A 56137-nucleotide genomic window follows, 5' to 3' on the forward strand; every position below is an offset into this window, starting at 1 on the left:
TCGATCTTGACCACGTCGGCGTATTCCAGCTTGCCGCTGCCCACGCCGTTGCCGGCGACCGCGTCGCCATCGACGCTGTTGTCCAGCGTCGGCTGCCCCTCGTTGCTGACGAAGTCGGGCTTGTCGCGGTTGTTCATGAAAGCCGCCGTGGCCACGCCGCCGACCAGCAATGCGCCAGCCGCGACCAGAATGGTTGTCGTATTGCTCTTCATCGTTGCTCTCCTGCGGTCACGACCGCGTTGTTCATGTGCTGTGATTACCACGTTCAAGCTGAACCGATCCGTGACTTGTTCAGTCGCGGCTGCGGCCGGACGCTGGTCGCGGCCTCGCGGCGTCGCCATATCAGGCGTGTTAGCGTTTTCACCCACCGCCTGGAGACCCGCCATGCCCAACCCGATCATGCTGCCGCTGCTGCGCTGGGCCGGCAAACTGCGCTACCCGACGCTGTTCAAACTGACCGCCGGCCTGTTCGTCGTGACCCTGCTGCTGCCCGACCCGATTCCGTTCGTCGACGAGATCGTATTCGGCATGGGCGCGCTGCTGCTGGCCAACTGGAAGAGCCGCAAGCCGGCGCAGCCGGCGCCGATCCAGGCGTCCGCGCGGCGGGTCCGGCACTGAGCGCCGATGCGACTGGTCGACAGCCACTGCCACCTGGACGCGGACGAGTTCGACCGCGACCGTGAGCAGGTGGTCGCGCGCGCGCTTGCCGCTGGCGTCGCCGCGCAGATCGTGCCGGCGGTGACCGCGGAGGCCTGGCCCAAGCTAAGGCAGGTCTGTGCGCAGCACCCGGGCCTGCACGCCGCCTACGGCCTGCATCCGCTGTTCCTGGACCAGCACCGGCACGAGCACCTGCAGTGGCTGGCCGAATGGATCGAGCGCGAACGGCCCTGCGCGATCGGCGAATGCGGCCTGGACTACTTCGTCGACGGCCTGGATCGCGACGCGCAGCAAGCCTACTTCGAAGGCCAGCTGCGGCTGGCGCGCGAGTTCGACCTGCCGGTGATCGTGCATGCGCGGCGCGCGGTCGATGCGGTGATCCAGGCGATCCGCAGGACCGGGCGCCTGCGCGGCGTGGTACACAGCTTCGCCGGCAGCCCGGAACAGGCGCGGCAGCTGCAGTCGCTGGATTTCCTGGTCGGCCTCGGCGGGCCGGTGACCTACGAGCGCGCGCAGCGCCTGCGCCGGCTGGTGGCCGCGATGCCGCTGCAGCAGCTGCTGCTGGAAACCAACGCCCCCGACCAGCCCGACGCCGGCATCCGCGGCCAGCGCAACGAGCCGGCACGGCTGCGCACGGTGCTCGAGACCATCGCCATGCTGCGCGGCCAGCCTGCCGCCGAGATCGCCGAGCAGACCACGCGCAACGCCCAGCGCCTGTTCGGCCTGGATGCGATGGCCGTGTCGCCGCATTGAACCGGCATCGCGCCGGCAGGTCAGCGGTCGGCGAGCCGGCCATGGGCTGCATCCATGGATATCCGAGGCAGGCGGGCGAATGAGCGAAGCGAAGATCATCGATCTGATCGAAAGTTGCGACTGCCGGACGACGCCCTCCACCGGACTGCCCGAGGACCTCGCGCTACCCGGCGACCTGGCCGCCTTCTACCGACGCTACGGCAGCGCCGTCATCCATCCGACGCAGCCGCACCCCTATGCCATCCAATCGCCGCAGCACCTCGAGCGTTCCGACTTCGCCGTGCTGGGAGAAGACCTCGAGGATCCCGATTCGGCCGGCTGGCACGTCCTGGTCAGGTGCGCGGACCAGATAGTTTCGGTGGAGCTGAAGGCCGGCCCCCGATTCGGCCACTGCTACGATTCGTTCTGGGACAGCTATCCGACCGCGGACGAAAGCACGCTCGTCGCAAGGTCGTTCACCGAACTGATCGAGAGGATAATTGCCTGCGGCGGCAAACGCCTGTTCTGGATACCCGGCCATGATTGAGCGCGTGGCGAGGCGAGCGATCGGCGCCGCGAACTGCTCGCCGCCATTTCCTTCTAGCGCCGATCTCGCGACACGGCCGAGCGCCTCCAGCACGTAAGCCTTCGGAAGAAGCTGCACCACGCGATCGAACATCCGCAAGGATGCTCCCACGAATCCCAAGCCCGAATGCCCGATCCCGCCCTGCATGGCGATAGGACTGGCACGCGATACGAACCTATGAACCGATGACCAAAGCTCAGTGCCAAGTCTGCAAGGACAACTTCGAACTGGATGTGCGGCAGCAGGCGTTCGTCGTGCCGCTGGCGGCAAGAGGCCAGCGCTTCATCATGGTGGAGTGCCCGCGCTGCGGCTCTTCCACCCAGTACGTCGCGGTTGGCGACAGTGCCGCACCCCATGCCCGGGCGGCAAACTATCGGTGTCCGGTTGCCGGATGCGCAGGATGGGTGGATCTGATCGGCACGCATTCGCCGCCATTTCGCGGCTGCGGCGAATGCGGCAGCGTCTGGCAGGAAGAGAAGGATTTTCAAAACGCAATTGCCGACATCGTCGGCCGCCATCCTCATCGAGCAGGCAGCTACGAGAAGATCAATGACGAGTGGCTGCCCGCTGGCTCAGGCTCAGAGCCAGCGAACTATGAAGAACGCGTGGACAGGGAATCCGCTACCCAGGACAGGCAGTGACTGCGATAGAAACCATAAAGCGATTTGTCGAAGCGTCCATCTCGCCGAAGGAATTCGAGAGGAAGATGCATACGGACCCATCGCTTGAGCAACTGCTGAAAATCGAGGATCGGCTACCTGCCTATGTGGCGGAGCCAGACCTGTACACCTATCTCATCGGTAGAGACTATGGCGATCCGGGATCCATTTACAGCGCCCAGACCCTGCTGGCCGGGCTCCTGGAAAAGAAGAGCATAGCCTGCAGGGTCGACCGGCGGTACGAGCAGCTGTTCAACCTCGTACTGAAAGTTCAGCCGAAGTGGTTGTCCTTGTCGTCGGACTATCTGTCCTATCTGCTCGAGGACAAGGAGTCGTGTGATCCCAAGGCACTGGAAGCATGGTTGAAGGAAACGATAAAAAGCGATTTCCGCTCGCTGAAGAAGCCACCGCGATGGCTCCAGGAGCCCGCATGGCCAATACGAGATGGAAAGCCGATGGTCTTTCTCGGACAAATCGACATCAGCGATCTACGCCATGACAATGCTCAGGCCTATCTGTTTCTTGATGAGCTGGCGAGCACATTCCATACGATCGCTCAGTCTTGCTGATCGAACGACAGGACCCAACTAGCGGGAAGTTCGTCCCGCCCGCAGCGCCAATAACGCGAACCGTATGTCAGCAGAGTTCATCGTGTTTTTTGAAGACAAGGCCTGGTACCCGACCCATCTGCAAGAGATGCGGCAGAAAATCGCCGGCCTCGGCACTTGTTCAAGATGCATCGGCGAAGCCGAGTTCCGGTTGACGGGGAACGAGCCCAGAGATCCGGACACCTGGGACTACGACGTGCGGCTGTTCCTGGAAAAGGAACGCATCTTCCTGGAGATCAGCGCCCACCCGCCCAGCATCGAAGCGGACCTGTCCGCCTTTTTCCGCTGGATCAGATCGCGCACGGAAATTTCCATCGCCGATGAAGACGGGGTGCCGGCAGGCTGGTGACGGATGAAAGACCGCCTGCAACATGCTGGCGGCCTATGCGGCACGGCCCGCTACTCGGCCGCCAGCGCCGGCGCCGCGGCGGCCTGCGCCCGCTTGGGCTTGAGCAGCATCTCCAGCGCCTTGCCCGCGGCGGCGAAGGCGAACGCGCCGGTGATGTGCGTGGCCGCGCCCAGCCCGGCGCCGCAGTCCAGGTTCAGCGCCGCATCCGGGCCCAGCTGCGGGCGCAGCCCGCAGACGCTGCCGTCGGCCTGCGGATAGCGCACGTTCTCGAGCGAATACACCGCCGGCACGCCGAAATAGCGCTGCGGGTTCTTCGGGAAGTTGAATTCGCTGCGCAGCTTCTTGCGGATCAGCGCCAGCATCGCGTCGTGCTCGGTGCGCGACACGTCGCGCACGCGCACCAGGGTCGGATCGGTGCGCCCGCCGGCCGAGCCCACGGTCAGCAGCGGCAGCTTGCGCCGGCGGCACCAGGCGATGGTCTCGACCTTGACCCGGAAGCTGTCGCACGCATCGACCACCAGGTCCAGGCCGGTATCGAGCAGCGCGTCGATGTTGCCGGGGGTCAGGAACGACGGCACCGCCACGGCCTGGATCTGCGGATTGATCGCCACGCAGCGCTCGGCCATCGCCTGCGCCTTGTTGCGCCCGTACTGGCCGGCCAACGCCGGCAGTTGGCGGTTGGTGTTGGAGACGCAGATGTCGTCGGCATCGATCAGGGTCAGCCCGCCCACCGCCGAGCGCGCCAGCGCCTCGACCAGCCACGAGCCCACCCCGCCCATGCCGACCACGGCCACCCGGCATTGCGCCAGGCGCTCGACGGTCCCGCGCCCATACAACCGGTCGATACCGGCGAAGCGCTCACGCAGTTGTTCGTTCATGGCGCCTATTTTAGCCCCGGCCGCCGCTCCCCGCCTGGACGCGGCGGCGTACCATCGCCCTACCCCTTGCCGAGTCCGCCACCATGGCCAGCCCACCTCCCGCGCCGTCCAACGCCTCGCGCTATCTGTTCGTGCTGCTGCTCGGCCTGCTGATCGGCGTGGTCGGCTCGGTGATGCTGCTGCGCGCCTGGCAGGCGCGGCAGGACCCGTTCCCGTCCAGCCTGATGCAGGTGATGTACAAGCAACTGGACCTGCTGCAACGCAGCCACGCGCAGAACCGCTGCGCGGCGGCCGACGTGCAGCCGCGGGTGCAGTCCTTGCGCATGCTGGCCAACGACCTGGAACCCGGCTTCCCCGACCTGCGCGACGACCGCCGCTTCCAGCAGCACGCCAGCGCATTGCGCGCGACGCTGGACGCGGCGCAGGCCGCAGCGCCCGGCGACTGCGCCGCGCTGGCCAAGCTCAATGGCCGCATCGACGACGACTGCCAGGCCTGCCACCAGGACTTCCACTGAGTTGCCGCCCAGGCGCGCAGCGCCAGGGCACGCGGCGCTTCGGCGCGTATGGGCGAGGAAGCGCACGGCCGGGCTTATGAGGAGCCGCCGAGCGATGAGGCCGCGCACGCCAAATAGCCGTTTCAGGTTGCACCCGGCGCCGTGAGCGACGCGCATGGCTTGGCCAGCCCTCCTCTCGCGGCGCCGCGTGCGCTCCGAATACGCCCGACTGCGCCCCAGCGTTAACCGGCCTTAACCTGCGTGGACGGCATCGATACGCACGGCGGGCTGGTTGGCGTTGTGTTCACGCGGCGGCGGACAGGATGCGTGCACGTGCGGCGCCGCCGCCTGTTCACAAGGAGAGCACCATGAAGATCCAACTACTGGCCACCGGCGCCGTTGCAGTCCTGGCCCTGGCCGGCTGTGCCACGTCCCCCGGTTACGGCGGCGGCTACGGCAACAACGGCGGCTACAGCCAGCCGTCGCAGGGCGGCTACGGGAACACCAACCGTTGTGCCGACTGCGGCATCGTCACCCGCATCGACCAGGTCGCCTCCGGCCGTACCGCGCCCACCGCGACCGGCGCCATCCTCGGCGGCATCGTCGGCGCGGTCGCCGGCCACGAGATCTCCGACCATACCGGCGGCAGCAAGGGCAATCAGAACGTGTCGGCCGTCGCCGGCGCCGCCGCCGGCGCGCTGGCCGGCAACCAGATCCAGAAGAACGTCACCAGCGACACCTACGACATCCACGTGAAGATGGACGACGGCCGGGTGATCGTGGTCAACCAGCGCGACCTCGCCGGCATCCGCGAGAACACCTACGTGCGCGTGGTCAACGGCCGCGTCGTCGTGCGCTGATCGCGCCAGGCACCGCCGGCAATGCAAAAAGGCCCGTTCGCGGGCCTTTTTGCTGGGCGTCGATCGCTCGACTCAGACCGGCTGCACGGCGTCGGCCTGCAGGCCCTTCTGGCCCTGGACGACGGTGAAGCTGACCTTCTGCCCTTCCTTCAGGCTCTTGAAGCCCTGGGTCTGGATGGCGCGGAAGTGCACGAACACGTCCTCGCCGTTCTCGCGGCTGATGAAGCCGAATCCCTTGGCATCGTTGAACCACTTAACGGTGCCGTTTTCGCGCTTGCCCTCGTTCATTGACTTACTCCCTGGAACACGTCTGAGGTGGTGGATACGCCGTGGGGCGGCGGCTGGTTGCAAGGAGGAAGCGAGGTATAACGATGTAGCGGATCGGTGGATCTACCGCATCAGGCCACGATTCACGGTGACCTTTGCAAACGCAGCGGCTGCAACTTACCCCGGCCAAAATGAAAATGCAATCACCCAAAAACCCTTTTCTGTCAACCCCCAAATTTCACGCCGGAGCCGTTCGTGGACCCTACGTTCATCTATTACCTGATTGCCGGACTGCTGGTGCTGGTCGGCCTGGCCGGCGTGGTGCTGCCGGCGCTGCCCGGCCTGCCGCTGGTGTTCTTCGGCCTGCTGCTGGCGGCCTGGGCCGACGGCTTCCAGCGCGTGGGCTGGGTCGCGCTGACCGTTTTGGGGGTATTGACCCTGCTGTCGTTCCTGATCGACTTCCTGTCCACCGTGGTCGGCGCGCAACGCGTCGGCGCCAGCCGCAAGGCCTTGTGGGGCTCGGTGCTCGGCAGCGTCGTCGGCCTGTTCTTCATGCCGATCGGGCTGTTCGTCGGCCCCTTCGTCGGCGCCCTGGCGGGCGAGTACTGGCATGGCCGCCAGTTGGGCCAAGCCACCAAGGTCGGGTTCGGCACCTGGCTGGGCATCGTGCTCGGCGTGGCGGCGAAGCTGGCGCTGGCGTTCGCGATGGTCGGGCTGTTCGCGGCGTCCTGGCTGTTTTGATGGCGCCGCGTGAAGGTTCGGCGAACACGGTGTGACGACCGCCTTGCGCCGCGGTGCTGTATGTTCCGCAACCGGCACCCCCTCCACCGGCTGCATACCGCCGCCCGCTTCCGCGAGAACCCGCATGCCTCATCCGGCCCGCCCCCTGCTCCTGCTGTCCTTCGCGGCGCTGCCCCTGGCAGTCCACGCCCAGGAAGTCATGCCCACCCCCGCCTCGCCCGAGGCCTGCGTGGCGATCACCAGCGATGCCGCGCGCCTGTCGTGCTACGACCAGGCGCTGTCGCGCCGGGTCGCCGACCCGAAGGCCGCCGACAGCGCCGCCGCGGCGGCGAGTGCGCAGCAGAAACAACAGCTCGACGCCTCGATCCCGCAGGACGCGGGCCTGGCGCAGCGCGCCCGACAGCGCACCGAGTCGTTGTTCCAGAACGACCGCTACGACGCCACCATCGCCAACGCCGGCAAGGGCTCGCTGCTGGACAGCCGCTGGGAGCTGGCCAAGGATTCCAAGCTGGGCAACTTCCAGCTGCGCGCCTACAAGCCGGTGTACCTGCTGCCCGCGTTCTGGACCAGCAAGAAGAACGAGACGCCGTCCTCGCCGAACCCGAACAACACGGTCGCCGACGCCGAGCCGCTGGACAGCGTCGAGGCCAAGTTCCAGCTCAGCTTCAAGACCAAGATCGCGGAGAACATCTTCGGCGACAACGGCGACCTGTGGGGCGCATACACCCAGAGCTCGCGCTGGCAGGTCTACAACGACGAGCAGTCGCGGCCGTTCCGCGAGACCAACTACGAGCCCGAGTTCGCGCTGGTGTTCCGCAACAACTACAGCGTGTTCGGCTGGAAGGGCCGGATGACCGCGATCCAGTTGAACCACCAGTCCAACGGCCGCAGCGATCCGCTGTCGCGCAGCTGGAACCGCGCGATCCTCAACATCGGCCTGGACCGCGAGAACTGGGCGCTGGTGCTGCGCCCGTGGTACCGCATCCCCGAGAGCGACCGCCAGGACAACAACCCGGACATCGAGGACTACATGGGCCGCGGCGACGCGACCCTGACCTACAACCGCGGCGGCCACGAAGTGTCGCTGATGGGGCGGCATTCGCTGCGCGGCGGCGACCGCTCGCACGGCGCGGTGCAGCTGGACTGGGGCTTCCCGATCAGCAACCTGCTGCGCGGCCACGTGCAGGTGTTCGACGGCTACGGCGAGAGCATGATCGACTACAACCACCGCGCCACCTACATCGGCGTGGGCGTGTCGTTGCTGGAGTGGTTCTAGGCCTGGCGCACCCGACCGGCGGGACCGGCGTCTCGGTCAGCCATCGACCGCTGCCCCCGCCGATGGCCGGGCAGCGGCCGGCCAATCACAATCAGGTCCAGTCGCTGAGGCCTTCGCGGCGGTAGGTCTCCTGGAACGCGGGGCGCGCCTTCATGCGCTGCGCGTGCTCGCGCAGCGCCGGCCAGGTATCGCTCGGACGCGGCATGTTGCGCGACCAGCGCATCAGCATGGTCAGCATGAAGTCGGCCGCCGACAGGGTCTCGCCCAGCAGGTACGGGCCGTGGTACTGCAGGTGCTCGGCGACCTGGTGCCAGGCGTCCTCGAGGGTGAGCCGCGCCTGCTCCTTGGCCGCCTCGGCCTGCGCGGCGCCTGCCGGCTCGTGCGGATAGAACCAGGCCCGGTACGCCGGCTGCAGGGTATTGGCGCAATAGAACATCCAACGGTAGTAGTCGGCGCGCGCCGGGCTGCCCGGCGCCGGCGCCAGGCCGGCCTCGGGATAGCGGTCGGCCAGGTGCAGCACGATCGCCGCCGCCTCGGTCAGCACCTGCCCGTCCAGCACCAGCGTCGGCACCACGCCGGCCGGGTTCAGCGCCAGGTACCCCGGCGCCTTGTGTTCGCGCCGTTCGAAGTCCAGCGCGTGCAGCGTGTGGGGCACCTCCAGCTCGATCAGCAGCCAGTGCACCACCAGCGCGGCGGTGCTGGGCGAGTAGTACAGCGTGTTGCTCATGCAGTCTCCCCGGTGGATGCCGCAGGCCGGCAGCGGCGCAGCGGCCAGTTTCGCATGCCGGCGGCCGCGCTTCAGGCCGGCTCGACCACCACCGGGATCTTGCCGATCCGCGACTGCCACTGCTTCGGCCCGGTCCGGTGCACCGACTCGCCGCTGGCATCCACCGCGACGGTGACCGGCATGTCCTGCACGGTGAACTCGTAGATCGCCTCCATGCCCAGGTCCTCGAACGCCAGCACCTTCGACGCCTTGATCGCCTTGGACACCAGGTAGGCGGCGCCGCCGACCGCCATCAGGTACACCGCCTTGTTGTCGCGGATCGCATCGATCGCCGCGTCGCCGCGCTCGGACTTGCCGACCATGCCGAGCAGGCCGGTCTGCTCCAGCATCTGCCGGGTGAACTTGTCCATGCGCGTGGCGGTGGTCGGGCCGGCCGGGCCCACCACCTCGTCGCGCACCGGATCGACCGGGCCGACGTAGTAGATGAAGCGGTTGGTGAAATCCACCGGCAGGCGCTCGCCGCGGTTGAGCATGTCGACCATGCGCTTGTGCGCGGCGTCGCGTCCGGTCAGCAGCTTGCCGTTGAGCAGGATCACCTCGCCCGGCTTGAAGCTGGCGACCTCCTCGCGGGTGATGGTGTCCAGGTTCACCCGGCGCGCGTTGGCCGGGTTGTAGGTGAGCTTGGGCCAGTCTTCCAGCGACGGCGGATCGAGCATCACCGGGCCGCTGCCGTCCAGGGTGAAATGCGCGTGGCGGGTGGCGGCGCAGTTGGGGATCATCGCCACCGGCAGGTTGGCGGCATGGGTCGGGTAATCCTTGACCTTGATGTCCAGCACCGTGGTCAGCCCGCCCAGCCCCTGCGCGCCGATGCCCAGCGCGTTGACCTTCTCGTACAGCTCCAGGCGCAGCTCCTCGGCGCGGTTGGCCGCGCCGCGCGCCTGCAGCTCGGTGATGTCGATCGGCTCCATCAGCGCCTCCTTGGCCAGCAGCATCGCCTTCTCGGCGGTGCCGCCGATGCCGATGCCGAGCATGCCCGGCGGGCACCAGCCGGCGCCCATCGTCGGCACCGTCTTCAGCACCCAGTCGACGATCGAGTCGGAAGGATTGAGCATGGCGAACTTGCTCTTGGCCTCCGAGCCGCCGCCCTTGGCGGCGACGATGACGTCGACGGTGGCGCCCGGCACGACCTTGACGTTGACCACCGCCGGGGTGTTGTCCCGGGTGTTGGCGCGCTTGCCGGCCGGGTCGGCCAGCACGCTGGCGCGCAGCTTGTTGTCCGGGTGGTTGTAGGCGCGGCGCACGCCTTCGTTGACCATGTCCTCCACGCCCATGGTGGCGTCGCTCCAGCGCACGTCCATGCCGATTTCCAGGAACACGGTGACGATGCCGGTGTCCTGGCAGATCGGGCGGTGGCCTTCGGCACACATGCGCGAGTTGATCAGGATCTGCGCGATCGCGTCCTTGGCCGCGACCGACTCCTCGCGCTCGTAGGCGGCGGCGAGGTTCTTGATGTAGTCGACCGGGTGGTAGTAGCTGATGTACTGCAGCGCGTCGGCGACGCTCTGGATGAAGTCTTCCTGCTTGATCGTGGTCACGGCTGGCTCGACGGGCTGGCGGGGGGAGAACCGGCTTATTTTAGGGCAAAGTGGCGGCCCCGCCCGCTGTCACGCCGGCACGCGCTGTTCCGTCCTGGTCGCCATGAGCCCCGATCCCACCTTCGAATCCCTCCGTCCCCGGCTGTTCGGCCTGGCCTACCGCCTGCTCGGCAGCCGCAGCGACGCCGAGGACGTGCTGCAGGACGCCTGGCTGCGCTGGCAGGGCAGCGACCGCGACGCGGTGCGCGATGCCGAGGCCTGGCTGGTCACCACCACCACCCGGCTCGGCCTGGACCGGCTGCGCGCGGCGCGCAGCGCGCGCGTCCACTACACCGGCCCGTGGCTGCCGGAGCCGGTGCAGGTGGCCGAGGACGCCGACCCGGCCGAACGCCACGCGATGGCCGAGCAGGTCTCGATCGCGTTCCTGGCGCTGCTGGAGCGGCTGGGCCCGGACGAGCGCGCCGCCTACCTGCTCAAGGAGGCATTCGACTACGACTATGCGCAGATCGGCCAGCTGCTCGGGCGTGCCGAGGCCAGCTGCCGCCAGCTGGTGCATCGCGCGCGCGAACGGCTCAAGGCCGCGCGGCCGCGCTTCGCGGTCGCGCCGGAACGGCACCGGCAGCTGCTCGAGCGCTTCATGCACGCCTCGCAGCAGGGCGATCGCGGCGCGATCATGGCCCTGCTCGACGCCAATGCGCGGATGCTCTCCGATGGCGGCGGCAAGGTCACCGCCACGCTGCGGCCGCTGCTCGGCGCCGAACGCATCGCGTGGCTGTACTGGGCGGTGTCCCGGCGCGGGCTGGGCCTGCAGGCGCGGATCGGCACGGTCAACGGCGAACCGGCGATCCTGCGCTTCGTCGGCGGCCGGCTGCACTCGGCCACGCTGGTGGTGGTCGACGGGGCGCGCATCGTCGAGGTGCTGACGCTGATGAACCCGGACAAGCTGCCGGCGCTGGCCGGATCCGGTTCGGCGGCGGCCGCCGCCGGCTAGCCGGCACGCACGCGCCGGGCGCTGTCACGCCGCCGCGCGCTGCCACGTCCTGGGTGCGAAGACGGCCATGGCGGCCGTCATGGCACGAGCCCCCATGCACTTCCATCGCATCGACTACACCCGCCACGAACCCGAAGCCTTCCGCGCCCTGCTGGCCGCCAGCCAGCAGGTGCACGAGGGCGTGCTCGGCGCCGAGCTGGCCGAACTGGTGTTCCTGCGCGTCTCCCAGCTCAACGGCTGCGCGTACTGCATCGACATGCACGCCACCGCGCTGCGCAAGGCCGGCATCGAGCCGCGCAAGCTCGACACGGTCGCCGGCTGGCGCGAGAGCCGCTTCTTCGACGCGCGCGAACGCGTGGCGCTGGACTGGGCCGAGGCGCTGACCACGCTGCCGTCCGGCGCGCCGCCGCAGGCGCGCTACGACGCGCTGGCGGCGCACTTCGACGAACACGGCATCAGCGAACTGACGATGGCCATCGCCGTGATCAACGCCTGGAACCGGCTGGGCGTGGGCCTGCAACCGGTCCTGCCCTGATCGCGTGCGGCATCGTGTCGCGGACATCTGCCCGCAACACGATGCCGTTAGCGTCGCCGCATCCAACGCAGGCGGGACCGGCATGAGCGAGAAGTTCGCGGCACACAGGGCGGCCAACCAGGATGCGGACGACGCGCCGCAGCTGTCCGCCTCCCCCGGCTTCGCGCCCGCGCCGCGCCATCGCCTGCTGCTGTGCCCGCCCACCCACTTCGCGGTGGACTACGTGATCAATCCGTGGATGCAAGGCCATGTCCACGGCGCCGATGCGCGCCGCGCCGGCGCGCAGTGGCAGGCGCTGCGCCATGTCCTGCTCGCGCACGCGCAGGTGGAGGAGATGGAGCCGGTGCCCGGCCTGCCCGACCTGCCGTTCACCGCCAACGCCGGGCTGGTGGTCGGCGACGTGTTCGTGCCCAGCCGGTTCGCCCATCCCGAGCGCCAGGGCGAGGAGCCCTACTTCATCGACTGGTTCGGCCAGCAGGGCTATCGCGTCCGTCCGCTGCCCGGCCCGCTGCGGTTCGAAGGCGCCGGCGACGCGCTGCTGGACCGCGGCGCGCAGCGGCTGTGGATGGGCTACGGGCACCGCAGCGAACGCGCGGTGGCGGCCGAACTGGAGCGCATGCTGGACCTGCAGGTGGTGCCGCTGCGCCTGCGCGATCCGCGCTTCTACCATCTGGATACCTGCTTCTGCCCGCTGCGCGGCGGCTGGCTGCTGTACTTCCCGGACGCCTTCGACGCCGAGGCGCGGCGCGAGATCGAGATGCGCGTGCCGCCGCACCGGCGCATCGCGGTCGAGGAGGCCGACGCGCTGGCCTTCGCCTGCAACGCGGTGGACCTGGACGACCGCGTGGTGCTGAACCGCGCCAGCCCGGCCCTGCGCCAGGCGCTGGCGGCGGCCGGCTACGCGACCCACGAGACGCCTTTGGACGAGTTCCTCAAGGCCGGCGGCGCGGCGAAATGCCTGACCTTGCGCCTGGACGAAGCCGCGCAAGGATCGGCCACCGTCGGCTGGACACGGGCGACGGCACCGCAGGAACTGCGCGCGGTGTGAGCGAACGCGACGCCCGCGCGCGTCGCTGCGGCGGGGTTTCAGCTTCCGCCGCCGGCACGCGGCGGCCGCGGCCCTAGTCCGTCCGAAGACGCTCTGCCGGCAGCAACGATCGACCCCAAGCCTGCTGCGGACAGGTAACGACCGGAAGCCGACGCGCTTGCCGTTGCCAATCCCAAATCCCCAATCCCCAAATCCCGGCCCCAAAACTACTCCCCGCGCACACGCCAGCGCCGGCACAATGCGCCGATGGCCTCCTCCCACACCGGCGCGACCGCGCGCCCCGCCGCATCGCCCAGCCTGCGCGAGCGCTTCAACGCGATGCGCAACCTGCCGCCGTTCCTGCGCCAGATCTGGCAGACCAGCCGCTGGCTGACCCTGAGCAGCATCGGCCTGCGCCTGCTGCGCGCGCTGATGCCGGTGGCCACGCTGTACATCGGCAAGCTGATCATCGACGAGGCGATCCACCTGGTCGGCCAGCCGCCGGGCTTCGCCTCGCTCGGCGAGGCGCTGGCCAGCGGGCGCCTGAACCGGCTGCTGGAACTGCTGGCGCTGGAACTGGCGCTGGCGATCGGCTCGGACCTGCTCGGCCGGCTGGTCGGCTATGCCGACGCGCTGCTGTCGGAGCTGTTCACCAACGCCACCAGCGTGCGCCTGATGGAACATGCCGCGCAGCTGGACCTGGAGGACTTCGAGGACCCGGAACTGCAGGACAAGCTGGACCGCGCGCGGCGCCAGACCATGGGCCGGATGAACCTGATGAGCCAGCTGTTCGGCCAGGTGCAGGACAGCATCACCGTGGCCAGCTTCGCGGTCGGGCTGCTGGTCTACGCGCCGTGGCTGATCGTGCTGCTGGCCGTGGCGCTGGTGCCGGCCTTCGTCGGCGAGGCGCACTTCAACGCGCTGGGCTACTCGCTCAACTTCCAGTGGACGCCGGAGCGGCGCCAGCTCGACTACCTGCGCCAGGTCGGCGCCAGCGTCGAGACCGCCAAGGAAGTGAAGATCTTCAACCTGCACCGCTTCCTGATCGAGCGCTACCGCCGGCTGGCCGACAAGTTCTACCAGGCCAACCGCGCCCTGGCGCGCAAGCGCGCGCTGTGGGGCACGCTGCTGGCGGCGCTGGGCACGCTGGGCTACTACGTCGCCTACGGCTACATCGCCTGGCGCACGGTGCGCGGGGATTTCAGCATCGGCGACCTGACCTTCCTGGCCGGCAGCTTCCTGCGCCTGCGCCAGCTGCTGGAAGGCCTGCTGATCGGTTTCTCGCAGGTCGCCGGGCAGGCGCTGTACCTGGACGACCTGTATTCGTTCTTCGACATCGTGCCGGAGATCCAGTCGCGGCCCGGCGCGGTGCCGGTGCCGCGGCCGATCGCGCGCGGCTTCGTGTTCGAGGACGTGGGCTTCCGCTATCCCGACGCCGAGCAGTGGGCGGTGCGGCACCTGGACTTCGAGCTGCGCGCCGGCGAAGTGCTGGCGCTGGTGGGCGAGAACGGCGCCGGCAAGACCACCCTGGTCAAGCTGCTGGCGCGCCTGTACGACCCGGACGAAGGCCGCATCCTGCTCGACGGGCGCGACCTGCGCGACTACGACCTGGACGACCTGCGCGCCAACCTGGGGGTGATCTTCCAGGACTTCGTGCGCTACCACCTCACCGCCGGCGAGAACATCGGCGTGGGCCGGGTGGACTCGATGGACGACGCGCCGCGCATCCGCGCCGCGGCGCAGCGGGCGATGGCCGGCGAGCTGATCGATTCGCTGCCGCACGGCTACGAGCAGCTGATCGGGCGCCGCTTCAAGACCGGCGTGGACCTGTCCGGCGGGCAGTGGCAGAAGATCGCGATCGCGCGCGCGTACATGCGCGATGCGCAGGTGATGATCCTCGACGAGCCGACCGCGGCGCTGGATGCGCGCAGCGAGTTCGAGGTGTTCCAGCGCTTCAAGGAGCTGTCGGACAACCGCACCGCGGTGCTGATCTCGCACCGCTTCTCCAGCGTGCGCATGGCCGACCGCATCCTGGTGCTGGCGGGGGGCCAGATCGAGGCCAGCGGCACCCATGCGCAGCTGATGGCGCAGGGCGGGCGCTATGCGGAACTGTTCGAACTGCAGGCGGCCGGTTACCGTTGAGGCTTCGACCCCACCGAGGCATCGCGATGACCCTGCCCTTCCCGCCCGTCGTCCCGCCGCGCGGCACCGCCGCCTGGATCCTGCTGCTGGCGCTGTGCGGCTGCGGCCGCGACGCCGGCGACCAAGCCGCCGAGCCGCGCGCGCACGCGCTCGCGCAGGCGCCGGTGCGCACCTTCGACAGCAGCGCCGGGCCGTACCAGGTCGCCGAGATCGCGCGCGGCCTGGCCCATCCGTGGGCGGTGGCGCCGCTGCCCGGCGGCGACCTGCTGGTCAGCGAACGCGGCGGCACGCTGCGCCGGATCGGCGCCGACGGCCAGGTATCGGCGCCGATCCGCGGCGTGCCGGCGGTGATGGCGCGCGGCCAGGGCGGCCTGCTCGACGTGGTGCCGGCCCCGGACTTCGCCCGCAGCCGCCGGATCTACCTCAGCTATGCCGAACCCGAAGGCGCGCTGTCGGGCACCGCGGTGGCGCTGGCCACGCTGAGCGCGGACGGCACGGCGCTGAACGACGTGCGCCGGATCTACCAGCAGCAGCCGAAGGTGGACACCGAGAACCATTTCGGCTCGCGGCTGGCGTTCGACGGCCACGGCCATCTGTTTGTCAGCCAGGGCGAGCGCACGCTCAGGCCGCTGGCGCAGCAGCTGGACAAGCTGCAGGGCAAGCTGGTGCGGCTGAACCTGGACGGCGGCGTGCCGGCCGACAATCCCTTCGTCGGCCGCAGCGACGCGCGCGCGGAGATCTGGAGCTACGGCCACCGCAACGCGCAGGGCCTGGCCTTCGATCCGCGCACCGGCATCCTGTGGCAGAGCGAGCACGGCCCGCGCGGCGGCGACGAGCTGAACCTGCCGCAGCCGGGCAGGAACTACGGCTGGCCGCTGGCCACCGACGGCATCGACTACTCCGGCCAGCCGATCGCCGAGGCGCAGGGCAAGCGCGTGGACGGCACCGAGCCGCCGCACCATGTCTGGGCCAAGTCGCCGGGCCTGAGCGGCATGGCGTTTCTGGTCGGCCAGCCCGGCAGCGCCTGGAACGACAGCCTGTTCCTGGGCTCGCTGGCCGAGCGCAACCTGATCCGGCTGAGCCTGGACGGCGATCGCATCGTGGCCGAGGAACGCCTGCTCGGCGAACTGGGGCAACGCGTGCGCGACGTGCGCGCCGGCGCCGACGGGCAGCTGTACGTGGTCACCGACGAGCCGGACGGCAAGCTGCTGCGGCTGCAGCCGCCCGCCCGGGCGCGCTAGAATCGCCGCCCCGCGCCGCTGCGGGGCTCGGTTAATGAGAGCAAATCTCATTTGAGCTAAACTAGGCGCATCCCTCCTCCCACGCGATTAACGGCATGTCTTCCGCTTTTGGCGCCGAAACGGTGCTTGAGGTCCGTCACTGGACGGACGACTACTTCAGCTTCACCACCACCCGCAACGAAGGTTTCCGCTTCGACAACGGCCAGTTCGTGATGATCGGGCTGGAAACCGAGACGCGGCCGCTGCTGCGCGCCTATTCGATCGCCAGCGCCAACTGGGAGGAGCGGCTCGAGTTCTTCAGCATCAAGGTGCCGGACGGCCCGCTGACCTCGCGCCTGCAGCACATCAAGCCGGGCGATCCGGTGCTGGTCGGCAAGAAGCCCACCGGCACGCTGCTGATCAGCGACCTGCACCCGGGCCGGCACCTGTACCTGCTCGGCACCGGCACCGGCCTGGCGCCGTGGCTGTCGGTGATCAAGGACCCGGAAACCTACGAGCGCTTCGACAAGGTGATCCTCACCCACGGCGTGCGCTTCGAGAAGGACCTGGCCTACCGCGACTACTTCGAGAAGGACCTGCCGCAGCACGAGTTCCTTGGCGAGACGATCCGCGACAAGCTGCTGTACTACCCGGCGGTCACGCGCGAGGATTTCGCCAACCGCGGGCGCCTGACCGAACTGATCGAAAACGGGCAGATGCAGCGGACTCTCGGCCTGCCGCCGCTGGACCCGGAGCACGACCGCGCGATGATCTGCGGCAGCCCGCAGATGCTGGCCGACCTGCGGCAGACGCTGGACGCGCGCGGCTTCGTCGCCTCGTCGCGGATCGGCACGCCCGGCCACTACGTGTTCGAGCGCGCGTTCGTCGAGAAGTAGCGCGGCGCGGAAACGGGTGCTCACGCGTTGCAGACATATCGCGGGCGATCCCTTGTGGGAGGGGCTTCAGCCCCGACGCTTTGCAGGTAAGGCGTCGGGGCTGAAGCCCCTCCCACACAAAGAAGGGCCGCATCGCCTACTACCCATTGCGCTCAGCCCAGCGCGCGCTCGATATCGCCGGCCAGCGACTCGGGCGTGTCGGTCGGCGCGTAGCGCGCCAGCACCTGGCCGTCGCGTCCGACCAGGAACTTGCTGAAGTTCCACTTGATCGCGGCGATGCCCAGCAGCCCCGAGCGCTGCTGCTTGAGCCACTGCCACAGCGGATGCGCGGCCTGGCCGTTGACCTGCACCTTGGCGAACAGCGGGAAGCCCACCTCGTAGGTCAGCGTGCAGAACTGCTTGATCTCGTCGGCGCTGCCCGGCTCCTGGTGGCCGAACTGGTCGCAGGGGAAGCCGAGCACCACCAGGCCGCGCTCGCGATAGCGGCGCCACAGCGCTTCCAGCCCCTCGTATTGCGGGGTGAAGCCGCACTTGGACGCGACATTGACGATCAGCAGCACCTGGCCGGTGTAGTCGGCCAGCGGCTGCGGGCGGCCATCGATGTCGGTGGCGGTGAAGTCGTAGGCGGTGGTCGGCGTGCTCATTCAATCCTCGGCGGCGACGATGCGCACGGGCGCGGCGAACGGTTCGATGCCCAGCGCGGCGTAGACCTCGCTCGGGTAGTACGCCGTGCCCTGCTTGAGCACCAGCGCGACCTTGCGCAGGTCGCCGATGTCGCGGGTCGGGTCGCCGTCGACCAGGATCAGGTCGGCGCGCTTGCCCGGGGTGATCGAACCGCGGCTGTCCAGCGTGCGCGAGTACTTGGCGCCGTTCCAGGTCGCCACCTGCAGCGCCTGCGACGGGGTCAGCCCGGCCTGCACGTACAGTTCCAGCTCGCGCTGCAGGGTGAAGCCGGGAGTGGCGTCGGTGCCGGCCACCAGCGGCACGCCGGCCTGGTACAGGCGGCCGACGAAGGCGACCATCTTCTCGTAGGAACGGTTGTACAGCGCGGCGCTGGCGTCGTCGGGAATGTCGAACTCGGCCGCGCGCAGGCCGCGCTGCACGTCCGGCGGCAGGTGCGAGGCGACCGCGGCGTAGGCCTGCGACAGTTCGCCCGGACGCTGGCGGATGAAATCGAAGGTGGCCACGGTCGCGTCGATCACGATCTGGCGCCTGGCCAGTTCCTGCACGAACTGGCGCACCGGCGCAGAATCGAAATCCAGGTCGGCGGTGCGCTTGGCCGGCAGGTAGAAGCGCTCCAGCGTGCGCGTGTCGGTCTCGTGGGTGGCGTAGAAGTTCAGCAGCACCTGGTTGATGTGCTGGATCTCGTCGTAACCCTGCTCCACCGCCTCGTGCGCGAGCATGTGCACGGGAATGTGGCCGCTCACGCGCAGGCCCTTGGCGTGCGCGCGCGCCGCGGTGTCGCGCAGCAGCGCCTGCGGGAACGAATTGTAGATCTTGACCCCGGCGTAGCCGTTCGCCGCGTACCAGTCCACCGCCGCGTCGGCCTGCGCCTGGGTGCTGACCACGAACCCATTGCGCGCCGACATCGGGCTTTCGCCTTCGAGGAAGCCGCAGGCGACCAGGCTCGGCATCAGCAGCTGCCCGGCGCGCTCTTCCTGCATCACCTGCTGCAGCGTGGCGTTGTCGTTGCCCATGTCGCGCACCGTGGTGACGCCGGCGGCCAGGTGCAGGCCGCCGTCCCAGCGCCCGACATGGCCGTGCATGTCGAACAGTCCCGGCAACAGCACCCGGCCCTGCGCGTCGATCACTTGCTGCGCATCGGCGCCGCCGGTGCCGGCGGCGCCCACCGACACGATCGTGCCGTCGCGCACCAGCACGTCCGCCGCCGCGCCCAGCGTGGCGCGCTCGCTGTCGAACACGCGTGCGTTGCGGATCAGCGTGGTGCCCGGCAGGCGATGCGCCAGCTTGCGCTGCAGCTCGACCAGGGCCGTGGCCTCGGCCTGCTTCTGCGCGGCCTCCAGTGCCGCCGCGTCGCTTTCGTAGCCGGTCTCGATCAGCTGCAGCCAGCCCGGCGCGATGAACGCGAACAGCCGCGGCGCCGCATCGGTGGTGAGCCAGGCGAAGGTGGGGGTGAAGCCGACGCCGGTGAGCGCCACCAGTTGCACCTGCCGCGCCGCACCGCCCTTGCCCACCTGCGCCTGCACCAGCTTGCGCATGGTCAGCGTGCCGCTCGGGATCAGCGGCAGCTTGCCGTCGGCGCGCCGGGTCAGCGCGGTCACCGCTGCCGAGGTCGACGCCGGCGTGCCGCCCAGCGGCCAGTACTGCGCGCTGCCGGCGAGCGTCTGTTGGCCCTGGTCGGAGGTGGTCTTCCACTGCACCCGATTGCCATCGCGGGTGAATCGCTCGTTCACCGGCGCACCGAAGGTCGAGGTGCCCTGCACCTGATACGAAGCGAACGTGCCGTCCTCGGCGAGCGTGTATTGCTCCTTCAGCTCCGGGCCGCGGCCGTTGTCCTTGAATACGTAATCCACGCGGGTGACTCCGTCCTCGCCGGTGCTGACCGTCTGCTGCCCGGCCTGCTTGCCGCCGTCGACCAGCGCCACATAGCGCAACGTCTGCGCCGACCCTGCAGGCGCCGCCAGCGCCGCGCACATCACGATGCAACAGCCGAGTACCGATTTCATCGACGTCTCCCGCGGCCGATGGCCGCCGTCTAGAGGGGATGCGGGGGATTGCGCTGCGTCCGCTATAAGACCCGTTGCCCTGGGCAAAGGCAATAGCGCGCGCCACTTGCCGGTGCGCTGCGGCGCCAACACAATCGGCGCATGCCGCTGCCCGCCCCGCCGCCGGAAACCGTCACCGACCTGTACCTGCACGTACGCGTGCTGCTGGGCATGGTGATGGGCCTGGGCCTGACCCACCTGCTGCGGAATTTCGCCCGGATCATCGAACGCCCGCGGCACAAGCCGGTGTATGCGGTGCACCTGCTGTGGGCGACCTACCTGTTCGTGTACCTGCTGCACTTCTGGTGGTGGGAGTTCCGCCTGGCCGGCGTGCGCCAGTGGACCTTCGAGCTGTATCTGTTCGTCACCTTGTACGCGCTGCTGCTGTACCTGCTGTGCGCGCTGGCGTTCCCCGAGGACCTGTCCGACTACCCGACCTGGCGCGACTACTACGACTCGCGCCGGCGCTGGTTCTTCGGCCTGCTGACGCTGGCCTGCGGGTTCGACCTGGCCGACACCTGGCTCAAGGGCGCCGGCTATTTCCGCAGTTTCGGCCCGGAGCTGTACCTGTACAGCGGCGCGATGATGGCCGGCTGCGCGATCGCCATGGCCACCCGCAACCGCGCCTACCATGCCGCATTCGTGGTCGCCGCGCTGCTGTACCGGCTGTCGTGGATCGTGCGCCAGTACGACACGCTGCTGTGAGCCAGGCCCGCCCCCGGCCGCCGCGCCCGCACCGCCGGCCATGGCTTTAGTCACGGGCCGCGCCAGCGCCGCTGCGGTAGCCTTGGGACTTCCACCCATTGCTGGACCGTTCTTGATGACCACCCGCCTCGCTCTTGCCCTCGCCGCCACGCTGGGACTCGCCATGCCTGCCTTTTCCGACGCCGCCACGCCCGCCGCCGCGCAGCCGGCCGCCCAGGCCAACCCGTTCTTCGCGCAGAGCCCGCTGCCGCTGCACTACCCGCAGTTCGACAAGATCCGCGACAGCGACTTCGCACCGGCCTTCGACACCGGCATGGCGCAGCAGCTGAAGGAAGTGGAGGCGATCGCCAACGATCCGGCCGCGCCCAGTTTCGACAACACCATCATCGCGCTGGAAAAGAGCGGGCAGGTGCTCGACCGCGCGACCACCGTGTTCTTCAACCTGGTCGGCGCCGACACCAACGACACGCGCAAAAAGCTGCAGGCCGACTATTCCGGCAAGTTCGCCGCGCACCGCGACGCGATCTCGCTCAACGGCAAGCTGTTCGCGCGCATCCAGAAGCTCTACGACACCCGCAAGCAGCTCGGCCTGGATGCGCAGGGCCTGCGCCTGGTGGAGAAGTACTACAGCGATTTCGTCCGCGACGGCGCCAAGCTGTCCGACGCCGACAAGGCCAAGCTGAAGGCGATGAACGCCGAGCTGGCGAGCCTGGGCACCCAGTTCAGCCAGAACGTGCTCAACGAGGTCAACGCCTCGGCGGTGGTGGTCGACGACGTCAAGCAGCTCGACGGCCTGTCCGAGGCGCAGATCGCCGCCGCGGCCGAAGCGGCCAAGGCGCGCAAGCTCGACGGCAAGTACGTGATCGCGCTGCTCAACACCACCGGCCAGCCGCCGCTGAGCCAGCTCAAGGACCGCGCGCTGCGGCAGAAGATCTACCAGGCCTCGGTGACGCGCGGCAGCCGCGGCGGCCAGTACGACAACACCGCGCTGGTGTCGCGGATCATGAGCCTGCGCGCCGAGCGCGCCAAGCTGCTGGGCTATCCGAACCACGCGACCTATTCGCTGGAAGACCAGACCGCCAAGACCCCCGAAGCGGTCAACGCGATGCTCGGCAAGCTGGCGCCGGCCGCGGTGGCCAACGCCAAGCGCGAGGCCGCCGACCTGCAGGCGATGATCGACCAGGAACAGAAGGCGGCCGGCCAGCCCAGCTTCAAGCTCGAGGCCTGGGACTGGGCCTACTACAGCGAGAAGGTGCGCCAGGCCAAGTTCAACTTCGACGAAGCGCAGCTCAAGCCGTACTTCGAGCTGAAGAACGTGCTGGAGAACGGCGTGTTCTACGCCGCCAACCAGGAGTACGGGCTGACCTTCAAGCAGCGCACCGACCTGCCGACCTACCGCGACGACCTGCTGGTCTACGACGTGTTCGACGCCGACGGCAGCCAGCTGGCGATCTTCATCGCCGACATGTACGCGCGCGAATCCAAGCGCGGCGGCGCGTGGATGAACTCCTACGTGTCGCAGTCGGCGCTGACCGGGTTCAAGCCGGTGGTCGCCAACCACCTCAACATCCCCAAGCCGCCCGCCGGCCAGCCGACGCTGCTGACCTGGGACGAGGTCACCACCACCTTCCACGAATTCGGCCATGCGCTGCACGGCATGTTCTCGAACGTGAAGTACCCCTACTTCTCCGGCACCAGCGTGCCGCGCGACTTCGTCGAGTTCCCGTCGCAGGTCAACGAGATGTGGGCCGACTATCCGTCGATCCTCAAGCACTACGCCAAGCACTACCAGAGCGGCGAGCCGATGCCGCAGGCGCTGCTGGACAAGGTGATCGCCGCGTCCAAGTTCAACCAGGGCTTCGCCACCACCGAATACCTGGGCGCGGCGATGCTGGACCAGCGCTGGCACCAGCTGGCGGTCGGCCAGGTGCCGCCGGCCGCCGGGGTGATGGAGTTCGAAGCCAAGGCGCTGGCCGCCGACGGCATCGCCTACGCGCCGGTGCCGCCGCGCTACCGCACGCCGTACTTCAGCCACATCATGGGCGGCTACGCGGCCGGCTACTACGCCTACATCTGGTCGGAGGTGCTCGACGCCAACACCCAGGAATGGTTCCGCGAGCACGGCGGGCTGAGCCGCGCCAACGGCGACCGCTTCCGGCAGACGCTGCTGTCGCGCGGCGGCAGCGTCGATGCGATGCAGCTGTTCCAGGACTTCGCCGGGCATGCGCCGAAGATCGAGCCGTTGCTGAAGAAGCGCGGGCTCGACGTGACTTCCGACGGGCAGATCCCGACCCAGGACGAGAAGCGCTGACCGCGTCCGGTCCCCGCCGCTGACACGGACGGACGCCCGGCACTGCCGGGCGTTCTCTTTTCCGCTCATCAACACGCCTTTCTGGTGCCATGACCCCCAAAGAATTGCTGGACGCCGCGGCAAAGCGGCCCACCGTCTCTTCGCTTGACGAGGAGCTGAAGCTGATCCGCGACATCCAGGCGCTGGACCTGGCCGACATCGAGGCCGACCTGCCGGCGCTCGTGGCGCTCATCGAGATCGTGCAGACCTCGCATGCGGACAACGGAATCTTCGAGATGGGCGAGGCCGAGGAAGCGCTCACCGTCGGGTTCTTCCGCTGGATCCAGTCGATCGAGGCGAAGACCGACGCATCGCTCGCAAGGCATGCCGACGGCCTGGAGCTGACGCGCGCCGATCTGGCCGGGAAGATGCCGGACTGATTGAAGGACGGCTCGGTCAACGCAGGCGCCCTCACCCCTCCGCCTTGATCGTTCGCTCCCGCCCGGCCGTTCTGTGGCGGCGATGCATGCGATCGCCAGCAAAGAATCCACGCATGTCAGAGATGCACCAGCCGCCGCCGCTCCTATCCTTGCGGCGCGGCGCCAGCGCGCTCTGCCGCGCTTTGCATGCTGAGCCTGAGCATTCGCAACAAGCCAAGCGTGTGGCGCCTGTCTGGATCGAAATTCGCCAGGACGTCTCCTCCGTTCGCCTGCACCGAACGCGGAGCCCGCCGGCATTTCGTCCGCGCCGCCGCGCTAGCGCGGGGCCACGTAGCCGCCGGGCACGCCCCGTGGCGACAGCACCAGCTGCCACAGCTGCGCGCGGCGCACGCGGAAGCTGGCCATCGAAGCGGCCAGGTAGAAGCGCCACATCCGGCGGAAGCGCTCGTCGTAGCGCTCGCCCAGCCGCGGCCAGGCGCGCTCGATGTTGTCGCGCCAGGCCTGCAGCGTGCGGTCGTAGTCGGCGCCGAAATTGTGCCAGTCCTCGATCACGAAGCGCCCTTCCAGCGCCGCGCCGAGCTGCCTGGCCGACGGCAGCATCGAGTTGGGAAAGATGTAGCGCGCGATCCACGGGTCGGTGCGCCGCCGCGACACGTTGCCGCCGATGCTGTGCAGCAGGAACAGGCCGTCCGGCGCCAGGCAGCGCCGGACCACGTCGAAATAGTCGCGGTAGTTCTTCTCGCCCACGTGCTCGAACATGCCGATCGAGAACACCGCGTCGTAGCGTTCGTCCAGCTCGCGGTAGTCCTGCAGGCGGAACTCCAGCGGCAACCCGGCGCACAGCTGCCGCGCGAATCCGGCCTGCTCGGCGGACACGGTGATGCCCACGCCGTGCACGCCGTAGCGTTGCGCGGCGAACTTCAACGCCTCGCCCCAGCCGCAACCGATGTCGAGCACGCGCATGCCGGGCCGCAGCCGCAGCTTGCGGCACACCAGGTCCAGCTTCGCCTCCTGCGCCGCGTCCAGATCCGCTGCCTGGCGCCAGTAGCCGCAACTGTAGACCAGCCGGCGGCCCAGCATCGCCTGGTACAGGTCGTTGCCCAGGTCGTAGTGGCGGCGCCCCACCGCATAGCTGCGGCGGCCGCGCTGCAGGTTGAACACGCGCGCGCACAGCGCCCGCCACAGGTCGCCCACGCCGCGCACGCGGCGTTCCAGGTCCGCGCCGATCAGCTGCGCCAGCGTCCGGTCCAGCGCGCCGGCGTCCCACCAGCCGTCCATGTAGCTTTCGCCCAGGCCCAGCGAGCCGTGCGCCAGCACCCGCGCGTAGAAGCGCCGGTCGTGCACGACGATGTCCTGGGCGCGGCCGCCGCCGATACGCACGTCGGCGCCGGCCAGAAGTTCGACGACACGACGCTGCAGCGGCCCTGCCATCCCGCGCCCGCTACGAGACGAACAGCTCCGCGTACTCCGGCGCCACCTGCGCACGCAGCACGCTGGCCGGGACGTCCACGGTCTGCGTGCCGTCGGAATACGGCCCCACCTGGTACGGCGGGAACACGAAGCGCAGCGCCACGATCTTGCCGGCGGCATCGACCAGCGGCTGGAACTGGCTGAAGTTCTGCGCCTGCGGCTCGGTGCCTTCGGCGATCATCTTGTCGGCGCTGCGCACCATTTCGTCGCGATCCTCCGGCGGCAGCTGCTCGGCGTCGGCGCGCGCGGCCACTGCCTGGCGCAGCTGCGCGGCCACATAGGCCGCCACCGGCGCCCAGCCCTTGGGATCGGGAATCAGCGCCTCGGCGGTCAGCATGCGCTGCTGTTGCGGCAGCCACACGAAGCGCGCCACCAGCGGCTCGCCGTGCGCACCGCCGGTGTAGCGGCTGCCGTCGGCGGCCACCGCCACCAGCGTCGGCGTGTCCAACAGTTCCTGGAACTGCAGCGACAGTTCGTACGGCGCGCGCGGGCGATCGTTGCCCAGTCCGCCGACCGCCTCCATCAGTTCGCCGCGCGCCGCCTGCGCGTACTGGCCCACCGCTTCGGCCAGGCCCGGGTACTTGTCGACCATCGGCGGATAGCTGATGCCGACCACGTAGCTGGGAGTGCGCTCGATCACGTCCTTCAGTTCCACCGGCGCCGGCGCGGCGGGCGCGGCGACCGGCGCCGGCTCCGGTGCCGCGCTCGCCGCCGGCGCCGGCGCCGGCGCGGGCGCGGCGGCCTCGCGCTGGCACGCGGCCACGCCCAGCGCCAAGGCCAATGCCGCCACCGCCACTCTCGTTCCCTGCCGCGCCTTCACCGTGTACCTCACGTCCACTGCCCCCGTGTACCGCATCGTTGGAAAGAAAGGATTATCGCGCCACCGCAGGCCCCGCGCATGCTCATTCGAGCAACCCGGCGTATTCCGGGTGGCGCTGCAGGTAGGCCGCGGCATAGGAACAGGCCGGCACCACCTTGAGCCCCTCGGCCCGCGCATGGTCCAGCGCCGCGGCCACCAGCGCGGCGGCCAGGCCGCGGCCCTCCAGCGGCCCGGGCACGCCGGTATGGGTGATGATCAGCCGCCCCGGCTCGCGCACGTAGCCCAGCTCCGCCTCGTGGCCGTCTAGGGTCAGCGCGAAGCGCTTTTGCTGCGGATCGTGGTGGATCAGCGGGGCGGACGACGGATTCATGGCGGCACTCGCAGGCGGACGACGCATTTTCGCCACGGCCATGACGCGGCCATGTGAAGCCGCCCCGCCCCGCCGCGTCACCTGCGGCCGACGCGGCGCGTCACTTCCGGCCTGAGGCCCGTCGCGGGCGGACGGACGCTAAAGTCCCGGCCGCCGCGGCCGCTACCGTCGATGGACGCCTGCAAGAACCTGGCATGGGTATTGCAGGTTCCGCCACGAGACTCGAACAGGGGGCACACCATGAGCGATACCGAAAACGGCCACGCCGGCGACCACGACGCTTCGTTGCTGGAAGGGCTGTACCAGCTGGCGGTCAGCGGCCACACCCAGGGCTGGGAGTTCGAACAGCTCAACAGCGAGGTCTACAGCCGCCTGGCCCAGGCCTACGACCGCTCCAGCATCGGCAGCGCCCAGGTGCAGCTGCGCGGCCAGGAAGCGGCCGCGGCCTGATCCGCGCGCGGACGCCGCACGGCGTCCGCATCGCCAGGACCCGCCGCGCCGGGTCCTGGTCCCGCGCGCCGGCCGCCGAGGCGGCCCGCGACCGATACGCCATCGGCCTTGCAGGCAACCGCGGCCCCGCTTGCAGCGCCTTGCCGATGCACGGCGGCAGTCCGGTCTGCGGCGCGCTGCGCCCGTCCGGCCCCGTCAGCCGAACCTGGGATTCATCAGCTGCCCCAGGAAGTGCTGCAGCACCGACGGCTCCATGATCAGCAGGAACATCACCCCGAACGCCGCGCCGGCCAGGTGCGCGCTGTGGTTGATGCGGTCGCCGCCGCGGCGGTCCATCCACAGGCTGTAGCCCACGTAGAACACCGCGTAGATGATCGCCGGCGCCGGAATGAACAGCACCAGGATGATGGTCCACGGCGACAGCAGGATGTAGGCGAACAGCACCGCCGACACCGCGCCGGACGCGCCCAGGCTCAGGTAGTTCGGGTTCTTCTGGTTCTTCAGGTAGCTGGGCAGGATCGAGACCACCAGCGCCGCCAGGTAGAACAGCGGATAGGTCAGCATGCTGCCGGTCAGCCGCTCCATCAGCGTCTCGATCGGCCCGCCGAAGAAGTACAGCGTGATCATGTTGAACAGCAGGTGGCCGAAATCGGCATGGATGAAGCCGTAGGTCACCAGCCGGTCGTACTGCCGGTGCCGGTCGATCGCCGGTGGCCACAGGATCAGCCGGTCGGCCAGCTTGCGGTTGTTGAACGCGGCCCACGACACCAGCACGGTGAGCACGATCAGGATCAGATTGATGGGAGTGGGGGCGGGCATGCGGGCCTCAGGCGGGACGGTAGTGGTCGACCATGCGGTAGCGGCGCGCGTACAGCCCGAACGCCAGCGCCGCCAGGAACGCGAATGCAGCGAAGAAGAACATCAGGAACGCCGCTTCGCTGAGCCCGGTACTGTCGATATGCGAGGTGACGGTGCCATTGCGCACCGCGGCGTTGGACAGCAGCACCCACAGGTTGCCGACCGTGGTGGTGAGGTTCCAGAAGCTCATCACCACCCCCTTCATCGACTGCGGCGCCTGGCTGTAGGCGAACTCCAGGCCGGTCGCCGACACCAGCACCTCGCCGAAGGTCAGCAGCGCGTACGGCAGGATCTGCCAGGCGATGGAGATCGCGTCGCCGCCGTCCATCACCACCTGCAAGGTCCCCACCACCACCCAGGCCAGGCCGCTGAAGGCGATGCCGGCGGTCATGCGCCGCAGCGCGGTCGGCTCGTAGCCGCGGCGCCGCAGCAGCGGGTACAGCACCAGGTTGTTGAACGGGATCAGCAGCATCACCAGCGCCGGGTTCAGCGCCTGCATCTGCGAGGCGCTGAACCACTCCGGCATGCGCATCTGCTGGCCCTGCAGCACCCAGGTCGAGGCCTTCTGGTCGAACAGCGAGAAGAACGGCGTCACCAGCGCGAACACCACCAGGATCCGCAACACCGACCGCACCCCGTCGACCGCACTGTCCGGATGCACCTGCCGCGCGCCGTCCAGCTGCCACCAGGTGCCGCCGCCGACGCCGGCCAGCAGCAGCACCAGCGCCATGCACAGGCAGATCACGATGCCCAGGGTCGGCACCAGCGCGAACGACGCCAGCGCCAGCGCCACGCCCAGCCCGGCCAGCAGCAGCCCCGGACGCGCCCGTCCCGGCGTGGGTCGCAGCAACGCGGTGCGCACCACCTGGGCGAAGCCATGCGGGTCCTTCGGCGGCAACGGCACGCGCACATAGCGATGGCGGCCGGCCCAGAACACCGCGGTGGCCACGAACATCAGGATGCCCGGGATGCCGAACGCCCACGCCGGGCCGAGGTTCTTCAGCGCCAGCGGAATCAGCAGCGAGGCGAACAGCGAGCCGAAATTGATGATCCAGTAGAACGCGTCGAACACCACCTTGGCCAGATGCTTGTTGCTCTGGTCGAACTGGTCGCCCATGAACGAGGCCACCAGCGGCTTGATGCCGCCGGCGCCGAGCGCGATCAGCCCCAGTCCCACGAAGAAGCCGCCGCGGCTGCCTTCGAACAGCGCCAGGCAGGCGTGGCCGATGCAATAGACCAGACTGAACCACAGGATGGTGTTGTACTTGCCGAAGAAGCGGTCGGCCAGCCAGCCACCGAGCAGCGGGAAGAAGTACACGCCGATCATGAAGCTGTGCATGATGTGCTTGGCCTCGGCCTCGCGGCCGGGCGCGGTCACTTCCTGCAGCAGCAGCGAGGTGATCAGGAACTGCACCAGGATGTTGCGCATCCCGTAGAAGCTGAAGCGCTCGCAGGCCTCGTTGCCGATGATGTAGGGAATCTGGCGCGGCATCCGCCCCGAGGATGTCTCGACCGTCGTGCTCATCCGGTGGTTCCAGGCAAGTGAACGGCAAAGCCTACCTCATCGGGCCGCCGATGGAGACCGGCGTGCCGCCGTGGCGGTGGCCTGCATGGGCTGCGCGGGGTTCCTGCGTGCCGCCGCCGCGCATCGGGAGCGTCCGCCGGTGGCGCGAGGCGACGGCGTTCGGCCGCCATCGAAATCGGCGATCGCGTGGCGCGCAGGTGTCGCGGACTGTTCCGATGCAAAGAAGCGGCGCCGAGGCGTGGTTCGACGATCCGTCGTTGTGCCCGCGTCGTCTCGTCGCGTCGGGCCCCGTGGCGCTGCTGCGCCGCATCCCTGTTTCGAAAGACGGCCGAGCGCTGCGCTGCTCCGACGTGGGCCAACGCATCGCTCAAGCACGCCGAGAACTCGAGGCGCTTACGCGGCGCAGCGGCGTACCGACTCCGCGGATACGCAGCTGCATATCCGCTGCACCGGGATGCGCGCCACGGCCCCGCTTCCGCCGGCCCTCGCGATACAAAAATTTGTCCTTTCAGGAACAATCAGTTAGCGCAGATCCAGCCACCCGCACGAGCGCAATTGCACTTTGGTCGCTTCCGTTCAGGCAGGCGCGCAAGCATCATGGGTGGGTTCCCTTGCTCCGGTCCGTTCATGCTGCGTCGCACAATCCTCGTCCTGGCCGCCCTGTTCGCCCTGCCCTGCGCGGGCGTCCACGCCCAGGCCGGTTCGCCGGAGCTGAGTACCGAAGCCGAACGCAGCGGCTTCGTGCGCACCGGGCGCTACGCCGAGACCGTCGCGCTGTGCGAGGCCTTCGCCCGGCGCTACCCGCAGGCGGTGCGCTGCTTCGACTTCGGCACCACGCCCGAGGGCCGGCCGATGAAGGCGCTGGCGGTGTCCACGTCCGGCGCGCTCGATCCGGCGGCGGCGCAGGCGCGCAAGCTGCCGGTGGTGCTGATCCAGGGCGGCATCCATGCCGGCGAGATCGACGGCAAGGACGCCGGTTTCCTGGCGCTGCGCGAGCTGCTCGACGGCAAGGCCGCGCGCGGCGCGCTGGACAAGCAGGTGTGGCTGTTCGTGCCGGTGTTCAACGTCGACGGCCACGAGCGCTTCGGCGCCTGGAACCGGCCCAACCAGCGCGGTCCCGAGCAGATGGGCTGGCGGGTGACCGCGCAGGGCCTCAATCTCAACCGCGACTACGTCAAGGCCGACGCGCCGGAAATGCAGGCGATGCTGCGCCTGGTCGAGCAATGGGACCCGCTGCTGTACGTGGACCTGCACGTCACCGATGGCGCGCAGTTCGAGCACGACATCTCGGTCCAGGTCGAGCCGGTCCATGCCGGCGACGCGGCGCTGCGTCGCGACGGGCTGCGCCTGCGCGACGCGGTGCTCGCCGACCTGAAGCGGCAGGGTTCGTTGCCGCTGCCGTACTACCCCTCGTTCGTGGTCGGCGACGATCCGGCCTCCGGGTTCGAGGACGGCGTGCCCACCCCGCGCTTCTCGCACGGCTATTTCCTGCTGCGCAACCGCTTCGGCATGCTGGTGGAAACGCATTCGTGGAAGCCGTATCCGCAGCGCGTGCGTATCACCCGCAACACCATCGTCTCGGTGCTGCAGCAGGTCGCGCGCGACGGCCGCCGCTGGCAGGCCGACGCGCAGGCCGCCGACGCGCGCGCCGAGCGCCTGGGCGGCCAACCCGTGGCGCTGGACTACCGCACCACCGACAAGACGCGCATGGTCGATTTCCGCGGCTATGCCTACACGCGCACGTCCTCGCCGGTGTCCGGCGCGCTGATGACCCGCTACGACGAGCGCACGCCGCAGATCTGGCGCGTGCCGCTGCGCGACGACATCGTGCCCGGCATCGAAGTGCCCGCGCCGCGTGCCGGCTACCTGGTGCCGGCGGCGCAGGCCGCGCTGGTCGGCGCCAAGCTGCGCCAGCACGGCATCGCCTTCCGCGCGCTCGGCGCCGGCGCCACGTTGCCGGTGCAGGCCTTCCGCGCCGACGACGCCAGCTTCTCCGCGCAATCGTCCGAAGGCCGCCAGCGCCTCAACGCGAGCGGCCAGTGGCATGCGGAGACGCGCGAACTCGGCGCCGGATCGCTGTTCGTGCCGATCGCCCAGCCCAAGGCGCGGCTGGTGATGGCGCTGCTGGAGCCGCAGGCCCCGGATTCGCTGCTGCAATGGGGCCAGTTCAACAACGCCTTCGAGCGCAAGGAATACATGGAAGACTACGTCGCCGAGGACGTGGCGCGGCAGATGCTGGCGAGCGATCCGGCGCTGAAGGCGCAGTTCGAGGAAAAGCTCGAACACGACGCGGATTTCGCCAAGAACCCGCGCGCGCGGCTGGACTTCTTCTACCGCCGCCATTCCTCCTGGGACGAGCGCTACCGCCTGTACCCGGTGCTGCGCAGCGACGAAGCGCCGTCCTGAGCCGGCCGCAGCGCCGGCCGTGTTGAACGCCTAGCCACACCTCCCGAACTCCCCCCGATGCGCCTTCCCCTTCAGCTGACCGAGAGACTTGACGCCCCGCTATGAAAACGTTTTCAGGATTCCTGTGGCTGGCCCTCGCGCTGGCCATGCCGGCCCTCGCCGCGCCGCCGCCCGCCCCCGCGGCCAGCGACGCGCCCCAGCTCAGCGTGGTCACGCTGAACCTCTACCACGACAAGCTCGACTGGCCGAAGCGGCGCGTGCAGATCGTGCAGGCCCTGCGCGAACTGCGGCCGGACGCGATCGCGCTGCAGGAAGTGATCCAGCACGACACGCTGCCCAACCAGGCGCAATGGCTCGCCGAGCAGCTCGGCTACGAGTGGTACTTCACCAGCGTCGATCCGCCCGGCAACGCGATGCGCTACGGCAACGCGCTGCTGACCCGGCGCCCGATCCTGGCGCGCGAGCAGATCCGCCTGAACCCGCTCGACGACAGCCGCACCGCCGGGCGCCTGCGCCTGGACGTGGACGGGCGCGCGGTCAACGTCTATGTCACCCACCTGCACTGGACCGAGGCCGGCGGCGCGCTGCGCGAACGCCAGCTGCAGGACCTGCTGAAGTGGGTCGAAGCCAGCGCCGACGGCGCGCCGTCGCTGCTCGCCGGCGATTTCAACGCCAGCGCCGATGCGCCGGAACTGGCCGCGCTGCGGCAGGGTTTCGACGACAGCTACGGCACGCTGCATGGCGCCAAGGACAGCCGCGCCAGCAGCACGTTGAACCTGAAGTTCTTCGCGCCCAGGCGCATCGACCACGTGTTCTTCCAGCGCGGGCGCTTCGTGCCGGTGAGCAGCCGCATCCTGTTCCAGCAACCCGACGCCGACGGCGTGTGGGCGTCGGACCACTTCGGCCTGGTCAGCACCTTGCGCCTGGCGCCGGCTCCCGCGGCCGATACGCTGCGGCCGTGGACCGACCGCGGCGCCAGCCCGGACCGCCGCGCCGCGGCGCTGGTCGAGGCGATGACCCAGGACGAGAAGTTCCAGATGCTGCGCAGCTATTTCGGCCTGGGCAAGGACGGCGGTCCGCGCCCGCCCGACGCGCTGGGCTCGGCCGGCTTCGTGCCCGGCATCGAGCGCCTGGGCATCGCCGCGCAGCAGCTGGCCGATGCCGGCGTCGGCGTCACCAACCCGGGCAACATCCGCCCCGGCGACCACGCCACCGCGATGCCCTCCGGTCCTGCCACCGCCTCGACCTGGAACCGCGAGATCGCCTTCCAGGGCGGCGCGACGATGGGCCGCGAATCCTGGCAGCAGGGCTTCAACGTGCTGCTGGCCGGCAGCGTCAACCTGCAGCGCGACCCGCGCAACGGCCGCAACTTCGAGTACGCCGGCGAAGACCCGCTGCTGGCCGGAGTGATGGTCGGCGAATCGATCCGCGGCGTGCAGAGCCAGCACGTGGTGTCGACGATGAAGCACTTCGCGATGAACGACCTGGAAACCGGGCGCAACACCCACAGCGCCGACATCGGCGAGCAGGCCATGCACGAGTCGGACCTGCTGGCGTTCGAGCTGGCGCTGAAGATCGGCGAGCCCGGCTCGGTGATGTGCTCGTACAACCGCATCAACGGCGTCTACGGCTGCGAGCACGACTACCTGCTCAACAAGGTGCTAAAGCAGGAGTGGAAGTTCCCCGGCTACGTGATGTCCGACTGGGGCGGCGTGCACAGCGGTTCGAAGGCGGCGCTGGCCGGGCTGGACCAGCAGTCGGCCGGCGAAGTGTTCGACAAGGCGGTGTACTTCGATGCGCCGCTGCGCATGGCGGTGGCCGCCGGCACGGTGCCGCAGGCGCGGCTGGACGACATGGTGCAACGCATCCTGCGCGCCTTCATCGCCACCGGCAGCTTCGACCGCCCGCCGCAGCGGCAGCCGATCGACGATGCCGCCGGCGGCCTGGCCGCGCAGCGCACCGTCGAGGAAGGCGCGGTGCTGTTGCGCAACGAGAACGACGCGCTGCCGCTGCCGCGCACGCTGCGCCGGATCGCGGTGATCGGCGGCCATGCCGACAAGGGCGTGATCGGCGGCGGCGGTTCGTCGATGGTCGGGATCACCGTCAACGGCGGCAACGCGGTGCCGGGGCTGGCGCCGACCACCTGGCCGGGCCCGGTGATGTTCCATCCGTCCTCGCCGCTGCAGGCGCTGCGCAAGGCGCTGCCCGAGGCGCAGGTCGACTACGCCAGCGGCGACGACCTGGCCGCCGCGGCCACGCTCGCGCGCGGCGCCGAGGCGGTGGTCGTGTTCGCCACGCAGTGGTCGGCCGAATCGGTGGACCTGCCCGACATCCGCCTGCCGGGCAAGCAGGACGCGCTGATCGCGGCGATGGCCAAGGCCAATCCGCGCACCGTGGTGGTGCTGCAGACCAACGGCCCGGTGGCGATGCCGTGGCTGCAACAGGTGCCGGCGGTGCTGGAAGCGTGGTACCCGGGCATCCGCGGCGGCGAGGCGCTGGCGCGGCTGCTGCTCGGCGAGGTCAATCCGTCCGGGCGCCTGCCGGTGACCTGGCTGCGCGACGTATCGCAGCTGCCGCGCCCGTCGATCCCGGGGCTGGGCTTCAAGCCGGCGCAGCCGGCCGGCAGCAACGTCGACTACGACATCGAAGGCGCGAATGTCGGCTACCGCTGGTTCGCCGCGCGCGGCCTGGACCCGCTGTATCCGTTCGGCCACGGCCTGTCCTACACCCGCTTCGATTACGCCAACCTGAGCGTGCAGGTCGAAGGCGCCCACGTGGTCGCCAGCTTCGACGTGCGCAACAGCGGCCAGCGCGAAGGCGCCGACGTGCCGCAGCTGTACCTGCGCCTGCCGCAGGGCCATCGCACGCCGATCCGCCTGGTCGGCTGGCACAAGCTCACGCTCAAGCCCGGCGAGACCCGCCGCGTCAGCATCGTCGCCGAGCCCAGGACCCTGGCCGACTACGACCCGGCGCAGCGGCAGTGGCGCATCGCCGCCGGCGACTACCAGCTGCTGCTCGGCCGCTCGGCGACCCAGGCCGAAGCCAGCGCGCCGTTGCGTCTACAGGAAAGCGTGCTGCAACGCTGAAAACCGCAGCGCCGCGTGTACGCCTACACGCGGCGCTGAAGTCGCGCGCACTAGCATCGTCGCCATGAAGGGGACATCGCGACGACCACATCGCCTGGGCTGGCTGCTGCTGGCCCTGGCCTCGAGCACGGCGGCCTGGGCGCTGCCCGCGAACCCGCCGGCACTGCCGGCGACGCCGGCCGATACCGCGCTGAGCATCGTCAGCCTCAACCTCGACCAGGACCGCGACGACTGGCCCGCACGCCGGGTGCGGATCGTCGATGCGCTGCGGCGCCTGCAGCCGGACGCGATCGCGCTGCAGGAAGTGCTGCAGACCCCGGAGTTGCCGAACCAGGCGCAATGGCTGGCGGCGCAACTGCACTACCACTGCCATTTCATCAGCCCCGATCCGCCGAGCCGCGGCACCCGCCGCGGCAACGCGCTGCTGACCCGGCTGCCGGTGCTGGAGGAGGCCGAGACCCTGCTGCATCCGTTCGAGGCCTACAGCGTGGCCGGGCTGGTGCGGGTGGAACTGCGCGGGCGGCCGCTGAACCTGTACTTCACCCGGCTGCATGCCGATCCGGCCGGCGGCGGCAACCGCCGCGAGCAGGCCGACGACCTGACGGCCTGGATCGACGCCACCGACGACGGCGTGCCGTCGCTGCTCGCCGGCGGCTTCTACGCATCGGCCGCGGCGCCGGAACTGGCGCCGCTGAGCGCGCAGTTCGCCGACAGCGACGCCAGCCTGCGCGGCGGCGACCGCGAAGGCGCGCGCGGCGCCCTGGACCCGCGCCTGCTCGCCGCGCCCAAGCGCGCCGACCACGTGTTCTTCCAGCGCGGGCGTTTCCGCGCCCTGCGCAGCACCCTGCTGTTCCAGCGCGGCCAGGGCGGCGGGTCGTGGGCGTCGGACCATCGCGGCCTGCTGGTCTGGCTGTTGCCGCTGGACGAGGCGCCGCTCACGCTGCCGTGACCGGGGAGCGCGGGCGGCGCGCGGGGCCTACAGTTCGATGATGCCGCGCTTGAGCGCGATCGCCACCGCATGGGTGCGGTCGCGCGCGCCCAGCTTGCACAGGATGTTCTTCATGTGCGCCTTCACCGTCTCCTCGGCGATCGACAGCAGCGCGGCGATGGCCTTGTTCGAGTTGCCCGCGGCCACGCGCTGCAGCACCTGGATCTCGCGCGCGGACAGCGCGTCGCCGAGCAGGTGCTCGGCGATGTCGGCGGCCACCTCGGCCTGCACCTGGCGCCGGCCCTGGTGCACCGCGCGCACGGTGTCGACCAGGTCGCGGCGCAGCCCGCTCTTGAGCAGGTAGCCGCTGGCGCCGGCCTCCAGCGCGCGCACCGCCTGCACGTCGCCCCTGGACGCGGTGACCACGATGATCCGCGCCTGCGCGAATTCCTTGCGCAGCCGCGAGATGACCTCGATGCCGCTCAGGCCGGGCAGCTGCAGGTCCAGCAGCACCACGTCCGGACGCAGCGCGCGGTAGCGCTCCAGCGCCTGCAGCCCGTCGGCGGCCTCGCCGACCAGGTGCAGGTCCGGCTGCGTCGCCAGCACCGCGGCCACGCCTTCGCGCAGCAGCGGATGGTCGTCGACGACCAGGATGCGGATCGGCGCCGTTTGCCCTTCCATCACTTCGATTTCCCTCGTGCCAGCCAGTGGCGCAGGCGGCACCATAGCCGGTTTCGCCGCGGCTGGCGGTAGGCGCGGCGCGCGGCCAGGCGCAGATTGAGTTCGGTGCCCGAGCCGGGCCGCGACCACAGGTCCAGCTGCGCGCCGATGCGCCGCGCGCGCTCCTGCATCCCGGCCAGGCCCCAGTGGCCGCTGCGCCCGCCGGCCTGAAGCACCTGCGCCTCGATGCCGCGGCCGTCGTCGCGGAAGCGCAGGCGCAGCGCGTCGCGCGCATAGGCGATCTCCACCTCCACATGCGCGGCCTGCGCGTGCCGGAACGCGTTGAGCAGCGCCTCGCGGCCGAGCTGGTACAGCTCGTCGTGGACCAGCGGCTGCAGCGCACGCGGCGTGCCTTCGACCAGCACCTGGCGCTGCACCGGCCCCTGCCCGCCCAGCTCGTCGAGCAGGTCGGCGAACGCGGTCGGCAGCGACGGCAGGTGGCCGGCACTGGCGCGCAGTCCCTCGACGCGATCGCGGCCTTCCTCCAGCGCCCGCTCGGCGCGGTCCAGGGTGGTTTCCAGTTCGCGCCGCAGCGGCGCCTCGTCCGGCAGCGCGGACAGCGCGGCGTGGGTGCGCAGGATCAGGCCCTGGTAGCCCTGCAGCAGGGTGTCGTGCAGCTCGCGCGCGATGCGTTCGCGTTCGCCGAAGCGCTCCTCCAGGCGCAGCCGCACGCGGGTGGCGATCTGGCGCATGCGCAGCGCGTACAGCAGCCACAGCCCGGCCAGCAGCAGCGCCGCGACCAGCAGCGCGAAGCCGCGGGTCTGCACGAAGCGCGGCGCGATGGCGAACTCCAGCGTGGCGCCGCGGCGGTTCCAGACGCCGTCGTTGTTGGCGGCGATCACCTCGAAGCGGTAGCGGCCCGGGCGCAGGTTGGTGTAGAACGCCTCGCGGCGCATGCCGGCATCGCGCCAGGCATCGTCGACGCCGTCCAGCCGGTAGCGGAAGCGCACGCGTTCGGGCAGGGTCAGGCTGGTCGCGGTGTAGCCGATCTGCAGCCGCGTGGTGCCCTCGGGCAGGACCAGCGGCGCGCGCAGCGGCAACGCGCGTTCGTTGGCGACCAGGCTGCGCACGAACACCTGCGGCGGCAACGGGTTGTGCCGCAGCCGCTGCGGATCGATCCACGCCAGGCCCTGGCTGGTGGCCAGCCATACCAGCCCGTCGGCGCCCACCGCCGCGGTGCTGCCGAAGCTGGCCTGTACCGCCAGCCCGGGCAAGCCGTCGGCGGCGTCGAAATAGGTGGGCTGCAACACTGCACCGGCATCGGCGATGGCCGCTTCCAGCTGCCGCCGCGACACCCGCAGCACGCCGCGCCCGCCGTTGAACCACAGGTCGCCATCGCCGGTCTCGGCGATCCCGGTGACGCCGCGCAGGCCCGGCGCGCGCGCCGGCGCCAGCATGCGGAAGCCGTCGCCGCGCCATTGCGCGATGCCCAGCTCGCCGGCCACCAGCGGCGCCGTCGTGCCGGCGTGGATGGTATTGATGTGGCCGATCTGCAGGCCGTCGTCGGGCGTGTACAGGCGCGCGCGCGCCGCGCCCAGCAGCCGCACGCGGCCGAACGGGTAGCCGAACCAGTGGCGTCCTTGCGCGTCCTCGGCGATCGCCGTGCAGGTGTCCAGCGGCAACCGCGTCTCGCGCCGCCAGCGGCCGTCGGCATAGCGGAACACCCCCTGCTCGGCGAACGCCACCCAGGCCACGCCGGCGCGGTCGGACAGGAACGCGCGCACCCGCCGCGGCGCGCCTGCGGACGGCAGCGGCACCTCGATGCGGCGCCCGCCGTGCATGCGCACGATGGCGTCGCTGCCGATCGCCCAGGCGCTGTCGCGCAGCCGTGCGTACTCGGCGCCGAGCGGCTCGCCGCGCCGCAGCCGCGCGGCCGCGGCGCGGTCGGCGCGGAACATGCCCAGCGGGTCGGTCACCAGCACGCCGCCGTCCGCCTGCGCCTGCACCGTCACCTCGCCGGCCTCGGCACCGGGCTGCACCGGCAGCGCCATCACGTTGCGGTGCCGGTAGCGGTTGATGCCCAGGTTGCTGCCGATCCAGACATTGCCTTCCTTGTCCTCCAGCACCGGCGCGGTGTAGTCCGAGGCCAGGCCGTCGGCACGCCGGAAGCGCTCGAGCATCGGCGCTGGCGCGGCGTCCAGCACCACCCGCGCCGCGCCGCGCGCATCGGTCAGCGACAGCCACAGGCTGCCGTCGCGGGCGAAGCTCATGCGCCGGGCGACCACTGCGCGCAGCGCCGGTGGCGGTGGCGGCGGGGGCGGCGCGTCCAGCGGTGCGCCGCCGGCGCGCGCCACCGCGCGGGTGCCGCCGCGGCGGTCGGACAGCCAGATCTCGCCGTCCGGGCGCTCGGCCAGCACCGCATAGGGCGCGCTATCGATGCCGGTGGGTTCGAAGCGGCGCGCGCCCGGCGGCAGCCGCAGCACGCGTTCGCCTTCGGCCACCCACAGCACGCCGCGGCTGTCGCGCAGCAGCCAGTCGGCGCGCGCGGCCGGGTAGCCCCAGTCGGCGCCGACCACGTGCCAGCGCCTGCCGTCGAAGCGCGCCAGCCCGCCATAGGTCGCCGCCCACAGCGCGCCTTCGGCATCGCGCTCGAAGCGGATCACCGCGCCCGGCGGAAACCCCGCGTCCGTACCGAAATGCTGCAACCGGCCGCCCTGCAGGCGGCTGGCGCCGCCATCGAAGTAGCCGATCCAGGCCTGCCCGTCGTCCAGCAGGCTGAGCGCGGTCATGTTCTGCGACAGGAAGCGTCCCGGCGCCGGCGGCTCCAGCCGCTCGAAGCGTTCGCCGTCGAAGCGGTACAGGCCGAAGCCGGTGGCCAGCCACAGGTAGCCGTCGCGCGACTGCGCCAGCGCCCACACGTCGGCCGGCGCGCCCTGCGCCACGCGCCAGGCGGTGTTGTGGAACGGCGTGGGCGGCAGCGATGGCAGCGCATGTGCCGGGCTGGCGGCTTGCGCGGCGAAACCCAGGCCGAGCATCAGCAAACCGCATGCCCACCGCCTACTGCGCGGACCTCGCACCCTGCATCCTCGAGTATCGCAATGAATGGGAAAAGAAATTCTCGACAGCGGCAACGGCCGCGCCAACACCCCTATCGAGGGATGGCCCGCTTCCCCGAATACGGCTAGGCGGCCGCGCCGCGCCAACTATAGCCTGAGGCCATGCAACGACTGTACTCGATGTTTCCCGGCGGCCGCGCCGGCGCCGGGCTGCTGGCCCTGCGCCTGTTCCTGGCCATGAACCTGTGGCCGCCTTTCGCGCACGGCGCCTGGGCGCTACCGGCGCCGTGGCGGATCGGCGCCGGCGCGCTGGCGCTGGCGCTGCTCGGCGGCATCGCCACGCCGTTGGCCGCGCTGCTGGCCTGCCTGGCGCCCGCGCTGGCGCTGTGCCAGGGCCGGCCGGAGACCGGCGCGGCGCTGCTGGCGGTGCTGCCGCCGCTGGCCCTGGCCCTGCTCGGTCCCGGCGCCTATTCGCTGGACGCACGCTGCTTCGGCCGGCGCCTGCTGGTGTTGCCGCGCGATCGGCCGCGCCCGCCGCGCTGACCATCCCCCGTTCGGGTGAGGCGGCACTACTGCCGGATTGGGGTGGCGAGGCGGACGCGGCGGCAGCAGCATGGCCATGTCCCGGAAGCGAGTCCACGCGCACGCCGCAGGCGCCCCCAACGGATCTGCGGCGCGTTTCCGGCATCCCCCAGGAGACACGCCATGCCCCGCCCCCCCAGCACCGCCCCGCATGCTTTCCCGGCGCCGTCGCGCGCCAGCGAATCGTCCGATCCGCCCGGCCGCAACGCCGCCGCCAAGGGCCTGCGGCCCTCGGCGCTGGCACGCGCCCAGCACTTCATCGACCATCATCTGGCCGAGCGCATCGGCCTGGCCGACATCGCCAACGCCGCCTGCGTCAGCCGCTACCACTTCGCGCGCATGTTCCGCCTGAGCACCGGGCGCAGCCCGATGCAGTACCTGCTGCTGCGCCGGATCGAGCGTGCCCAGCAACTGCTGTCCAGCGGCCGCCATTCGGTCAGCACCGTCGCCCACGAACTGGGATTCTTCGACCAGAGCCACTTCGTCAACAGCTTCCGCCGCGTCACCGGCGCCACCCCGGGCCGGTTCGCGCGGCACAGCCGGATCGCGGCGGCGCCCGCGCCTTTCTCCATCCGCCATGCCGGCGACGAAGCGATCCGCCCGACCGGCACCTAGCCGCCTGGCTGTCGACTTGCAACGCGCGCGCCAGTGCGCCACGCAGCAGCGGAGCGCCACCGCGCGCCGTTGTCGCGCCACACGTTGCGGCCATACGATGGCATGCACGCCGGCTGCCAGTGCCGGGCGGCCGCACGCGGTCGGCCGGTGCCCGCAACGAAGAAGCCGGGGACGGGCCCCGGCTTCCTGGCGGTGAAACAACGCGTGGCGATCGATCAGGCGATCGCGGCCTGGTAGCGGCGCTCGACCTCGTTCCAGTCGACCACGTTGAAGAACGCGCCGATGTATTCCGGACGGCGGTTCTGGTACTTCAGGTAGTACGCGTGCTCCCACACGTCCAGGCCCAGCACCGGGGTGTTGCCCTCGAACAGCGGGCTGTCCTGGTTGGCGGTGCTTTCCACCACGATCTTCTTGTCCGGGGTCACGCTGAGCCAGGCCCAGCCGCTGCCGAAGCGGCTGATCGCCGCCTTGGTGAAGGCTTCCTTGAACTTGTCGAAGCCGCCCAGTTCGCTGTCGATCGCCTTGGCCACGTCGCCGACCGGCGCGCCGCCGGCGTTGGGCGCCATCACCGTCCAGAACAGCGAGTGGTTGGCGTGGCCGCCGCCGTTGTTGCGCACCGGGCTCTGCAGGTTCTCCGGCAGCGACTTCAGCTTGGAGACCAGTTCCTCGATCGGCAGGTCGGCGTACTCGGTGCCTTCCAGCGCGGCGTTGACGTTGTTGATGTAGGTCTGGTGATGCTTGGTGTGATGGATTTCCATCGTCTGCGCATCGATGTGCGGTTCCAGCGCGTCGTAGGCGTAGGGCAGCTTGGGGAGGGTATAGGCCATGCGGTTCTCCTGGACTTTCGTCCGCCGGAAGGACGGACGTTGCGTAGTGAATGGTAGGGACGACGGCCGAGGTTACCAAGACCGCGCCCAGGGAAACTCCGTCCCATTCCGCGGCGGCCCGGCCGGCCGGCCGCGGTTCGGCGCATACCATGCGCCCGCCACCGGTTATTCCAGCGTGAACCACTGCACCTCGACGCGGCGGTTGAGATCGCTGTCCGGGCCGGCAGGCTCCTCCCAGCCACGCCCGACCACCTCGATACGCGAGCCGTCGATCTTGGGATAGCGCCGCCGCAATTCGTCGCTGACCGACTGCGCGCGCTGTCGCGACAGCTCCATCGCCTTCAAGGCCATCGAACGCACCAGCGGCGCACCGCCCTGCCGCTCGAATTCCTTCTGCCGCCCATTGTCGACGTGACCGCGCAGCAGCACCACCGAGCCTGGGCTGACCTGGAGGAACTTGCGGATGGTTTCCAGGTATTCCACGTTTTCCGCCGCGTCCTTGTCCAGCTCCGCCGAATTGGGCTTGAACAGGAAGCGGATGTCCTTGCTGAGCAGCGCATCGCCTTCCAGCGCCACCCCGCCGGTCGTGCGGATCGGCGCGATGGCGATCTGCTGGTCCGCATACAGGCCGGCCTCGCGCAGCGACTTCAGGTATTGCATGTCGACGAAACGCGCCGGGTCGGCCGGATTCTTGATGATGTTGCCGTAGGCCAGCACCGAGGACTGGAAGATGCCCTGGAACGAGCCGGCGGCGTCGATGGTGCCTTCGAAAAACGCCAGGTTCTCCGGCAGGTTGCTCAAATGCACCTTGGCCAGCTCCTCGCGCGCCTGCGCCTCCTTCCAACCGAACGCCTTGGCGACGACAGGGCGGTAGCGTTCCGGCTCGGCCCCCATCAAGCGGTTGCCTTCGAGCAGGCCGTGCACAAGACCCTTGACCCATTCCGGATGCTGGCTGGCGAAGCCCTTGTTGACCAACAGCAGGTCGGCGACGATCAACAGGTTGCGGTTGGACACCAGCGACTTGGCTTTGCCGGCCGACGCGGCGATCACCTCGTCGGTGCGCGGCGCCCAGCCCACGCAGCCGTTCAGTCGCCGCGCCGGGGCACTCAATTCGTGCGCATAGGCGTCGCAGGCGACGAAGGCGTCCTCGTAGAACACCAAGCCGAGCTCGTTCGCGCCGGGGCGGGCGTCGAGATCGCGCAGAACCCGCACCGGCACCCCGGCCTCGGACGCGAGGTAGCGGATGAAGAACTCGCTCTCGTTGAACTGCGAGGCCGCCAGGATCTTGCCCTTGAGCGCATTGACGCTGACGATGCCGCTGTCCACCACCACCGCGTCGGCGCCGCGCGAGAAGCCGATCTGCGCGGGCACCACCACATCGAACTGGCGGCCGAGCACCGCCAGCGTGTCGGCCGTGGTCACCGAGGCGGCGACGCGGCCGTTGTTGAGCTTGGACCAGCCCTCCTCCTCGTTGAGCGTCAGGCGCACCTGGAAACCGTACTGTCGGGCGAAAAACGAATCCGGATTCGGCGCCATGCCGTTGTTGGCCGCGATCAGCCCCGCATAGCCGGCGTACTCGCTGATGTCGACATCGACGATGTTGTCCTTGGGCTGGTAGGTCGCGGCCTGGTCCAGCGCCGGCAGGCTGGTCAGCGGCTCGATCGGCGCCGGCGCCTGGCCATCGGCCAGCGCCGCGCCTGGCGCCGCATCCGCACCGGCATCGCCGCCCTCCTTGTCTCCGTCGCGACCGATCAACCACACCCCCAAGCCGATCAGCGCAGCGACGAACAGCAGCGTGACCCACAGCCCCGCCTTCCTGCTGCCTGGGTTCTGCACCGATCGGTTCATGAGCTAGATCCTTCTTTGAGGGCTTGGGACGCCGCGGGCTGGCGCAGGACCCGGCGCGGCAAGGGTTGGTTGTCGAACAGGTCGGACGTGCCGAGCAGATCGCGCTGATCCAGCAGCCAGCGGCTGGCTTCGTTGTAGGAGGTGGACAGCGCATCCAGCGACACGCCTACGCGCTCCTCGTCGGTCGCCAGCAAGGTCTGTTCGCGAATCAGCGCGATCTGCTGGTCGATGCGCTGCAGCTCCGAATCCACATGTTCCAGGCGAAGCGTGGCGTCGGCGTGCGCCGCCTGGCGCGCATCGATCACCTGCTGTTGTTGCTCCAGACTGCGCTGCAGCTCGGCGCTGACGTCGCCGCGGGCCAGGCGTTGCGCGATCTGCGACTCCTGGGCCTGCAGCGCGTCGTACTCCTCCTGCGCGGTGTCCACCACCTGTGCGATGGTCTGCCGCGCGCTCAGCATCCGCAGGTGCAGCCACACCAGCTGCTCGACGGTGTCGGTATGCGCGGCCATCACCGGCGAGCGGTCGAAGCTGGCGATGATCTCGCGCGCGCGCGACTCGATCCGCGCGTGCCGTTGCCGCGCTCGCGCCGCGAGCGGCTCGAGCAGCGATTGGTAACGCTGCTCGGCCGGGTCCGGCTCCGGTGGCCGTCGCGCGTCCGCCAGGCGCTGGAATCGCGCATCGTTCGCCAGCCAGACCAGATAGGCGACCTCCAGGCCGGCGCCGATCAGCCAGAAGCCTGGATTCACCGCCCACCCGAGCATCGCGAACGCCGCCAGGCCGAACCAGTTCGGCGGCACCGGCATGCCCCATGGCCGCGCGTTGAAAGCAGCGGCGAGATATCGCATCAGTCTCACGCGCCCGTGCTCCGCGATGCGGGCGGCGGCGCCTCGGCCAGGTGGCGCAACGCAGGCGGCACGAACTGCATGTTGCTGGCCTCGCGGATCGCCAGGCGCATCTGCAGATCGAGCACGTCCGGCGGCACCGGTGGCTGATAACCGTCCAGGCTCGCATGCAATGCCTGGCTCGGGGTCAGCGCGTCGGTACGCACGCTGCGGTAGACCTTCATCGCCAGGGCTTCGGCGGCACCGGGGGTGAGCAGCAGCGGCAATGGCAGCGGCTTCAGCTCGGCCAGCGACAGCGCCACGCCATAGCGCGCCAGCAGCGCCTGCAGCAACGACGCGCTTTCGTCGTGCGTGGTGGTCGGCAACAACGGCACTTTCACGTCCACGCGTCCGGGCCGCTTCAGGTCCACCTCGATCAGGTCCGGGCGCGAAGACGCCAACAACCACATCACCCGGCCGCGGTTGTCGCCGTCGCTCATCTCCTGCGCGATCATCGAGTACAGGCGTCCGGACAGTCCGCTGTCGCCGCTACCGGCATCGCGTTTCCCAAGCGATTGGTCGGCTTCGTCGATGAACACCATGCAGCGGCCGAGCGCGCGGATCAGCCTGAAGATCTTCTCCAGGTTGCCTTCGCTGGAACCGACCCAGCGGTCGCGGAAATTCTTCAGCTTCACCACCGGCACGCCGGCCTCGCCCGCCAGGCACTCGACCAGGAAGGTCTTGCCGGTCCCGACCGGGCCGCACAACAGGTAGCCCATCGGCAACGCGCGAAGGTCGGCGGCGCGCCACAGCGCGATGTCCTGGCGCAGCCAGACCTTCAGCGCGTCCTGCGCATGGTAGTCGTCAAGCGTGCGCGTGGAGTCGATGAACTCGATCAGCCCCGCCGCTTCGGTTTCCACCAATTGCTTCTTGATCCCGCTCCAGTCCGCGGGGCCGAGCGTGCGCCGCTGGTGCGCGCGCAGCTTCACCAGGCTCTGCAATGCGCTCACGCCGACCCCGCCCAGGGCCGCCGCCATGCCCGCATCATCCTGCGCCGCGTCGAATGCGTCCGCATGGTCGACCCGCAGCTGCGCCAACACCACTTCAAGGGTCGCCGGCTCCGGCAACGGCACGCGGATGCGTGCGGTACGCGCGCCATTGGCCAAGTGCGGGTGCAGATCGTTGAGATTGTCGGCGATCAGGAAACTGGCGAAGCTCAGTTCGGTAAAGGGCGGCTCGCCCGCCCAGTCGCGCAGCAGACTGGCCAGGCCAGCGATCTCGAACTCGCCCTGGCGCGCGGCCGGCACGATCTGCTCCGCGCCCCGCACCACGCACGCCACGTGCAGCGGTTCGGCGCCGCCCAGCGCGAGCAGGTTGGCGTGATAGCGCAGGTAGCGGGTGACCAGCTGCACCGCTTCGTATGGATCGCGCGGCCAGCCCTTCAGCTCCTTGGCCCCCGGCCATTCGTGGAAGCGTTGGCCACCGCGTGGAACGCTCAGGCCATTGCCCGGGTCGTAGGTGAACACGACATCGAACTGCCGCAGCAAACTCGCGTCCAGGTACGCGCCAAGGCCGACCAGGCGCCCGTCCAGCGGAAAACGGTCGCCGACATTGCCATACAGCACGAACTGGCCATGGGCGCCGCTTTCGTACGCCAGGCGCAGCTCGCTCAGCCAGTCCGGAACGGGTGCCTCGATACGCATGCCGGTACCTGCCGGGTCGCGCGCGCTCAACCTTCGCTGTCGGCAATCGGCTTGGGCGCCACGCCCGCACCCATGCTGCGCGGTGGCGCAGGCACCTGCGGCTCGCCCAGGCTGAGGCCCTCGCTGGCGGCGAAGTCGGCCAGCGCCTGGTCGGCCAGCGCCTTCATCTCCGCCTCCTGCACCTGAACCTGGCTCATGTCCAGCGAATCGCGCGCCACCCGGGCGCGCCCGGCGGCCTGGGTGCGTTCCTCTTCGACCATCTCGTGCAGCCGGTTCAGCGTGTCGCCGGAGCCGCCGATCTGGCCGATCATGCCGGCGGCCATTTCGTTCATCTCGGCCATCGCCTGCTTCATCCGCATGTCGTTGATCGCGCCTTTCAGGCTCTCGATCTTGGCCCGCGCCGCGGCGACCGCGACATCGCGCGCCTTGACCAGGTCCCGGTAGGTGGTTTCGGCCTGCTCCAGCTGGCGCCGGTTCTCTTCCAGCTCGCGCTTGACCGTTTGCAGGCGCAGGGCATGCTGAGCGGCGGCGTCCTGGTTGCCGGCGCGCAGGTGCGCGGTGGCGCGCGCGCGCAGCTCGCGCTCCTCGGCCTCCAGCTTGCGCACCTGGCTCATCAGCCGCTCGGCCAGGCCGGCGTGGCTGGCCAGCCCCTGGTTGTAGCTGCCGATCTGCTTGCGCAGATTCTCCTGCTCCAGCGACAGCAGCGCTTCGGGATTGCGTCGCTCCAGGTCGTTGACGAACAGCGAAAGAAAGCCGCGAAAGACATTGGCCAGGCGCTTGAACATTGCAACTCCTGTAGGCAACCGTTAGGCAGGCGCGCTCGTTTCCCCAGGCGCGCCGTACGCCATTTAAGCAAAAAACAGCCGCCCCGCCCATACTGGCGAATGAAAGTTCCCGATCCGCGAGGATTCCCGATGCGCAAGCCCACCCTGTTGATCGCCGCGATCGTGCTGCTGGCCGCCGGCCTGTGGGGCATCCGCGCGCTGCAGCAGCCGCCGCATCCGCAGTTCGCGCCGTCGTTGAGCGCTCCGCCGGCGCCGCCGACCGCCGCGCCGGTGCCGGCGGCCGCACCCGCCGGCGCGCGGGATGCGCTGCCGCCGTTCCTGCCGCCGGAAGCGCGCGCGACGATCGCGCTGATCCAGCGCGGCGGCCCGTTCCCGCACCGGCAGGACGGCAGCGTGTTCGCCAACCGCGAGTCGCGGCTGCCGTCACGCCCGCGCGGCTACTATCGCGAGTACACCGTGGCCACGCCCGGCCTCGATCACCGCGGTATGCGCCGCATCGTCACCGGCGGCGACCCGCCGGACGTCTGGTTTTACAGCGACGACCATTACGAGAGTTTCCGCAGTTTCAGCATCGCCTCCGGGAGGCCGTCGCCATGAATACCTTCAACCTTTCGCTGGACCTGGCCGAACCGGCCGCGTCCGGCGTCTACCGCGTCGCCAACGACGATCTGGACACGATCGCCGCGCTGGCGCGCGACGCCGGGCTGCGGCTGTGCCGGATCGACCTGCGCGGCTGCAACAGCAAGCCGATGCTGCTGATGCGGCTGGCCGCGCAGCTGGATTTCCCGATCGGCTTCGGCCGCAACTGGGACGCCCTGATGGACGGCCTGCGCGACCTGTCCTGGCTGCCGGCCAAGGGCGGCTATGCGCTGCTGCTCGAGGACGCGGCCGAACTGCAGGCGGTGGCGCCAAAGGACTTCGAGGTGCTGCTCGAGATCCTCGACGACGTGGCCAAGGAATGGGCGCAGGACGGCATCGCCTTCACCGCCTTCGTCGGCCTGCTGGCCGGCGACGAGGCCGAGGACGCGCACGGCGACGAACAGGACGAGATGGCCGACGAAGACGAAACGGACGAGGACGCCTCGCGCTGAGCGCAAGCAGGCCGCGTGTTCGCAGCTCCCGGGTGCCGGTACAGGGCCGGGTTGCCTCTCTCTTGGCAGGTCGCGACAACAGCCGTGCGCGTCGCGGTTTGGCACCTGCGAACGGCTCCGCGCGAGCCTGGACCATCCATCGCGTCGGGTGCCGGCCGCGCATGCTGCACGGCGCGGTGCGCGCAACCGATCCGCATTTCCCGCACGCCTGTGGTTGTAGCAGCAACTTCGGTCGCGACAGGTGTTGCCGCTGGAGCCCGTCGCGACTGAAGCCGCTCTCCTACAAGGGGATCTCCGAGGCGTGTGGCGCGCCTGCCAGGCTTCAGTCCCGATGGACCCGAACCTGCCCTCTCCCCATGGCGTTCATCGCCACCGGCGGCCGCGGCCGAACCGGTCGCGTCCGCATCAACCGCATCAAGGGCTACGCCAAGCGCGCAGCGCTTACGCGTCCAGTTCGCTCCAGCGCGCGTACGCCGCATCCAGTTCGGCCTGCGCCTGGGTCAGCGCCTGCGTATGCGCGGCCACCGCTGCCGCGTCGCGCTGGTAGAACGACGGCTCGGTCATCGCCTGGGTCAGCGCGGCGACCTGCTGCTCCAGCGCCTCGATCCGCAGCGGCAACTGCTCCAGTTCGCGCGCGTCCTTGTAGCTGAGCTTGCGCTTGGCCGCAGCCGGCGGCGCGGTGGCGGCGGCGGTGGCCGACGCCTTGGCCACCGCAGCCGCGGACGCGGCAGGCGGCGCGGCACGCTGGCGCACCCAGTCGCTGTAGCCGCCGACGTACTCGCCGATGCGGCCGTCGCCTTCCATCACCATCGTCGAGGTGACCACGTTGTCGATGAAGTCGCGGTCGTGGCTGACCAGCAGCAAGGTGCCGGTGTAGTCGCCGAGCAGCTCTTCGAGCAGCTCCAGCGTCTCCACGTCCAGGTCGTTGGTCGGTTCGTCCATCACCAGCAGGTTCGACGGCTGCGCGAACAGCCGCGCCAGCAGCAGCCGGTTGCGTTCGCCGCCGGACAGCCGGGTGATCGGCGCGCGCGCGCGTTCCGGGGTGAACAGGAAGTCCTGCAGGTAGCCGTGCACGTGCTTGCGCTTGCCGTTGACCTCGATGAAGTCGCGGCCTTCGGCCACGTTCTCGATCGCGCTCCAGTCCTCGCGCAAGGTGGCGCGGTACTGGTCGAAGTAGGCGACCTGCAGGTTGGTGCCGGTGCGGATCTCGCCGCTGGCCGGGGTCAGTTCGCCGAGCAGCAGCTTCAACAGCGTGGTCTTGCCGCTGCCGTTGGGGCCGATCAGGCCGATGCGGTCGCCGCGCAGGATGGTGGTGGAGAAATCGCGCACCAGGGTGCGCGCGCCGAACGCGAACGACACCTCCTTGGCCTCGATCACCTTCTTGCCCGAGGCCTCGCCCTGCGCCGCCTCCATGCGCACGTTGCCGCCCAGCTCGCGGCGCTGGGTGCGCTCGTTGCGCATCGACTCCAGGCGCCGCACGCGGCCTTCGTCGCGGGTGCGGCGGGCCTTGATGCCCTGGCGGATCCAGATCTCCTCCTGCGCCAGCATCTTGTCGAAGCGCGCGTTCTCCTGCGCCTGCGCGTTGAGCCGTTCCTCGCGGCGGCGCTCGTAGTTGGCCCAGTCGCCGGGCCAGCTGGTGACCTGGCCGCGGTCGATCTCCACGATCCGCGTGGCCAGCGCGCGCAGGAAGCGCCGGTCGTGGGTGACGAACACCACGCTGCCGTTCCAGCCCTTGAGGAACAGTTCCAGCCAGTCGATGGCCTCGATGTCCAGGTGGTTGGTGGGCTCGTCGAGCAGCAGCAGGTCCGGCGCCGACACCAGCGCGCGCGCCAGCAGCACGCGCCGCTTCATGCCGCCGGACAGGCGCGCGAATTCGGCGTCGCCGTCCAGGTCCAGCCGGGTCAGGGTCTCGTTGACCCGCTGGTCCAGCGCCCAGCCGTTGGCGCCGTCGATCTTGGACTGCACCGCGCCCAGCGCGTCGCCGTCGAATTCGGCGGCATGGCTGAGCCGGTGGAACTCGGCCAGCCAGTGGCCGAGTTCGCCCAGGCCGTCGGCGACCACGTCGAACACGCTGCCGGCGGCGCCATGCGGCACCTCCTGCTCCAGCCGCGCGATGCGCACGCCCTGCTGGACGCGGATCTCGCCGTCGTCGGGCTTGAGCTCGCCGGCGATCAGCTTCATCAAGGTGGATTTGCCGGCGCCGTTGCGGCCGATCAGGGCGATGCGCTCGCCCGGCTCGATCGTCAGTTCGGTCTTTTCCAGCAACAAGGGGCCGCCGACGCTGTAGTCGACGTTCTGCAAGGTTATGAGAGGCATGCGCTATTGTACGTGGATGCGCCCGCCACCGAACCCGAACGCCGCCCCGGCCGTGCGCGACGGCCATCGCCGCCGTTCGCTGCGTATCGCCCCGGACCTTATCCAGGCGCGCTTCGGGGCCGACAACTTCGACGACGCCCACGACGCGCTGATCGACCTGCTGCGCGAATGCTGCGGCAACGGCGGCTACCGGGTGGACGCGGATTTCGACGCGCGCCATCCCAATCCCTGGTTCCATCGCTACGTGCTGCACCTGGACGACGGCCCGGCCGATCTCGGGCCCGAGCAGGCGGGCGCGGCCGCCGGCGTGTCCGAGGTCTGCTTCCGCGAATTCGTGCGCCGCGTCGCCGCGCTGGGGCTGGACCCGGCGGTCGACTGACCGCGGCCCCGCCGGAGCCCCTGCGCCCCGGTCTGCGCGCGACCTGGACGGGTGATCCGGCCGTGTTTTTCCGGGTCCCCGGTCCCGAGTCCCGAGTCCCGGCTAAAATGCCCCATGAACGATTTCGCCACCCTGCCCCTCTCCCCGGCGCTCGCGCCCGGCATCGACGCCCTCGGCTACACCACGCTGACCCCGGTGCAGGCGCAAAGCCTGCCCCCGATCCTGGACGGACGCGACGTGATCGTGCAGGCGCCCACCGGCAGCGGCAAGACCGCCGCATTCGGCCTGGGCCTGCTGCAGAAACTCGATCCGGAGGTGACCCGCGCGCAGGCGCTGGTACTGTGCCCGACCCGCGAACTGGCCGACCAGGTCGGCAAGCAGCTGCGCAAGCTGGCCACCGGCATTCCCAACATGAAGCTGGTGGTGCTGACCGGCGGCATGGCGCTCGGCCCGCAGCTGGCCTCGCTGGAGGCGCACGATCCGCAGGTGGTGGTCGGCACGCCCGGGCGCATCCAGGAACTGGCGCGCAAGCGCGCGCTGCACCTGGGCGGGGTGCATACGCTGGTGCTCGACGAGGCCGACCGCATGCTCGACATGGGCTTCGAGGAGCCGATCCGCGAGATCGCCAGCCGCTGCGGCAAGCTGCGCCAGAGCCTGCTGTTCTCGGCTACCTACCCCGACGCGATCCGCGCGCTGGCGCGCGAGCTGCTGAAGGAGCCGGTCGAGATCACCGTCGAAGGCGCCGACAGCGCGCCGGAGATCGACCAGCAGTTCTTCGAGGTCGACCCCACCTACCGGCAGAAGGCCGTGGCCGGGCTGCTGCTGCGCTTCACCCCCGAATCCAGCGTGGTGTTCTGCAATACCCGCAAGGAAGTGGACGAGGTCGCCGGTTCGCTGCAGGAATTCGGCTTCTCGGCGCTGGCGCTGCATGGCGACATGGAGCAGCGCGACCGCGACGAGGTGCTGGTGCGCTTCGTCAACCGCAGCTGCAACGTGCTGGTGGCCAGCGACGTGGCCGCGCGCGGGCTGGACGTGGAAGACCTGGCCGCGGTGCTCAACTACGAACTGCCGACCGACACCGAGACCTACCGCCACCGCATCGGCCGCACCGCCCGCGCCGGCAAGCGCGGCCTGGCGCTGAGCCTGGTGGCGCCGCGCGAGACCGCGCGCGCGCAGGCGCTGGAAACCGAACAGGGCCAGCCGCTGAAGTGGTCGCGCGCGCCGCTGGCCACCGCGCGCCCGGCGCAGCTGCCGCAGGCGGCGATGACCACGCTGCGCATCGACGGCGGCAAGACCGACAAGCTGCGCCCCGGCGACATCCTCGGCGCGCTGACCGGCGAAGCCGGGCTGTCGGCCGCGGCGATCGGCAAGATCGCGATCTATCCCACCCGCTCCTACGTGGCGGTGGCGCGCGCGCATGCCGCCCGGGCGCTGGCGCAGCTGCAGGCGGGCAAGATCAAGGGCCGCCGGTTCCGGGTCAGCAAGCTTTAGACATTCGCAGCAGCGGCTGGAACCGCTGGCGCACGACGAGGACGGCAACGCCTGGAGCGAGGGGCCAGTGCGCTGGATGCAAGGGGGGCGGCTGCGGGACACCGGGCACGGGCTGCTGCGGGTGCTCGCGCACGACGGCAGGCTCTGCAAGGCCGGCCGGTTCGACGGCCATCTGCGCCATGCCGACGCCTACGCCGACCCCAGCTGGAAACGGCCGTCTACCCGCACTGGGCGTGCGGCCAGGTCCTGCCGGTTCGCGCCTCTCAGAACAGGGAGAAGATCATCGCACCTGCGAAGACGATGAGCAGCACAATGTACAGCGGGCGGAATATATGGAAACGCTGCCAGTTTGTAAGGCCAAGATCATTGATATGGATCCGCTTATCAAGCTTCACGTCATCCATACCGCTATCAACCGAAAAATCCCCGCGATTCTTCTTATAAAACCGGTATTCCTTGACCTGTACGACGATCTGATGAACCGCCAGAAGGCTGACCGCCAAGAACGCTGCTGAAAAAACCGCAATTTCCAGAATCAGCATATATTCGCCCTCGCCTGTAGCCTCGGAAAGACCGGTTTTCCTCGATCCAAAGACCGTCAAGCATCAGTAGCGCAGCGACGCGGTCAGCGGGATGTCCGCCGGCCAGCGCGCACGCGCGCCCAGTGCGGCCAGTTCCACCATCACCGTGGCCGCCACCACTTCGGCGCCGAGCCGCTGCGCCAGCGCCAGCGCGGCCAGCAAGGTGCCGCCGGTGGCCAGCACGTCGTCGACGATCAGCACGCGCGCGCCCGGCTGCAGCGCGTCGGCATGGATCTCGATGCGGTCGCGGCCGTATTCCAGGCCGTAGTCCTGGCCGATCGTCGCCGCCGGCAGCTTGCCCGACTTGCGCACCGGCACGAAGCCCACGCGCAGTTCGTGCGCCAGCGTCGCGCCCAGGATGAAGCCGCGCGATTCGATGCCCAGCACCGCGTCCAGCGGCGTGCCGCGCCACGGCTGCACCATCGCGTCGATCGCCGAGGCGAAATCGGGGCCGTCGGCGAGCAGCGGGGTGATGTCCTTGAACACGATGCCGGGCTTGGGGAAATCGGCCACGTCGCGGATCAGCTTGGACCAGGGCTGGAGTTCGCAGGCGTCGGTCATGGCGTCGATGGCGCCTGGCGCCGGCAAGAGAAGGGCGCCAATGCTAACCGTTGCGCCGCCGCCGTGCGCGGCGCTACGCCGCGCCGGGCGCAGGCGGGGCCGCCGCGCCGTGCAGCAGGCGCCGCACCAGCACGAAGAACAGCGGCACCAGGAAGATCGCCAGCAGCGTGCCCGAGACCATGCCGCCGATCACGCTGACCCCGATCTCGCGCCGGCTGGCCGCGCCGGCGCCGGTGGACAGCGCCAGCGGCAGCACGCCGGCGACGAACGCCAGCGAGGTCATCACGATCGGCCGCAGGCGCAGCCGCGCGCCTTCCAGCGCCGCCTCGCGCAGCGGCCGCCCCGCCCGTTGCTGCGCCTCGGCGAACTCGACGATCAGGATCGCGTTCTTGGCCGACAGGCCGATCGTGGTCAGCAGCCCCACCTGGAAGTAGATGTCGTTGACGAAGCCGGCCAGCGTGGTCGCCACGACCGTACCGAGCACGCCCAGCGGAATCACCAGCAGCACCGCCACCGGGATCGACCAGCTCTCGTACAGCGCCGCCAGGCACAGGAAAATGAACAGGATCGACGCGGTGTACAGCCACAGCGTCTGGTTGCTGGACAACTGCTCCTGGTACGACAGCCCGCTCCATTGCAGGTCGAAGCCCTTCTGCTCGGCGACCAGCGCCTGCATCCGCTGCATCGCCTCGCCGGAACTGCCGCCGGCCGCGGCGCCGCCCTGGATCTGCGCCGCCGGCAGCCCGTTGAAGCGCTGCTGCAGCTGCGGCCCACGGGTCCAGCGGGTGCTGGCGAACGCCGCGAACGGCGCCATCTGCCCGCTGCTGCCGCGCACGTACCATTGGCCGATGTCCTCCGGCAGCGAGCGGTACGGCGCATCGCCCTGCACGTAGACGCGCTTGACCCGGCCGCGGTCGATGAAGTCGTTGACGTAGCTGCCGCCCCACGCGGTGGACAGGGTCGCGTTGATGTCGCTGTGCGCCAGGCCCAGCGCGCTGGCCTGGGCCTGGTCGATGTCGACCTGCAGCTGCGCCTTGTCGCCCAGCCCGTTGAGCCGCACCGCGGTCAGCTGCGGGTCGTCGCCGGCCTGCTGCAGCACCTGCTGCTGCGCGCGCAGCAAGGCCGCGCGGCCGGCGCCGTCGCTGTCGCGGATCCACAGCTCGAAACCGCTGGACTGGCCCAGTCCGCGCACCGCCGGCGGCGACAGCACGCTGATGCGCGCGTCGCCGATGCCGCGGAAGTGGGCGTTGGCGCGATCGATGATCGCCTGCGCGGTGTTGTGGCGGTCGCGCTCGCCCCACGGCTTGAGCGCGACGAAGGCCTGCGCCGCGTTCTGGCCGACGCCGGCGTTGTTGCGCCCCACCACCATGAAGATCGCGCTGAGGTTGTCCTTCTCGTGGGTCATGAAGTAGTCGGTGATGCGCCGGCCAAGCGCCTCGGTCCTGGCCAGCGGCGTGCCTTCGGGCGTGGTGAACTGGATCTGCACCTGGCCCTGGTCCTCGACCGGCAGGAAGCCGGTGGGCATGCGCGCGTACAGCGCCGCCATCGCCAGCGCCACCCCCAGGTACAACGCCATCCAGCGCCGCGGCTGCTGCAGCAGCGTGCCGAGCCGGCGCTGGTAGGCGTGCTGGCCGCGTTCCACGCCGCGGTTGAACCGGCGGAAGAAGCGCCCGGGCTCGCGCTCCTTTTCCACCGGCTTGAGCAGCGTCGCGCACAGCGCCGGGGTCAGGGTCAGCGCGACCAGCGCCGACAGCGCCATCGCCGAGGCGATGGTGATGGAGAACTGGCGATAGATGATGCCGGTGGAGCCGCCGAAGAACGCCATCGGCAGGAACACCGCGCCCAGCACCACGGTGATGCCGATCAGCGCGCCGGTGATCTCGCCCATCGAGCGCTCGGTGGCTTCGCGCGGCGGCAGGTGCTCCTCGTGCATGATCCGCTCGACGTTCTCCACCACCACGATCGCGTCGTCGACCAGCAGGCCGATCGCCAGCACCATCGCGAACAGGGTCAGCGTGTTGATGGTGAAGCCGGCCGCGGCCAGGATGCCGAAGGTGCCCAGCAGCACCACCGGCACGGTGATCGCCGGGATCAGCGTGGCGCGCCCGTTCTGCAGGAACAGGAACATCACCACCACCACCAGCACGATCGCCTCGGCCAGGGTGTGCACCACGCCCTCGATCGACACGCGCACGAACGGCGTGCTGTCGCGCGGGTACGCCACCTCCACGCCATGCGGGAACGTCGGCTTGAGCCGTTCGATCGCCGCGCGCACCGCATCGGAGGTGGCCAGCGCGTTGGCGCCGGAGGACAGCGTCACCGAAAACCCCGAGGCCGGGTGGCCGTTGAGCCAGGTGCTGTTCTGGTAGTTCTCCGCGCCGATCTCCACCCGCGCCACGTCGCCCAGGCGCACGCTGGAGCCGTCGGGCAGCGTGGTCAGGATGATGTCGCGGAACTGCTCGGGCGTCTGCAGCCGCGACTGCGCGGTGACCGTCGCGTTCAACGCCTGGTCCGGCCCGGTCGGCAGCGCACCGAGCTCGCCGGCGGTGACCTGGGTGTTCTGCGTCTGGATCGCGTTGCGCACGTCGCCCGGCATCAACGCGTAGGCGTTGAGCTTGTGCGGGTCCAGCCATACGCGCATCGCGTACTGCGCGCCGAACACGTTGATCTCGCCGACGCCGTTGATGCGGCTGATCGGATCCTGCAGGGTGCTGACCAGGAAATCGGAGATGTCGACGTTGCTGAGCGTGTCGGTGGTGTCGTACAACGCCACCACCATCAGGCTGTCGCCCTGCGACTTGGCCACGGTCACGCCCTGCTGCTGCACTTCCTGCGGCAGCCGGTTCAGGGCCTGGTTGACCGCGTTCTGCACCTGCACCTGGGCGATGTCCGGATCGGCGCTCTGGTCGAAGGTGATGCTGATCCGCGACTGCCCGGACGAGGAGCTGGTCGAGGAGAAGTACAGCAGGTGGTCGATGCCCTTGATCTGCTGCTCGATCACCTGGGTGACGCTGTCCTCCACCGTCTGCGCCGAGGCGCCGTTGTAGGTGGCGGTGACGTTGACCGTGGGCGGGGCGATGTCCGGGTACTGCTCCACCGGCAGGGTGGCGACCGCGATCGCACCCATGCCCATGATGCAGATCGCCAGCACCCAGGCGAAGATCGGCCGGCGTATGAAGAAACGCGCGAGCATGCCGGCTCAGCCCTGTCCGGCGGCGACCGGCTTCGGCGTCACCGCCGCGCCGTCGCTCAGGCCCTGCCGGCCTTCCACCACCACCCGCTCGCCGGCCTTCAGCCCCTCGCCGACCAGCCAACGGTCGCCGACCGCGCGCAAGGTGGTCAGCTGGCGCTGGCGCGCCTTGTTGTCCGCGTCCACCACCCACACCTGGGCGTCGCCGCGCGGGGTGCGGTCGACCGCCGCCTGCGGCACCAGCAGCGCCTGCTGGCGCACGCCCTGGCCGACGCTGGCGCGCACGTACATGCCCGGCAAAAGCTGCCCGTCGGGAT

52 protein-coding genes and 1 pseudogene (2 of these 53 only partly in view) are annotated in these 56137 nt (G+C 69.9%); 29 read left to right on the forward strand and 24 right to left on the reverse strand.

Annotated features, from left to right (window positions below; all coding sequences use genetic code 11):
• Nucleotides 1-212, reverse strand: partial view of a glycine zipper 2TM domain-containing protein gene (locus JR065_RS00475; RefSeq protein WP_277420113.1) — the beginning only. 604 nt of this gene lie to the left of the window's left edge; 212 of the gene's 816 nt are visible here — the first part of the coding sequence; the start codon lies at nt 210-212; the stop codon falls past the left edge of the window.
• A 172-nt stretch (nt 213-384) separates the two neighbouring features.
• Between JR065_RS00475 and JR065_RS00480 the strand changes: the two genes are divergently transcribed.
• From JR065_RS00480 to JR065_RS00505, 6 genes are all read left to right on the forward strand, one after another.
• Nucleotides 385-618 carry a DUF6116 family protein gene (locus JR065_RS00480; protein ID WP_206231348.1) on the forward strand — a complete coding sequence of 78 codons (234 nt, stop codon included), beginning with the start codon at nt 385-387 and terminating at the stop codon, nt 616-618.
• A 6-nt stretch (nt 619-624) separates the two neighbouring features.
• Complete coding sequence (locus tag JR065_RS00485; RefSeq protein WP_206231349.1) at nt 625-1410, forward strand: TatD family hydrolase; 786 nt, start codon at nt 625-627, stop codon at nt 1408-1410.
• 79 nt (nt 1411-1489) lie between these two features.
• Nucleotides 1490-1936, forward strand: a complete 447-nt coding sequence (locus JR065_RS00490) for a hypothetical protein (RefSeq protein ID WP_206231350.1) — start codon at nt 1490-1492, stop codon at nt 1934-1936.
• A gap of 224 nt (nt 1937-2160) precedes the next feature.
• On the forward strand, nt 2161-2616 hold the full coding sequence (locus tag JR065_RS00495) for a hypothetical protein (protein WP_206231351.1): 456 nt from the start codon (nt 2161-2163) through the stop codon (nt 2614-2616).
• Complete coding sequence (locus tag JR065_RS00500; protein WP_206231352.1) at nt 2613-3203, forward strand: hypothetical protein; 591 nt, start codon at nt 2613-2615, stop codon at nt 3201-3203. Before JR065_RS00495 ends, JR065_RS00500 begins: the two co-directional genes overlap by 4 nt.
• Nucleotides 3204-3267: 64 nt before the next feature.
• Nucleotides 3268-3591, forward strand: coding sequence for a hypothetical protein (locus JR065_RS00505; RefSeq protein WP_206231353.1), 324 nt, complete (start codon nt 3268-3270; stop codon nt 3589-3591).
• A 50-nt stretch (nt 3592-3641) separates the two neighbouring features.
• Here JR065_RS00505 and JR065_RS00510 read toward each other — a convergent pair whose 3' ends face one another.
• Nucleotides 3642-4469: a tRNA threonylcarbamoyladenosine dehydratase gene (locus tag JR065_RS00510; protein ID WP_206231354.1), complete on the reverse strand. Its 828-nt coding sequence runs from the start codon at nt 4467-4469 to the stop codon at nt 3642-3644.
• 83 nt (nt 4470-4552) lie between these two features.
• On the opposite strand from JR065_RS00510, the gene JR065_RS00515 reads away from it, so the two are divergent.
• Nucleotides 4553-4984, forward strand: coding sequence for a hypothetical protein (locus JR065_RS00515; RefSeq protein ID WP_206231355.1), 432 nt, complete (start codon nt 4553-4555; stop codon nt 4982-4984).
• 347 nt (nt 4985-5331) lie between these two features.
• A complete protein-coding gene (locus JR065_RS00520) occupies nt 5332-5823 on the forward strand; it encodes a glycine zipper 2TM domain-containing protein (RefSeq protein WP_206231356.1) in 492 nt (163 codons plus the stop codon).
• 72 nt (nt 5824-5895) lie between these two features.
• Here JR065_RS00520 and JR065_RS00525 read toward each other — a convergent pair whose 3' ends face one another.
• Complete coding sequence (locus JR065_RS00525; protein WP_206231357.1) at nt 5896-6111, reverse strand: cold-shock protein; 216 nt, start codon at nt 6109-6111, stop codon at nt 5896-5898.
• A gap of 234 nt (nt 6112-6345) precedes the next feature.
• Between JR065_RS00525 and JR065_RS00530 the strand changes: the two genes are divergently transcribed.
• Together JR065_RS00530 and JR065_RS00535 are read left to right on the forward strand one after the other, a co-directional pair.
• The gene (locus tag JR065_RS00530) at nt 6346-6831 is read left to right on the forward strand and encodes a DUF456 family protein (RefSeq protein WP_206231358.1); all 486 of its coding nucleotides are present in this window, start codon (nt 6346-6348) and stop codon (nt 6829-6831) included.
• A 124-nt stretch (nt 6832-6955) separates the two neighbouring features.
• The gene (locus JR065_RS00535; protein ID WP_206231359.1) at nt 6956-8107 is read left to right on the forward strand and encodes a phospholipase A; all 1152 of its coding nucleotides are present in this window, start codon (nt 6956-6958) and stop codon (nt 8105-8107) included.
• A 91-nt stretch (nt 8108-8198) separates the two neighbouring features.
• Here JR065_RS00535 and JR065_RS00540 read toward each other — a convergent pair whose 3' ends face one another.
• Nucleotides 8199-8834 carry a glutathione S-transferase family protein gene (locus JR065_RS00540; RefSeq protein ID WP_206231360.1) on the reverse strand — a complete coding sequence of 212 codons (636 nt, stop codon included), beginning with the start codon at nt 8832-8834 and terminating at the stop codon, nt 8199-8201.
• Nucleotides 8835-8905: 71 nt separating this feature from the next.
• The gene (locus JR065_RS00545; protein WP_206231361.1) at nt 8906-10429 is read right to left on the reverse strand and encodes a FumA C-terminus/TtdB family hydratase beta subunit; all 1524 of its coding nucleotides are present in this window, start codon (nt 10427-10429) and stop codon (nt 8906-8908) included.
• Nucleotides 10430-10532: 103 nt separating this feature from the next.
• Between JR065_RS00545 and JR065_RS00550 the strand changes: the two genes are divergently transcribed.
• From JR065_RS00550 to JR065_RS00575, 6 genes are all read left to right on the forward strand, one after another.
• Complete coding sequence (locus JR065_RS00550; RefSeq protein WP_206231362.1) at nt 10533-11420, forward strand: RNA polymerase sigma-70 factor; 888 nt, start codon at nt 10533-10535, stop codon at nt 11418-11420.
• Between the two features lie 94 nt (nt 11421-11514).
• Nucleotides 11515-11955 carry a carboxymuconolactone decarboxylase family protein gene (locus JR065_RS00555; protein WP_206231621.1) on the forward strand — a complete coding sequence of 147 codons (441 nt, stop codon included), beginning with the start codon at nt 11515-11517 and terminating at the stop codon, nt 11953-11955.
• 82 nt (nt 11956-12037) lie between these two features.
• Complete coding sequence (locus JR065_RS00560) at nt 12038-13003, forward strand: dimethylarginine dimethylaminohydrolase family protein (RefSeq protein ID WP_206231363.1); 966 nt, start codon at nt 12038-12040, stop codon at nt 13001-13003.
• A gap of 246 nt (nt 13004-13249) precedes the next feature.
• Nucleotides 13250-15124 (forward strand): ABC transporter ATP-binding protein, encoded by a 1875-nt coding sequence (locus JR065_RS00565; protein ID WP_206231364.1) that lies wholly within the window; start codon nt 13250-13252, stop codon nt 15122-15124.
• Nucleotides 15125-15150: 26 nt separating this feature from the next.
• Entirely contained in the window at nt 15151-16365 is a 1215-nt protein-coding gene (locus JR065_RS00570) for a PQQ-dependent sugar dehydrogenase (RefSeq protein ID WP_206231365.1), read from the forward strand.
• Between the two features lie 95 nt (nt 16366-16460).
• Nucleotides 16461-17240, forward strand: coding sequence for a ferredoxin--NADP reductase (locus JR065_RS00575; protein ID WP_206231366.1), 780 nt, complete (start codon nt 16461-16463; stop codon nt 17238-17240).
• 152 nt (nt 17241-17392) lie between these two features.
• Here JR065_RS00575 and JR065_RS00580 read toward each other — a convergent pair whose 3' ends face one another.
• Both JR065_RS00580 and JR065_RS00585 read right to left on the reverse strand, forming a co-directional pair.
• The gene (locus JR065_RS00580; RefSeq protein WP_206231367.1) at nt 17393-17884 is read right to left on the reverse strand and encodes a glutathione peroxidase; all 492 of its coding nucleotides are present in this window, start codon (nt 17882-17884) and stop codon (nt 17393-17395) included.
• A 99-nt stretch (nt 17885-17983) separates the two neighbouring features.
• Nucleotides 17984-19927: pseudogene (locus JR065_RS00585) on the reverse strand (amidohydrolase family protein); the annotation flags it as partial.
• Between the two features lie 141 nt (nt 19928-20068).
• Between JR065_RS00585 and JR065_RS00590 the strand changes: the two are divergent.
• From JR065_RS00590 to JR065_RS00600, 3 genes are all read left to right on the forward strand, one after another.
• Nucleotides 20069-20671 carry a hypothetical protein gene (locus JR065_RS00590; protein WP_206231369.1) on the forward strand — a complete coding sequence of 201 codons (603 nt, stop codon included), beginning with the start codon at nt 20069-20071 and terminating at the stop codon, nt 20669-20671.
• Between the two features lie 115 nt (nt 20672-20786).
• The gene (locus JR065_RS00595) at nt 20787-22982 is read left to right on the forward strand and encodes a M3 family metallopeptidase (protein WP_206231370.1); all 2196 of its coding nucleotides are present in this window, start codon (nt 20787-20789) and stop codon (nt 22980-22982) included.
• Nucleotides 22983-23086: 104 nt separating this feature from the next.
• Nucleotides 23087-23401: a hypothetical protein gene (locus tag JR065_RS00600; protein ID WP_206231371.1), complete on the forward strand. Its 315-nt coding sequence runs from the start codon at nt 23087-23089 to the stop codon at nt 23399-23401.
• Between the two features lie 315 nt (nt 23402-23716).
• On the opposite strand, the gene cfa is transcribed toward JR065_RS00600, so the two are convergent.
• Genes cfa through JR065_RS00615 form a run of 3 tightly spaced genes read right to left on the reverse strand, consistent with a single transcriptional unit; the run spans nt 23717 to nt 26061 of the window.
• Nucleotides 23717-24832, reverse strand: a complete 1116-nt coding sequence (gene cfa / locus JR065_RS00605) for a cyclopropane fatty acyl phospholipid synthase (protein ID WP_206231372.1) — start codon at nt 24830-24832, stop codon at nt 23717-23719.
• A gap of 10 nt (nt 24833-24842) precedes the next feature.
• The gene (locus JR065_RS00610; RefSeq protein ID WP_206231373.1) at nt 24843-25727 is read right to left on the reverse strand and encodes a DUF3298 and DUF4163 domain-containing protein; all 885 of its coding nucleotides are present in this window, start codon (nt 25725-25727) and stop codon (nt 24843-24845) included.
• Between the two features lie 46 nt (nt 25728-25773).
• Nucleotides 25774-26061 (reverse strand): GNAT family N-acetyltransferase, encoded by a 288-nt coding sequence (locus JR065_RS00615; protein WP_206231374.1) that lies wholly within the window; start codon nt 26059-26061, stop codon nt 25774-25776.
• Between the two features lie 240 nt (nt 26062-26301).
• Between JR065_RS00615 and JR065_RS00620 the strand changes: the two genes are divergently transcribed.
• On the forward strand, nt 26302-26511 hold the full coding sequence (locus JR065_RS00620) for a hypothetical protein (RefSeq protein WP_206231375.1): 210 nt from the start codon (nt 26302-26304) through the stop codon (nt 26509-26511).
• Between the two features lie 195 nt (nt 26512-26706).
• Here the strand turns inward: JR065_RS00620 and JR065_RS00625 are convergent, their stop codons facing one another.
• Both JR065_RS00625 and JR065_RS00630 read right to left on the reverse strand, forming a co-directional pair.
• Nucleotides 26707-27330 (reverse strand): rhomboid family intramembrane serine protease, encoded by a 624-nt coding sequence (locus JR065_RS00625; RefSeq protein ID WP_206231376.1) that lies wholly within the window; start codon nt 27328-27330, stop codon nt 26707-26709.
• 7 nt (nt 27331-27337) lie between these two features.
• Nucleotides 27338-28894, reverse strand: coding sequence for an oligopeptide:H+ symporter (locus JR065_RS00630; RefSeq protein WP_206231377.1), 1557 nt, complete (start codon nt 28892-28894; stop codon nt 27338-27340).
• Between the two features lie 627 nt (nt 28895-29521).
• Here JR065_RS00630 and JR065_RS00635 point away from each other — a divergent pair.
• From JR065_RS00635 to JR065_RS00645, 3 genes are all read left to right on the forward strand, one after another.
• Complete coding sequence (locus JR065_RS00635; RefSeq protein ID WP_206231378.1) at nt 29522-31300, forward strand: M14 family metallopeptidase; 1779 nt, start codon at nt 29522-29524, stop codon at nt 31298-31300.
• Between the two features lie 146 nt (nt 31301-31446).
• Nucleotides 31447-34386, forward strand: a complete 2940-nt coding sequence (locus JR065_RS00640) for a glycoside hydrolase family 3 C-terminal domain-containing protein (protein WP_429001826.1) — start codon at nt 31447-31449, stop codon at nt 34384-34386.
• A gap of 64 nt (nt 34387-34450) precedes the next feature.
• The gene (locus JR065_RS00645; RefSeq protein WP_206231380.1) at nt 34451-35335 is read left to right on the forward strand and encodes an endonuclease/exonuclease/phosphatase family protein; all 885 of its coding nucleotides are present in this window, start codon (nt 34451-34453) and stop codon (nt 35333-35335) included.
• 27 nt (nt 35336-35362) lie between these two features.
• Here JR065_RS00645 and JR065_RS00650 read toward each other — a convergent pair whose 3' ends face one another.
• Both JR065_RS00650 and JR065_RS00655 read right to left on the reverse strand, forming a co-directional pair.
• Nucleotides 35363-35995 carry a response regulator gene (locus JR065_RS00650; protein ID WP_206231381.1) on the reverse strand — a complete coding sequence of 211 codons (633 nt, stop codon included), beginning with the start codon at nt 35993-35995 and terminating at the stop codon, nt 35363-35365.
• Nucleotides 35995-39009, reverse strand: a complete 3015-nt coding sequence (locus JR065_RS00655; protein ID WP_206231382.1) for a sensor histidine kinase — start codon at nt 39007-39009, stop codon at nt 35995-35997. The genes JR065_RS00650 and JR065_RS00655 overlap by 1 nt, the downstream gene beginning before the upstream one ends.
• Nucleotides 39010-39192: 183 nt before the next feature.
• On the opposite strand from JR065_RS00655, the gene JR065_RS00660 reads away from it, so the two are divergent.
• Nucleotides 39193-39573: a hypothetical protein gene (locus JR065_RS00660; RefSeq protein WP_206231383.1), complete on the forward strand. Its 381-nt coding sequence runs from the start codon at nt 39193-39195 to the stop codon at nt 39571-39573.
• Between the two features lie 162 nt (nt 39574-39735).
• Complete coding sequence (locus JR065_RS00665) at nt 39736-40227, forward strand: helix-turn-helix domain-containing protein (RefSeq protein ID WP_206231384.1); 492 nt, start codon at nt 39736-39738, stop codon at nt 40225-40227.
• Between the two features lie 215 nt (nt 40228-40442).
• Here JR065_RS00665 and JR065_RS00670 read toward each other — a convergent pair whose 3' ends face one another.
• The 5 genes from JR065_RS00670 to JR065_RS00690 all read right to left on the reverse strand — a co-directional run bounded on the left by JR065_RS00670 (nt 40443) and on the right by JR065_RS00690 (nt 46211).
• Nucleotides 40443-41054 carry a superoxide dismutase gene (locus tag JR065_RS00670; RefSeq protein WP_206231385.1) on the reverse strand — a complete coding sequence of 204 codons (612 nt, stop codon included), beginning with the start codon at nt 41052-41054 and terminating at the stop codon, nt 40443-40445.
• 165 nt (nt 41055-41219) lie between these two features.
• Nucleotides 41220-42902, reverse strand: a complete 1683-nt coding sequence (locus JR065_RS00675; protein ID WP_206231386.1) for a phosphate ABC transporter substrate-binding/OmpA family protein — start codon at nt 42900-42902, stop codon at nt 41220-41222.
• A complete protein-coding gene (locus JR065_RS00680) occupies nt 42899-43756 on the reverse strand; it encodes a hypothetical protein (protein ID WP_206231387.1) in 858 nt (285 codons plus the stop codon). The genes JR065_RS00675 and JR065_RS00680 overlap by 4 nt, the downstream gene beginning before the upstream one ends.
• Complete coding sequence (locus tag JR065_RS00685; protein WP_206231388.1) at nt 43753-45426, reverse strand: AAA family ATPase; 1674 nt, start codon at nt 45424-45426, stop codon at nt 43753-43755. Before JR065_RS00685 ends, JR065_RS00680 begins: the two co-directional genes overlap by 4 nt.
• 26 nt (nt 45427-45452) lie before the next feature.
• Nucleotides 45453-46211, reverse strand: a complete 759-nt coding sequence (locus tag JR065_RS00690) for a PspA/IM30 family protein (protein ID WP_206231389.1) — start codon at nt 46209-46211, stop codon at nt 45453-45455.
• A gap of 129 nt (nt 46212-46340) precedes the next feature.
• Between JR065_RS00690 and JR065_RS00695 the strand changes: the two genes are divergently transcribed.
• Entirely contained in the window at nt 46341-46808 is a 468-nt protein-coding gene (locus tag JR065_RS00695; RefSeq protein ID WP_206231390.1) for a ribonuclease domain-containing protein, read from the forward strand.
• The gene (locus JR065_RS00700) at nt 46805-47302 is read left to right on the forward strand and encodes a barstar family protein (protein WP_206231391.1); all 498 of its coding nucleotides are present in this window, start codon (nt 46805-46807) and stop codon (nt 47300-47302) included. The genes JR065_RS00695 and JR065_RS00700 overlap by 4 nt, the downstream gene beginning before the upstream one ends.
• A 441-nt stretch (nt 47303-47743) precedes the next feature.
• On the opposite strand, the gene JR065_RS00705 is transcribed toward JR065_RS00700, so the two are convergent.
• A complete protein-coding gene (locus JR065_RS00705; protein ID WP_206231392.1) occupies nt 47744-49618 on the reverse strand; it encodes an ATP-binding cassette domain-containing protein in 1875 nt (624 codons plus the stop codon).
• Here JR065_RS00705 and JR065_RS00710 point away from each other — a divergent pair.
• Together JR065_RS00710 and dbpA are read left to right on the forward strand one after the other, a co-directional pair.
• On the forward strand, nt 49617-49997 hold the full coding sequence (locus tag JR065_RS00710; RefSeq protein WP_206231393.1) for a hypothetical protein: 381 nt from the start codon (nt 49617-49619) through the stop codon (nt 49995-49997). The two genes, JR065_RS00705 and JR065_RS00710, sit on opposite strands and share 2 nt — an antisense overlap.
• Nucleotides 49998-50111: 114 nt before the next feature.
• Nucleotides 50112-51488, forward strand: a complete 1377-nt coding sequence (gene dbpA, locus JR065_RS00715; protein WP_206231394.1) for an ATP-dependent RNA helicase DbpA — start codon at nt 50112-50114, stop codon at nt 51486-51488.
• A gap of 263 nt (nt 51489-51751) precedes the next feature.
• On the opposite strand, the gene JR065_RS00720 is transcribed toward dbpA, so the two are convergent.
• The 4 genes from JR065_RS00720 to JR065_RS00735 all read right to left on the reverse strand — a co-directional run.
• On the reverse strand, nt 51752-52030 hold the full coding sequence (locus JR065_RS00720; protein WP_206231395.1) for a hypothetical protein: 279 nt from the start codon (nt 52028-52030) through the stop codon (nt 51752-51754).
• Between the two features lie 63 nt (nt 52031-52093).
• Nucleotides 52094-52630, reverse strand: coding sequence for an adenine phosphoribosyltransferase (locus JR065_RS00725; RefSeq protein WP_206231396.1), 537 nt, complete (start codon nt 52628-52630; stop codon nt 52094-52096).
• A 73-nt stretch (nt 52631-52703) separates the two neighbouring features.
• Nucleotides 52704-55823 (reverse strand): efflux RND transporter permease subunit, encoded by a 3120-nt coding sequence (locus JR065_RS00730; protein WP_206231397.1) that lies wholly within the window; start codon nt 55821-55823, stop codon nt 52704-52706.
• 6 nt (nt 55824-55829) lie between these two features.
• On the reverse strand, nt 55830-56137 hold the 3' portion of the coding sequence (locus JR065_RS00735; protein WP_206231398.1) for an efflux RND transporter periplasmic adaptor subunit. It continues 841 nt past the right edge of the window; only the last 308 of its 1149 coding nucleotides appear in the window; the start codon falls outside the window, past its right edge; its stop codon occupies nt 55830-55832.

It is taken from the genome of Xanthomonas sp., from assembly GCF_017163755.1.
Lineage (GTDB): Bacteria > Pseudomonadota > Gammaproteobacteria > Xanthomonadales > Xanthomonadaceae > Xanthomonas_A.

Excerpts from the sequence above, each read along its gene's own strand:
- JR065_RS00485 (WP_206231349.1), top strand. The coding sequence starts at position 625 with ATGCGACTGGTCGACAGCCACTGCCACCTGGACGCGGACGAGTTCGAC.
- JR065_RS00590 (WP_206231369.1), top strand. The coding sequence starts at position 20,069 with ATGCCGCTGCCCGCCCCGCCGCCGGAAACCGTCACCGACCTGTACCTG.
- JR065_RS00520 (WP_206231356.1), top strand. The coding sequence starts at position 5,332 with ATGAAGATCCAACTACTGGCCACCGGCGCCGTTGCAGTCCTGGCCCTG.
- JR065_RS00535 (WP_206231359.1), top strand. The coding sequence starts at position 6,956 with ATGCCTCATCCGGCCCGCCCCCTGCTCCTGCTGTCCTTCGCGGCGCTG.
- JR065_RS00665 (WP_206231384.1), top strand. The coding sequence starts at position 39,736 with ATGCCCCGCCCCCCCAGCACCGCCCCGCATGCTTTCCCGGCGCCGTCG.
- JR065_RS00675 (WP_206231386.1), bottom strand. The coding sequence starts at position 42,902 with ATGAACCGATCGGTGCAGAACCCAGGCAGCAGGAAGGCGGGGCTGTGG.
- JR065_RS00615 (WP_206231374.1), bottom strand. The coding sequence starts at position 26,061 with ATGAATCCGTCGTCCGCCCCGCTGATCCACCACGATCCGCAGCAAAAG.
- JR065_RS00700 (WP_206231391.1), top strand. The coding sequence starts at position 46,805 with ATGAATACCTTCAACCTTTCGCTGGACCTGGCCGAACCGGCCGCGTCC.
- JR065_RS00625 (WP_206231376.1), bottom strand. The coding sequence starts at position 27,330 with ATGCCCGCCCCCACTCCCATCAATCTGATCCTGATCGTGCTCACCGTG.
- JR065_RS00480 (WP_206231348.1), top strand. The coding sequence starts at position 385 with ATGCCCAACCCGATCATGCTGCCGCTGCTGCGCTGGGCCGGCAAACTG.
- JR065_RS00730 (WP_206231397.1), bottom strand. The coding sequence starts at position 55,823 with ATGCTCGCGCGTTTCTTCATACGCCGGCCGATCTTCGCCTGGGTGCTG.
- JR065_RS00495 (WP_206231351.1), top strand. The coding sequence starts at position 2,161 with ATGACCAAAGCTCAGTGCCAAGTCTGCAAGGACAACTTCGAACTGGAT.
- JR065_RS00560 (WP_206231363.1), top strand. The coding sequence starts at position 12,038 with ATGAGCGAGAAGTTCGCGGCACACAGGGCGGCCAACCAGGATGCGGAC.
- JR065_RS00710 (WP_206231393.1), top strand. The coding sequence starts at position 49,617 with ATGCGCTATTGTACGTGGATGCGCCCGCCACCGAACCCGAACGCCGCC.
- JR065_RS00645 (WP_206231380.1), top strand. The coding sequence starts at position 34,451 with ATGAAGGGGACATCGCGACGACCACATCGCCTGGGCTGGCTGCTGCTG.
- JR065_RS00490 (WP_206231350.1), top strand. The coding sequence starts at position 1,490 with ATGAGCGAAGCGAAGATCATCGATCTGATCGAAAGTTGCGACTGCCGG.
- cfa (WP_206231372.1), bottom strand. The coding sequence starts at position 24,832 with ATGGCAGGGCCGCTGCAGCGTCGTGTCGTCGAACTTCTGGCCGGCGCC.
- JR065_RS00610 (WP_206231373.1), bottom strand. The coding sequence starts at position 25,727 with ATGCGGTACACGGGGGCAGTGGACGTGAGGTACACGGTGAAGGCGCGG.
- JR065_RS00570 (WP_206231365.1), top strand. The coding sequence starts at position 15,151 with ATGACCCTGCCCTTCCCGCCCGTCGTCCCGCCGCGCGGCACCGCCGCC.
- JR065_RS00525 (WP_206231357.1), bottom strand. The coding sequence starts at position 6,111 with ATGAACGAGGGCAAGCGCGAAAACGGCACCGTTAAGTGGTTCAACGAT.
- JR065_RS00565 (WP_206231364.1), top strand. The coding sequence starts at position 13,250 with ATGGCCTCCTCCCACACCGGCGCGACCGCGCGCCCCGCCGCATCGCCC.
- JR065_RS00640 (WP_429001826.1), top strand. The coding sequence starts at position 31,447 with ATGCCGGCCCTCGCCGCGCCGCCGCCCGCCCCCGCGGCCAGCGACGCG.
- JR065_RS00575 (WP_206231366.1), top strand. The coding sequence starts at position 16,461 with ATGTCTTCCGCTTTTGGCGCCGAAACGGTGCTTGAGGTCCGTCACTGG.
- JR065_RS00540 (WP_206231360.1), bottom strand. The coding sequence starts at position 8,834 with ATGAGCAACACGCTGTACTACTCGCCCAGCACCGCCGCGCTGGTGGTG.
- dbpA (WP_206231394.1), top strand. The coding sequence starts at position 50,112 with ATGAACGATTTCGCCACCCTGCCCCTCTCCCCGGCGCTCGCGCCCGGC.
- JR065_RS00635 (WP_206231378.1), top strand. The coding sequence starts at position 29,522 with ATGCTGCGTCGCACAATCCTCGTCCTGGCCGCCCTGTTCGCCCTGCCC.
- JR065_RS00655 (WP_206231382.1), bottom strand. The coding sequence starts at position 39,009 with ATGCTCGGCCTGGGTTTCGCCGCGCAAGCCGCCAGCCCGGCACATGCG.
- JR065_RS00690 (WP_206231389.1), bottom strand. The coding sequence starts at position 46,211 with ATGTTCAAGCGCCTGGCCAATGTCTTTCGCGGCTTTCTTTCGCTGTTC.
- JR065_RS00595 (WP_206231370.1), top strand. The coding sequence starts at position 20,787 with ATGACCACCCGCCTCGCTCTTGCCCTCGCCGCCACGCTGGGACTCGCC.
- JR065_RS00725 (WP_206231396.1), bottom strand. The coding sequence starts at position 52,630 with ATGACCGACGCCTGCGAACTCCAGCCCTGGTCCAAGCTGATCCGCGAC.
- JR065_RS00705 (WP_206231392.1), bottom strand. The coding sequence starts at position 49,618 with ATGCCTCTCATAACCTTGCAGAACGTCGACTACAGCGTCGGCGGCCCC.
- JR065_RS00550 (WP_206231362.1), top strand. The coding sequence starts at position 10,533 with ATGAGCCCCGATCCCACCTTCGAATCCCTCCGTCCCCGGCTGTTCGGC.
- JR065_RS00660 (WP_206231383.1), top strand. The coding sequence starts at position 39,193 with ATGCAACGACTGTACTCGATGTTTCCCGGCGGCCGCGCCGGCGCCGGG.
- JR065_RS00510 (WP_206231354.1), bottom strand. The coding sequence starts at position 4,469 with ATGAACGAACAACTGCGTGAGCGCTTCGCCGGTATCGACCGGTTGTAT.
- JR065_RS00515 (WP_206231355.1), top strand. The coding sequence starts at position 4,553 with ATGGCCAGCCCACCTCCCGCGCCGTCCAACGCCTCGCGCTATCTGTTC.
- JR065_RS00695 (WP_206231390.1), top strand. The coding sequence starts at position 46,341 with ATGCGCAAGCCCACCCTGTTGATCGCCGCGATCGTGCTGCTGGCCGCC.
- JR065_RS00505 (WP_206231353.1), top strand. The coding sequence starts at position 3,268 with ATGTCAGCAGAGTTCATCGTGTTTTTTGAAGACAAGGCCTGGTACCCG.
- JR065_RS00720 (WP_206231395.1), bottom strand. The coding sequence starts at position 52,030 with ATGCTGATTCTGGAAATTGCGGTTTTTTCAGCAGCGTTCTTGGCGGTC.
- JR065_RS00630 (WP_206231377.1), bottom strand. The coding sequence starts at position 28,894 with ATGAGCACGACGGTCGAGACATCCTCGGGGCGGATGCCGCGCCAGATT.
- JR065_RS00650 (WP_206231381.1), bottom strand. The coding sequence starts at position 35,995 with ATGGAAGGGCAAACGGCGCCGATCCGCATCCTGGTCGTCGACGACCAT.
- JR065_RS00580 (WP_206231367.1), bottom strand. The coding sequence starts at position 17,884 with ATGAGCACGCCGACCACCGCCTACGACTTCACCGCCACCGACATCGAT.
- JR065_RS00670 (WP_206231385.1), bottom strand. The coding sequence starts at position 41,054 with ATGGCCTATACCCTCCCCAAGCTGCCCTACGCCTACGACGCGCTGGAA.
- JR065_RS00555 (WP_206231621.1), top strand. The coding sequence starts at position 11,515 with ATGCACTTCCATCGCATCGACTACACCCGCCACGAACCCGAAGCCTTC.
- JR065_RS00685 (WP_206231388.1), bottom strand. The coding sequence starts at position 45,426 with ATGCGTATCGAGGCACCCGTTCCGGACTGGCTGAGCGAGCTGCGCCTG.
- JR065_RS00620 (WP_206231375.1), top strand. The coding sequence starts at position 26,302 with ATGAGCGATACCGAAAACGGCCACGCCGGCGACCACGACGCTTCGTTG.